This window comes from Streptosporangium sp. NPDC004631, from assembly GCF_053601935.1.
Map to the genome: position 1 here is coordinate 1 of NZ_JBSGCR010000037.1, position 54887 is coordinate 54887.

General features: G+C 67.3%; 57 protein-coding genes and 2 pseudogenes (1 of these 59 running past the window's edge). 18 read left to right on the plus strand and 41 right to left on the minus strand.

The genetic code is table 11. From position 1 onward, the window contains the following. Nucleotides 1-247: 247 nt before the first annotated feature. From ACWEF2_RS27640 to ACWEF2_RS27650, 3 genes are all read right to left on the minus strand, one after another. Nucleotides 248-1156, minus strand: coding sequence for a hypothetical protein (locus ACWEF2_RS27640; protein ID WP_453819260.1), 909 nt, complete (start codon nucleotides 1154-1156; stop codon nucleotides 248-250). Between the two features lie 675 nt (nucleotides 1157-1831). Then, the gene (locus ACWEF2_RS27645; protein ID WP_189792389.1) at nucleotides 1832-2131 is read right to left on the minus strand and encodes a helix-turn-helix domain-containing protein; all 300 of its coding nucleotides are present in this window, start codon (nucleotides 2129-2131) and stop codon (nucleotides 1832-1834) included. 5 nt (nucleotides 2132-2136) lie between these two features. After that, nucleotides 2137-2481 (minus strand): type II toxin-antitoxin system RelE/ParE family toxin, encoded by a 345-nt coding sequence (locus ACWEF2_RS27650; protein WP_453819261.1) that lies wholly within the window; start codon nucleotides 2479-2481, stop codon nucleotides 2137-2139. A 663-nt stretch (nucleotides 2482-3144) separates the two neighbouring features. Between ACWEF2_RS27650 and ACWEF2_RS27655 the strand changes: the two genes are divergently transcribed. Then, nucleotides 3145-4242 (plus strand): MerR family transcriptional regulator, encoded by a 1098-nt coding sequence (locus ACWEF2_RS27655; protein WP_453819262.1) that lies wholly within the window; start codon nucleotides 3145-3147, stop codon nucleotides 4240-4242. Nucleotides 4243-4508: 266 nt separating this feature from the next. Here the strand turns inward: ACWEF2_RS27655 and ACWEF2_RS27660 are convergent, their stop codons facing one another. The 13 genes from ACWEF2_RS27660 to ACWEF2_RS27720 all read right to left on the minus strand — a co-directional run bounded on the left by ACWEF2_RS27660 (nucleotide 4509) and on the right by ACWEF2_RS27720 (nucleotide 16941). After that, nucleotides 4509-5174 (minus strand): 3-oxoacid CoA-transferase subunit B, encoded by a 666-nt coding sequence (locus ACWEF2_RS27660; protein ID WP_453819263.1) that lies wholly within the window; start codon nucleotides 5172-5174, stop codon nucleotides 4509-4511. Further along, complete coding sequence (locus ACWEF2_RS27665) at nucleotides 5174-5980, minus strand: CoA transferase subunit A (RefSeq protein WP_453819264.1); 807 nt, start codon at nucleotides 5978-5980, stop codon at nucleotides 5174-5176. The genes ACWEF2_RS27660 and ACWEF2_RS27665 overlap by 1 nt, the downstream gene beginning before the upstream one ends. Then, a complete protein-coding gene (locus ACWEF2_RS27670; protein WP_453819265.1) occupies nucleotides 5980-7029 on the minus strand; it encodes a CaiB/BaiF CoA transferase family protein in 1050 nt (349 codons plus the stop codon). The genes ACWEF2_RS27665 and ACWEF2_RS27670 overlap by 1 nt, the downstream gene beginning before the upstream one ends. A gap of 1 nt (nucleotide 7030) precedes the next feature. Then, nucleotides 7031-7660, minus strand: a complete 630-nt coding sequence (locus tag ACWEF2_RS27675; protein WP_453819266.1) for a cyclase family protein — start codon at nucleotides 7658-7660, stop codon at nucleotides 7031-7033. 265 nt (nucleotides 7661-7925) lie between these two features. Further along, nucleotides 7926-9578, minus strand: coding sequence for a class I adenylate-forming enzyme family protein (locus ACWEF2_RS27680; protein ID WP_453819267.1), 1653 nt, complete (start codon nucleotides 9576-9578; stop codon nucleotides 7926-7928). Nucleotides 9579-9603: 25 nt separating this feature from the next. After that, entirely contained in the window at nucleotides 9604-10137 is a 534-nt protein-coding gene (locus ACWEF2_RS27685) for a Zn-ribbon domain-containing OB-fold protein (RefSeq protein WP_453819268.1), read from the minus strand. Continuing rightward, entirely contained in the window at nucleotides 10134-11327 is a 1194-nt protein-coding gene (locus tag ACWEF2_RS27690) for a thiolase family protein (RefSeq protein WP_453819269.1), read from the minus strand. The genes ACWEF2_RS27685 and ACWEF2_RS27690 overlap by 4 nt, the downstream gene beginning before the upstream one ends. After that, nucleotides 11324-12334, minus strand: coding sequence for a hypothetical protein (locus ACWEF2_RS27695; RefSeq protein ID WP_453819270.1), 1011 nt, complete (start codon nucleotides 12332-12334; stop codon nucleotides 11324-11326). Before ACWEF2_RS27695 ends, ACWEF2_RS27690 begins: the two co-directional genes overlap by 4 nt. Before the next feature lie 50 nt (nucleotides 12335-12384). Next, entirely contained in the window at nucleotides 12385-13116 is a 732-nt protein-coding gene (locus ACWEF2_RS27700; protein WP_453819271.1) for a hypothetical protein, read from the minus strand. 38 nt (nucleotides 13117-13154) lie between these two features. Further along, nucleotides 13155-14159 carry a formylglycine-generating enzyme family protein gene (locus ACWEF2_RS27705; RefSeq protein WP_453819272.1) on the minus strand — a complete coding sequence of 335 codons (1005 nt, stop codon included), beginning with the start codon at nucleotides 14157-14159 and terminating at the stop codon, nucleotides 13155-13157. 27 nt (nucleotides 14160-14186) lie between these two features. Then, the gene (locus ACWEF2_RS27710; protein WP_453819273.1) at nucleotides 14187-15242 is read right to left on the minus strand and encodes an ABC transporter substrate-binding protein; all 1056 of its coding nucleotides are present in this window, start codon (nucleotides 15240-15242) and stop codon (nucleotides 14187-14189) included. A gap of 69 nt (nucleotides 15243-15311) precedes the next feature. Continuing rightward, nucleotides 15312-16079, minus strand: a complete 768-nt coding sequence (locus tag ACWEF2_RS27715) for an ABC transporter permease (protein ID WP_453819274.1) — start codon at nucleotides 16077-16079, stop codon at nucleotides 15312-15314. A 46-nt stretch (nucleotides 16080-16125) separates the two neighbouring features. Further along, nucleotides 16126-16941, minus strand: a complete 816-nt coding sequence (locus tag ACWEF2_RS27720; RefSeq protein WP_453819275.1) for an ABC transporter ATP-binding protein — start codon at nucleotides 16939-16941, stop codon at nucleotides 16126-16128. A gap of 220 nt (nucleotides 16942-17161) precedes the next feature. Between ACWEF2_RS27720 and ACWEF2_RS27725 the strand changes: the two genes are divergently transcribed. The 6 genes from ACWEF2_RS27725 to ACWEF2_RS27750 are packed head-to-tail and all read left to right on the plus strand — an operon-like array spanning nucleotide 17162 to nucleotide 24507. Further along, nucleotides 17162-17923 carry an IclR family transcriptional regulator gene (locus ACWEF2_RS27725; RefSeq protein WP_453819276.1) on the plus strand — a complete coding sequence of 254 codons (762 nt, stop codon included), beginning with the start codon at nucleotides 17162-17164 and terminating at the stop codon, nucleotides 17921-17923. Nucleotides 17924-17929: 6 nt separating this feature from the next. Continuing rightward, complete coding sequence (locus ACWEF2_RS27730) at nucleotides 17930-19375, plus strand: aldehyde dehydrogenase family protein (protein ID WP_453819277.1); 1446 nt, start codon at nucleotides 17930-17932, stop codon at nucleotides 19373-19375. 11 nt (nucleotides 19376-19386) lie between these two features. Further along, nucleotides 19387-20151, plus strand: a complete 765-nt coding sequence (locus ACWEF2_RS27735) for an SDR family NAD(P)-dependent oxidoreductase (RefSeq protein WP_453819278.1) — start codon at nucleotides 19387-19389, stop codon at nucleotides 20149-20151. Then, on the plus strand, nucleotides 20148-21095 hold the full coding sequence (locus tag ACWEF2_RS27740; RefSeq protein WP_453819279.1) for a cyclase family protein: 948 nt from the start codon (nucleotides 20148-20150) through the stop codon (nucleotides 21093-21095). Before ACWEF2_RS27735 ends, ACWEF2_RS27740 begins: the two co-directional genes overlap by 4 nt. Nucleotides 21096-21107: 12 nt before the next feature. After that, nucleotides 21108-23456: an arylsulfatase gene (locus ACWEF2_RS27745; protein ID WP_453819280.1), complete on the plus strand. Its 2349-nt coding sequence runs from the start codon at nucleotides 21108-21110 to the stop codon at nucleotides 23454-23456. Between the two features lie 28 nt (nucleotides 23457-23484). Further along, nucleotides 23485-24507 carry a TIGR03619 family F420-dependent LLM class oxidoreductase gene (locus ACWEF2_RS27750; protein ID WP_453819281.1) on the plus strand — a complete coding sequence of 341 codons (1023 nt, stop codon included), beginning with the start codon at nucleotides 23485-23487 and terminating at the stop codon, nucleotides 24505-24507. 355 nt (nucleotides 24508-24862) lie between these two features. On the opposite strand, the gene ACWEF2_RS27755 is transcribed toward ACWEF2_RS27750, so the two are convergent. Together ACWEF2_RS27755 and ACWEF2_RS27760 are read right to left on the minus strand one after the other, a co-directional pair. Then, nucleotides 24863-25276 carry a type II toxin-antitoxin system VapC family toxin gene (locus ACWEF2_RS27755; RefSeq protein ID WP_453819282.1) on the minus strand — a complete coding sequence of 138 codons (414 nt, stop codon included), beginning with the start codon at nucleotides 25274-25276 and terminating at the stop codon, nucleotides 24863-24865. Then, the gene (locus ACWEF2_RS27760; RefSeq protein ID WP_453819283.1) at nucleotides 25273-25536 is read right to left on the minus strand and encodes a CopG family transcriptional regulator; all 264 of its coding nucleotides are present in this window, start codon (nucleotides 25534-25536) and stop codon (nucleotides 25273-25275) included. Before ACWEF2_RS27760 ends, ACWEF2_RS27755 begins: the two co-directional genes overlap by 4 nt. Before the next feature lie 35 nt (nucleotides 25537-25571). Here ACWEF2_RS27760 and ACWEF2_RS27765 point away from each other — a divergent pair. After that, nucleotides 25572-25766, plus strand: a pseudogene (locus ACWEF2_RS27765) (tyrosine-type recombinase/integrase); the annotation flags it as partial. Between the two features lie 275 nt (nucleotides 25767-26041). Continuing rightward, nucleotides 26042-28213, plus strand: coding sequence for an alpha/beta hydrolase family protein (locus ACWEF2_RS27770; RefSeq protein WP_453819284.1), 2172 nt, complete (start codon nucleotides 26042-26044; stop codon nucleotides 28211-28213). A 396-nt stretch (nucleotides 28214-28609) separates the two neighbouring features. Here the strand turns inward: ACWEF2_RS27770 and ACWEF2_RS27775 are convergent, their stop codons facing one another. Then, on the minus strand, nucleotides 28610-28945 hold the full coding sequence (locus ACWEF2_RS27775) for a GNAT family N-acetyltransferase (RefSeq protein ID WP_453819285.1): 336 nt from the start codon (nucleotides 28943-28945) through the stop codon (nucleotides 28610-28612). Between the two features lie 570 nt (nucleotides 28946-29515). Here ACWEF2_RS27775 and ACWEF2_RS27780 point away from each other — a divergent pair. The 3 genes from ACWEF2_RS27780 to ACWEF2_RS27790 are packed head-to-tail and all read left to right on the plus strand — an operon-like array spanning nucleotide 29516 to nucleotide 30665. After that, complete coding sequence (locus ACWEF2_RS27780) at nucleotides 29516-30055, plus strand: RNA polymerase sigma factor (protein WP_453819286.1); 540 nt, start codon at nucleotides 29516-29518, stop codon at nucleotides 30053-30055. Further along, nucleotides 30007-30354: a hypothetical protein gene (locus ACWEF2_RS27785; protein WP_453819287.1), complete on the plus strand. Its 348-nt coding sequence runs from the start codon at nucleotides 30007-30009 to the stop codon at nucleotides 30352-30354. The genes ACWEF2_RS27780 and ACWEF2_RS27785 overlap by 49 nt, the downstream gene beginning before the upstream one ends. Continuing rightward, nucleotides 30351-30665 carry a hypothetical protein gene (locus ACWEF2_RS27790; protein WP_453819288.1) on the plus strand — a complete coding sequence of 105 codons (315 nt, stop codon included), beginning with the start codon at nucleotides 30351-30353 and terminating at the stop codon, nucleotides 30663-30665. The genes ACWEF2_RS27785 and ACWEF2_RS27790 overlap by 4 nt, the downstream gene beginning before the upstream one ends. Nucleotides 30666-30799: 134 nt before the next feature. On the opposite strand, the gene ACWEF2_RS27795 is transcribed toward ACWEF2_RS27790, so the two are convergent. From ACWEF2_RS27795 to ACWEF2_RS27830, 8 genes and pseudogenes are all read right to left on the minus strand, one after another. Continuing rightward, on the minus strand, nucleotides 30800-31681 hold the full coding sequence (locus ACWEF2_RS27795; RefSeq protein ID WP_453819289.1) for a haloalkane dehalogenase: 882 nt from the start codon (nucleotides 31679-31681) through the stop codon (nucleotides 30800-30802). 285 nt (nucleotides 31682-31966) lie between these two features. After that, complete coding sequence (locus ACWEF2_RS27800; RefSeq protein ID WP_453819290.1) at nucleotides 31967-32179, minus strand: hypothetical protein; 213 nt, start codon at nucleotides 32177-32179, stop codon at nucleotides 31967-31969. A gap of 33 nt (nucleotides 32180-32212) precedes the next feature. Beyond that, nucleotides 32213-32872 (minus strand): annotated as a pseudogene (locus ACWEF2_RS27805) (oxidoreductase). Nucleotides 32873-32954: 82 nt separating this feature from the next. Then, nucleotides 32955-33254 carry a helix-turn-helix domain-containing protein gene (locus ACWEF2_RS27810; protein WP_189792389.1) on the minus strand — a complete coding sequence of 100 codons (300 nt, stop codon included), beginning with the start codon at nucleotides 33252-33254 and terminating at the stop codon, nucleotides 32955-32957. 5 nt (nucleotides 33255-33259) lie between these two features. Continuing rightward, nucleotides 33260-33604: a type II toxin-antitoxin system RelE/ParE family toxin gene (locus ACWEF2_RS27815; RefSeq protein ID WP_453819261.1), complete on the minus strand. Its 345-nt coding sequence runs from the start codon at nucleotides 33602-33604 to the stop codon at nucleotides 33260-33262. 238 nt (nucleotides 33605-33842) lie between these two features. Next, nucleotides 33843-34352: a tyrosine-type recombinase/integrase gene (locus ACWEF2_RS27820; protein ID WP_453819317.1), complete on the minus strand. Its 510-nt coding sequence runs from the start codon at nucleotides 34350-34352 to the stop codon at nucleotides 33843-33845. A gap of 37 nt (nucleotides 34353-34389) precedes the next feature. After that, nucleotides 34390-35349 (minus strand): alpha/beta hydrolase, encoded by a 960-nt coding sequence (locus ACWEF2_RS27825; RefSeq protein WP_453819291.1) that lies wholly within the window; start codon nucleotides 35347-35349, stop codon nucleotides 34390-34392. Between the two features lie 97 nt (nucleotides 35350-35446). Then, nucleotides 35447-35764: a putative quinol monooxygenase gene (locus ACWEF2_RS27830; protein ID WP_453819292.1), complete on the minus strand. Its 318-nt coding sequence runs from the start codon at nucleotides 35762-35764 to the stop codon at nucleotides 35447-35449. A gap of 142 nt (nucleotides 35765-35906) precedes the next feature. Here ACWEF2_RS27830 and ACWEF2_RS27835 point away from each other — a divergent pair, with 142 nt between their 5' ends. The 3 genes from ACWEF2_RS27835 (at nucleotide 35907) to ACWEF2_RS27845 (ending at nucleotide 38172) form a co-directional block, all read left to right on the plus strand. After that, nucleotides 35907-36812 carry an AraC family transcriptional regulator gene (locus tag ACWEF2_RS27835; protein WP_453819293.1) on the plus strand — a complete coding sequence of 302 codons (906 nt, stop codon included), beginning with the start codon at nucleotides 35907-35909 and terminating at the stop codon, nucleotides 36810-36812. A 156-nt stretch (nucleotides 36813-36968) separates the two neighbouring features. Further along, nucleotides 36969-37718: an SDR family oxidoreductase gene (locus ACWEF2_RS27840; protein WP_453819294.1), complete on the plus strand. Its 750-nt coding sequence runs from the start codon at nucleotides 36969-36971 to the stop codon at nucleotides 37716-37718. A gap of 91 nt (nucleotides 37719-37809) precedes the next feature. Continuing rightward, entirely contained in the window at nucleotides 37810-38172 is a 363-nt protein-coding gene (locus ACWEF2_RS27845) for a hypothetical protein (protein ID WP_453819295.1), read from the plus strand. Nucleotides 38173-38812: 640 nt separating this feature from the next. On the opposite strand, the gene ACWEF2_RS27850 is transcribed toward ACWEF2_RS27845, so the two are convergent. From ACWEF2_RS27850 to ACWEF2_RS27875, 6 genes are all read right to left on the minus strand, one after another. Beyond that, on the minus strand, nucleotides 38813-39166 hold the full coding sequence (locus tag ACWEF2_RS27850; RefSeq protein WP_453819296.1) for a helix-turn-helix domain-containing protein: 354 nt from the start codon (nucleotides 39164-39166) through the stop codon (nucleotides 38813-38815). Next, nucleotides 39166-39504, minus strand: a complete 339-nt coding sequence (locus tag ACWEF2_RS27855) for a type II toxin-antitoxin system RelE/ParE family toxin (RefSeq protein ID WP_453819297.1) — start codon at nucleotides 39502-39504, stop codon at nucleotides 39166-39168. Before ACWEF2_RS27855 ends, ACWEF2_RS27850 begins: the two co-directional genes overlap by 1 nt. 315 nt (nucleotides 39505-39819) lie before the next feature. Beyond that, nucleotides 39820-40020 carry a hypothetical protein gene (locus ACWEF2_RS27860; RefSeq protein ID WP_453819298.1) on the minus strand — a complete coding sequence of 67 codons (201 nt, stop codon included), beginning with the start codon at nucleotides 40018-40020 and terminating at the stop codon, nucleotides 39820-39822. Nucleotides 40021-40069: 49 nt separating this feature from the next. Continuing rightward, nucleotides 40070-41032 carry a DUF72 domain-containing protein gene (locus tag ACWEF2_RS27865; RefSeq protein WP_453819299.1) on the minus strand — a complete coding sequence of 321 codons (963 nt, stop codon included), beginning with the start codon at nucleotides 41030-41032 and terminating at the stop codon, nucleotides 40070-40072. A 228-nt stretch (nucleotides 41033-41260) separates the two neighbouring features. After that, nucleotides 41261-41524: a hypothetical protein gene (locus tag ACWEF2_RS27870; RefSeq protein WP_453819300.1), complete on the minus strand. Its 264-nt coding sequence runs from the start codon at nucleotides 41522-41524 to the stop codon at nucleotides 41261-41263. Between the two features lie 1141 nt (nucleotides 41525-42665). Further along, nucleotides 42666-42968 (minus strand): hypothetical protein, encoded by a 303-nt coding sequence (locus tag ACWEF2_RS27875; protein ID WP_453819301.1) that lies wholly within the window; start codon nucleotides 42966-42968, stop codon nucleotides 42666-42668. A gap of 444 nt (nucleotides 42969-43412) precedes the next feature. Here ACWEF2_RS27875 and ACWEF2_RS27880 point away from each other — a divergent pair, with 444 nt between their 5' ends. Continuing rightward, nucleotides 43413-43676, plus strand: coding sequence for a DUF7660 family protein (locus ACWEF2_RS27880; protein WP_453819302.1), 264 nt, complete (start codon nucleotides 43413-43415; stop codon nucleotides 43674-43676). A gap of 357 nt (nucleotides 43677-44033) precedes the next feature. After that, nucleotides 44034-44171, plus strand: coding sequence for a hypothetical protein (locus ACWEF2_RS27885; protein WP_355594769.1), 138 nt, complete (start codon nucleotides 44034-44036; stop codon nucleotides 44169-44171). Nucleotides 44172-44430: 259 nt separating this feature from the next. Here the strand turns inward: ACWEF2_RS27885 and ACWEF2_RS27890 are convergent, their stop codons facing one another. Continuing rightward, nucleotides 44431-45399: a helix-turn-helix transcriptional regulator gene (locus ACWEF2_RS27890; protein WP_453819303.1), complete on the minus strand. Its 969-nt coding sequence runs from the start codon at nucleotides 45397-45399 to the stop codon at nucleotides 44431-44433. An 89-nt stretch (nucleotides 45400-45488) separates the two neighbouring features. Here ACWEF2_RS27890 and ACWEF2_RS27895 point away from each other — a divergent pair, with 89 nt between their 5' ends. Beyond that, the gene (locus ACWEF2_RS27895) at nucleotides 45489-45893 is read left to right on the plus strand and encodes a VOC family protein (protein ID WP_453819304.1); all 405 of its coding nucleotides are present in this window, start codon (nucleotides 45489-45491) and stop codon (nucleotides 45891-45893) included. A 108-nt stretch (nucleotides 45894-46001) separates the two neighbouring features. Here the strand turns inward: ACWEF2_RS27895 and ACWEF2_RS27900 are convergent, their stop codons facing one another. The 7 genes from ACWEF2_RS27900 to ACWEF2_RS27930 form a co-directional block, all read right to left on the minus strand. Further along, nucleotides 46002-47273: a cytochrome P450 family protein gene (locus ACWEF2_RS27900; protein WP_453819305.1), complete on the minus strand. Its 1272-nt coding sequence runs from the start codon at nucleotides 47271-47273 to the stop codon at nucleotides 46002-46004. Nucleotides 47274-47895: 622 nt separating this feature from the next. Further along, on the minus strand, nucleotides 47896-50172 hold the full coding sequence (locus tag ACWEF2_RS27905) for a prolyl oligopeptidase family serine peptidase (protein WP_453819306.1): 2277 nt from the start codon (nucleotides 50170-50172) through the stop codon (nucleotides 47896-47898). Continuing rightward, nucleotides 50165-51190 (minus strand): ABC transporter ATP-binding protein, encoded by a 1026-nt coding sequence (locus tag ACWEF2_RS27910; RefSeq protein ID WP_355594765.1) that lies wholly within the window; start codon nucleotides 51188-51190, stop codon nucleotides 50165-50167. The genes ACWEF2_RS27905 and ACWEF2_RS27910 overlap by 8 nt, the downstream gene beginning before the upstream one ends. Beyond that, a complete protein-coding gene (locus tag ACWEF2_RS27915) occupies nucleotides 51180-52232 on the minus strand; it encodes an ABC transporter ATP-binding protein (protein WP_453819307.1) in 1053 nt (350 codons plus the stop codon). The genes ACWEF2_RS27910 and ACWEF2_RS27915 overlap by 11 nt, the downstream gene beginning before the upstream one ends. A gap of 11 nt (nucleotides 52233-52243) precedes the next feature. Beyond that, a complete protein-coding gene (locus ACWEF2_RS27920) occupies nucleotides 52244-53152 on the minus strand; it encodes an ABC transporter permease (protein WP_453819308.1) in 909 nt (302 codons plus the stop codon). Beyond that, nucleotides 53139-54071 carry an ABC transporter permease gene (locus ACWEF2_RS27925; protein WP_453819309.1) on the minus strand — a complete coding sequence of 311 codons (933 nt, stop codon included), beginning with the start codon at nucleotides 54069-54071 and terminating at the stop codon, nucleotides 53139-53141. The genes ACWEF2_RS27920 and ACWEF2_RS27925 overlap by 14 nt, the downstream gene beginning before the upstream one ends. A gap of 84 nt (nucleotides 54072-54155) precedes the next feature. Beyond that, nucleotides 54156-54887 carry the 3' portion of a peptide ABC transporter substrate-binding protein gene (locus ACWEF2_RS27930; RefSeq protein ID WP_453819310.1) on the minus strand. The gene runs 612 nt beyond the window's last position, so 732 of the gene's 1344 nt are visible here — the last part of the coding sequence; the start codon falls outside the window, past its right edge; the stop codon is at nucleotides 54156-54158.

Genomic DNA, 54887 nt, shown 5'->3' on the forward strand with positions numbered 1-54887 from the left:
GGCCTCGGTAACCATCGGCACCGGCAAACGACGCGCCACCTTCGACACCTGGGCGTTCTGCCTGACCTGCCCGCCGCCCGAACGCCGCCCGAGCGTGCGGCGTGGGCGCCGGTCTCGGCCGGCGGCGGGACCACGGGCCGCCCACCGCACCACCCGTGCGCCGTACCAACCCCTCAGCCGCCGCACTTGGGCCGCACCGCCACCAATGAACCGACAAGCTTCCGGCCATCAGTGCTAAATGTACCCGTTACTGCTTGGCGAGGCGCTCGATGAAGATACGAAGAAACGTGTTGAGCTCTTCGACGTTTGAGATCTCTTCAACGCCAAGGCGCTCCACGAAGAGGACCCCAGCGTTCGTAAAAAGGCGATCTCTGCTTCGATCGTCAGATGCTCTTCCTCGATGTTTGGGGCCATCGATCTCAATTATCCCGGCGCGCCCTTTATATGTGATGAGCATATCGGGCTCGAACGTCTTATTCAGAACTCTCGCGCCGGGAAGTGGGTAAATCCCAATAGTCTTATGCTGCGGCAGGCTTGCCTGTATCTCTTTGAGTGCTCGATACACAGCCAGCTCGCCCTGATTCGTAAAAGTAAGCTTGTCCTCGGTTGGAGGCTGAACCGTGACGGGTTGTGAACGTGCGTTGCGAGCACCTTCGCGAGGCCGTCGCGCCTGATTTCCGCCTTGCATAGCTTGTTGTAGCAGGAGATGCCAGTTTAGAGGAACGTCCTCAGGTTCGCGGTACGCCTCGAAGTCTAACTTTTCAACATCGAGGCGCTCCCGATAAGGGACGTCGGGAAATATGCGATTGACGGCTTCCGGAAAGGCCAGATCGAGAATGTTTTTATTGGGCGCTTTACTTAGTTCCCCTAAGAACTCCGGCAACACTTGTATCGTCCAGTTAACGTCATAACGCCAACTGTACAGGGAGATCTTTCGCGTAGAGAGAAGTGGTTCAATGAGCTGCTTCGCAGCCGCCTTGTCTTGTTCGGAAAACTCGGGATGATCTCCCTTTAGTAGTAGTCGGACAACACCGCCAAGGATTCGGTGAACGTCATCCGCTATAGCTTCCAGAGCGAGGGTCTCGCGATCGTTGTCATCCAACCAGACAACGCTGTAGCCACGATCTGAGGCGAGTGGGATGTCAGGCACAGGCACCCTACAATCTTCCCGCATTCTCCCGACACATGTGCACAGACAAGCCTCATGGGATGATCTGATCATTAGGTCCGGCGCCGAAGCCAATGATGCCCTTGGGCTTGTAAATTGATCTTCGTAGCGCCCCAAACCATGCCTCCGGCGGAGGGCGTCCAGTCTCCGGGATGATCGGGTGTAGCTTGCAGAGACCCTAGATGGCTGAGGTGGAAGTCCCAGTTGCCAATGCGGTTTGGCTGCCTCCAAGTGTCACCGCACGCATACCGCCCCACGATCGCCTTGCGATGGATGATCACCGTACGGGGTTGGGGGCGATCGACGGTCCGGGGTTTCGTGCCTCAACCCCGGTCCACCGAGCACCGGGGCGGCGAAGGCCCAAACGTTCCCGTGCTCCTCGCGTGCCCGTTGCGTGCCCGTCAGGAGGGTGATCAAGGGGGACTCACAGGGAACCACGGTCACTCGACTCGCTCCCCCACAGGTCAACGTCTTCCCAGCTCAGCGACCAGGTGCGATAGAGACTTCCCAAGCTGACAGCGCGGGTTCGATTCCCGTCACCCGCTCTCACCATGAAGGCCCAGGTCAGGGACGGTTTCCCAATCTGGGCCTTAGTCGTTTCCAGTGACCTTCGGTCTCCCAGTTCTCCTTCGGCGGTCCACAGCCCTGGAAACCCTCTGAAGATCAGCTTGCTTCGCGCAGTGGCTGGAACTGAACGCTCAGCCGCATCTCCAGAGCCTCAGCGAGCCGCTCCAGCATCGGAATGGTCGGCATCGTCCCGCCCGCTTCGAACCGTGCCACCGCCGGCTGCTTCAAGCCAGTCCGCTCGGCCAAGTCGCTCTGGGTCAGGCCAAGCTGCTCACGGCGCAGCCGTACCGCCTCACCCAGCTCGAACCGGATCCTGGTGGCCTCATACGCCGCCCCGGCCCCAGGGCGGCTCATGATCTCGGCCCGCTTGGCGCCCCAGCTCTTGCGCTCACCCATACCGCTCACTCCTCGTCTGCCGTGTGAGCCTCGGCGATACACCGCTGCATGGCCCGCCACGCCCGCTCGATCTCAGCGGACTCGCGCATCCGCTGCTTGCGGAACACCGTCAGCATGATGATCCGCCGACCCGGGGCGATCCAGTAGGGGATCCGCACCGCCTCCCGATCGAGGTGGAAACGCAGCTCACGCAGCTTGCCGCGGAGCCGACGGGTGTAGGGCTCATCCAGCAGGACGCCACGCTCGGCCAGCAGGTCGACGTAGAACGCCGCCGTCTCCTGCCCCTCCTGATCAAGCGTGTCGAACCACTCATCAACCTCTGGCTCCAGTTCCACCTCTCCCCACTTCATAACACGGACGTTATAGCGACGGCAAGTACCACGTCCCGAAAATGCTCGGCTCTCCGCCAGGAAGGATCGATGACGGACGAGGCCGTCAGGCATGCGGACACATGCGCGGGTGCGCCATGTCCTGCATGGTTTCGTCCAGGTCGTCCCGAGCGGCGCTGATCACGTGCCAGATCCGTGCCAGAACAGGCGGGGAATCCCGGTCACCCACGGGAACTCACGGGGAACCGCACCCCGTCTACCTGCACCCCCGTTTTCCCAGCTCAGCCCACCAACACCAGCGGCCGTTTCCCAAGCTGACAGCGCGGGTTCGATTCCCGTCACCTGCTCTCACCATGAAGGCCCAGGTCAGGGACGGTTTCCCGATCTGGGCCTTGATTTTTTCCGGGGTCATTTCGATCTTCCGTGCCCGTTACGTGCCCGATCCCCCTCCGTTCAGGGCCTCCTCGGCGAGCCTGCCCATGCCGTCGGCGATCCTCCGATCCCGGTCCCCCTCGGTATGCAGACAGATCAGCACGGCCCGCGTAGCCGAGGTGCTCGGCCTTGTGCACCTTGCCCCGGCACCAACCCGGGACCATGCCCGCTTTGGCCCCCCCTGGGCTGAAGGCTCTTGACCCTCACGTGGCGTCAGGCTGCATAGTCGGTTCCGTGGAGGATCACTGGACCGTGGGACGCGTGGCCGAGCTGGCCGGCGTGAGCGTCCGCACGCTGCATCACTATGACGAGATCAGGCTCGTTCGGCCGTCGGCGCGGACCGCGGCCGGGTACCGGACCTATTCGGCGGGCGATGTGGAGCGGCTGCGGGAGGTGCTGGCCTATCGGCGGTTGGGCCTCGGGCTGCGGGAGGTTGCGGAACTGGTCGGTGACCCGTCCACCGATGCGGTCGCGCACCTGCGCCAACTGCGCGGCCTACTGCTGGAGCGGCGTGATCGCGCTGACGCCATGGTGGCGGCCATCGACAGGGAACTTGAGGCACGGGCGAAGGGACTGAAGGTGACACCGGAAAAGCAACTGGAGATGCTCGGTGCACGGCTGTACGACGCGATCGGCGGCGCCTACACCGCGACACGGCGTACCGAACCACGGATCGCCGCGCAGATCTGGGACGCGCTCGGGGACACGCGGACGGTGCTGAACGTCGGGGCCGGCATCGGCTCCTACGAGCCTGCTGATCGCGACGTGACCGCGGTGGAGCCATCGGCGGTCATGCGGGGGCAGCGGCCTCCCGGCTCGGCGCCGTGCGTGGCCGCCACCGCGGAGAACCTGCCGTTCGCGGACCACTCCTTCGACGTCGCGATGGCCGTCTCCACCGTCCACCACTGGGGGGACCCGATAGCGGGGCTGCGCGAGATGCGGCGCGTGGCCCGCCGCGTGGTGGTGCTCACGTTCGACACCGACGAGCCCGGATGGCAGGACCGGTTCTGGCTTACCCGCGACTACCCGCCCGAGTTCGCCGCCGTCCTGGCGGATTTTCCCTCACTTGCGGGGATGGCCGACGCGATCGGCGCCCGCGCTGAGCCGGTGCCCATCCCGTGGGACTGCGCTGACGGCCTGTTCGAGGCGTACTGGCGCCGACCGGCGGCGTATCTGGAGGATCACGTGCGCCGTGCGATGTCGGTATGGACGAGGGTCGGACCGGAGGCCGAGCAGCGGGCGGTACGAAGCCTCAGCGACGACCTCGGCTTCGGCCGGTGGGCCGAGCGCAACAGCGACCTCGCCGACCTCGACGCGGCAGATCTCGGCCTCCGCCTGCTCATAGTTTGAACCGCGTCGCGGCGTCAGTGTCATGGCGGCTCCTGGGCGGCCCGCCGGTCATGTGCGGCGCTGACCGGGTATAACGGTATGGACAGGACCGGCGGCGCGACCCGGGTGTGCGCGGCGGCCTGCAGTGCGTTGACCGAGGCCGCGTGATGTCCGTCAACGCCTCGTCCGGGGTGACCGGTGTCCCCCGCTGGTCGGCGTTCGTCGCCGGCAACGCGACTCCACCCAACACGGGGAACATCGGTTCACATCATCTGCTTGGCTCCACATCACAGGAGGGCGGGTTCGGTCTTGTCCCGGATCTCATCCTCGGTGACACCGGGCGCGAGCTCGACCAGCTTCAACCCGCGGTCACCGTGCGCCCCTGCCGCTGCCGGCCTCCCAGCGGCGTCGACGACATCGACGACACCGAGATCAGTGATGATCCGCTGCACCACGCCGCGGCCGGTGTAGGGCAGCGAGCACTCGTTGACAATCTTGTAGGAACCGTCCTTGGCGACGTGCTCCATCAGCACGATCACCCGCTTCGCGCCGTGGACCAGGTCCATCGCGCCGCCCATTCCCTTGACCATCTTTCCGGGGATCATCCAGTTCGAGATGTCACCGTGCCGGGAGACCTGCATCGCCCCGAGGATCGCGACGTCGATCTTTCCGCCCCGGATCATCCCGAACGACGTGGCGGAGTCGAAGAACGACGCCGCCTTTTGCAGGGTCACGGTCTCCTTACCGGCGTTGATCAGATCCGGATCCTCCTCACCCTCGAACGGGTAGGCCCCCACCCCGAGGATCCCGTTCTCGCTCTGCAGCACCAGCTCCATGTCGTCGGCGACGTAGTTCGGCACCAGCGTCGGCAACCCGATCCCCAGGTTCACGTACAGCCCGTCGGTCAGCTCAGAGGCCGCCCGTGCAGCCATCTCCTCACGAGTCCACGCCATCAGTTACCACCTCCCACCATGGTCTCGGCCGGCTCGATCATCCGATCGGTACGCCGGCGGACGGTACGCTTCTCGATCCGCTTGTCCTCGGCCTGCTCCGGCGTCAACGCCACCACCCGCTGCACGAACACCCCCGGGGTGTCCACGTCGTCGGGGTCGATCTCCCCAGGCGCGACCAGGTGCTCGACCTCCGCTATGGATATCCGCCCGCACATCGCCGCCAACGGGTTGAAGTTGCGTGCCGACTGCCGATACACCAGGTTCCCGTGCCGGTCGCCCTTCCACGCCCGCACCAACCCGAAGTCGGCCACGATCGCCCGCTCCAGCACGAACTCCTTCTCTCCCTCCGCGGTGTCGAAGGTGCGCACCTCCTTCGCCGGCGAGGCCACCTCGACGTTGCCGTCCCCGTCGTACTTCCACGGCAGGCCGCCCTCGGCGATCCAGGTGCCGACTCCGGTGGTGGTGTAGAACGCCGGGATGCCGGTGCCCCCGGCGCGCATCCGCTCCGCGAGCGTGCCCTGAGGGGTCAGCTCCACCTCAAGCTCGCCCTGGAGGTACTGTCGCGCGAACTCTTTGTTCTCTCCGACGTAGGACGAGACCATGCGCCGTAGCCGCTTGGCCATGAGCAGCCGGCCCAGACCCCAGGCGTCGACACCGCAGTTGTTGGAGATCACCTCAAGGTCGTCCGGACCGTGTTCGAGCAGCGCCTCGATCAGCACCGAGGGAATGCCGCAGAGGCCGAAGCCTCCGACCGCCACGGTGGCCCCGGACGGGATATCAGCGACCGCTTCCATGGCAGATGCCATTACCTTGTCCATTGGTCCTCGATACTGTGCTTGTGGACTGGCGGGCGGCTCTCGGCGTCGACGAGCGGGCCGAGGCCGACGAGCAGGTGTTCTGGGACGGGCACGCAGCGGGTGCCTGGTCGGCCGGCTGAGCGCAGGCGCAGCTGGTGTTCGGCCTTGGCTTCCGCGGAGGCGAGCACTCGGTTGACAGGAAGGTCGAACGTGGTGGCGAGCGCTGTCAGGTCCTCTGTGCTTCGCAGCGCGAACTCTTGTTCAAGTCGGCTTCTGATGCCTTCCGCCTCGGCTTGTCTGGCTCTGTAACGCTCCAGGCGGTTCTTTGCCGACCAGCTCGTCAACCCGAGCGCGCGACACAGGCGTGTCCACATGTCGTCCTCAAGGAGCGCCAGCACGAACACGTCCCCGTCGCGCGACCTGAAGGTCCCGTAGCTGGGCTCGATGTCGGACACCGCGCGCGGCTTCACCGTCGCCCAAGACGCGGCCAGGTCAAGCATGGCCAAGTCCAGATGGACGCCTATGCCTGCGTGCCAGTACGCGACGATCGCCAAGGCGGCCGTGGTGGCTGTTCCGAGGTCCACCCAGGGAACGCCGACGCGGTCCAGCCGCGCGGAGTGCGGTATCGCTCCAACCATGGCCTGCAGGTTGAGGTCGTGGGTCGGACGCCCGGCCAGCGGGCCCTTCTGGCCGTAGCCGCTGATCGAGCAATAGATGAGAGAGGGGTTCAACGCGTGCAGATCCACGGCGGAGCATCCCAGCCGGGCTGTGACCCCGGGTCGGAAGCCCTCGATGAACACGTCCGCGGTGGTCGCCGTTTCTCGTAGGGCTTCGCGGCCGGCATCGGACTTGAGGTCCAGGCGGACTGAGACCTTGCCGTGATTGACGGCCTCGAACATGTCGGGGTCCAGGCTTCTCGCCGCGTCTCCCCATGGTGGCTCGACCTTGGTCACGTGGGCGCCGAGCGAGGCCAGGAGCAGGCTCGTGTAGGGCCCGGGCAGCTGTTGCGAGAGGTCGACGACCCGCATGTCCTTCAGCGGCCCGGTGGAGCCGGGCACGTTACAGCACCGCCACAGGGCACACCGGTGCCGCGGTTGATCCTTGAAGCGGCAGGGGTGCGACGACGAGCATGAACACCGATCGCCCGCGTTGAAGAAGTGCCTCGGACAGGTGGCTCAGGTCAAGATTCTCCAGCAGCGGCACACCGAACTTATGCAGCAGGCAGAGGTGGACCGGAAAGGATGTGCCGGGCGTGCCGGGCTGCTGCTCGATGGCGTAGTTGTCCGCGCCGACCAGGCTCACGTCGTGCTCGGCCAGGTACAAAGCCGCGGCGAGGTCGATCCCGGGCTCGGCCCGGTGATAGGCCTCGGAGCTCAGGCCTCTCTCCCACCATCCGGTCCTGATCAGTACGGCGTCGCCGGGTTCCAGGCGCACGCCGCGCTCGTCAAGGTACGACCGGAGTAGCCGGGCGGTGACGGCTTCGCCGGGTTCCAGGGGACGGCCCAGGTGCTCCCGCATGTCCACCAGGATCCCCCGTGTGACGACCGGCCGGAGGGCGTCGGCCCCGCAGCGTTCGGCCCCGCGCGTCGACCTGATACCGCCGGCGGGATGGCCGTTGTAAAGGTCATCCCCCTCCCACACATGGCACAGCGCGTCGAGATGGGTTCCGCTGTGAGTCGGGAGCTGCACGGTGTCCTCAGCGAACCTGAACCCATGGGGGGCACGAGCACCCAAGGCGTAGTCACCCGCGTCCCTGTCCATGAACCGCGCAGGCCGGCGTCGATGCGGAGACACCATCCCGTCTGGCCCGCTTGGCTGCGCGAGCGATACCACCTTTCCGTCGGTCGCCGCCCGGATCGCCGCCCGGACCTGGGCTGGTTGGACAAGGTTGAGCGCACCCGCCTCGTCCTCGGGGCCCCAACGCCCCCAGTTGCCGATACGGCCACGCAGGCGGTCATCCACACTCTGGCGCGATTCGGGCAACGGTCCGCACCGCCTTCCGAGCCTCATCCAGGAGCGCCTTACGCGCGAGCTTGCCGGTAGAGGTGAGCGGGAGTGCCGGCACCAAGACCACTCGCGCGGGCATCTTGTACGAGGACAACGCTTTGCGACAATGCTCGGTCAATTCGGCCTCACTCGTAGGTCCCGACGTCACGACGAAGGCGATCGGCACCTCGTCCCGTTGCGGGTCCGGTGCCGCGGCCACGGCGGCCTGGACTACAGCCGGGTGGGTGCGCAGATGCGCCTCGATCTCGGCGGGCGAGACGTTGATGCCGGACACCTTGATCATCTCGGAGTGTCGTCCGACGAAGACCAGGCGTCCGTCTTCCCTGATGAGGGCTGTGTCACCCGTGTCGTACCAACCATCACTCGTGATGGGGTCCGAAACCTGCTCCCCGTCTACGATGGGCAGGTAGCCGGGCATGACTCGGCCACGGACCTGGAGATGTCCCGGCAGGGTCCTGGGAACCACCGCCCCGCTTTCCTGGTCGACGACCCGGATCTCCACTCCCGGCAGGGGTAGCCCCTGCGAGGCCATGCGGACCTCGATGGGGTCGTCCGCATCGGTGACACAGCAGTTGCCGTAGACCTCCGTCGAGCCGTAGATGTTGCAAATGGATGTGATGCCGAGCTCGTCCGCGATGCGCTTCAGCTCATCGGGACGACCGATGGTCAGCCCCGTGCGAAGGTGGTCGAGCTTCGCGACGATGTCGCGGGCACCGCTCCGGAGGGACTCCACCATGGCCGGCAGCAGGTACGCCGCCGTACAGCGTTCGCGACGCATCGTCTCCGCGGCCCGCCGGGCGTCGAACCGGTTGTCGAGCACGAGGCAGGCGCCGTGGGTGAAGGTGGCCATGGCCGCGTTGGCGATGCCGTAGCTCCAGAAGAGCGGGCTGCCGAGCCACACTCGGTCGTCGCGGCTGAGGTGCATGCGGGTCCCGATGGCGTAGCCGTTTTCAATCATGGCGGACTGCGTGAGCGGCACGGCCTTGGGGAACCGGGTCGATCCGGAGGTGTAGACGACGAGCGCGTCGGCCGGACGGCTGTGATCCACGCGGAGCGGGTCGGCCTGCTCCACGAGCGGGCCCCAGCGCCGAAAGCCGCCGACCGAACACTCCTCACCAAGGATCGCAACGGTCCTCAGATGGGGGAACCTGTCACTGGACCAGCCGCCGGGGGCGTCCAGCCGCGCCTCCGGGATGAGTCCGGTGAGGGTGCCCAGGATGTCGTTGGAGGCGAAACCGGCCGTGCTGACCAGCACTTCGACCCGTGACGCCCTGAGCAGGTAGTCCAGTTCGCCCGGTTTGACCCACGTGTTGAACACGTGGACCTGGGCACCGGCCCGTACGGCGCCGACGGTGAGGACGAGCCAGTCGGCGGAGTTGGGGGCGAGCAGTCCGACGGCGCCGTCGCGCCCGGCCCCCAGGCCTTGGAGGGCGGCGGCGACCCGCCGGCTGCGCTCGGCGAGCTCCCCATAGCTGGTCCGGTGTCCCTCGAACACGACGGCGGGCCGATCCCCCTGGGATGCGGCGAGCGCGTCGATGAGACCAGGAAGGGTGGACAGGGCCGGTCGCGGGGCCCTCTCGGGCCACGGGATCGGACCCACATGGCTCAATGCCGGTGACGTCGAGCTAGCCATTGGCCCCGGCACTCGGGTCGGTGGGATCCGTATGCGGCTCGAACCAGTAGTCGGCGACACTACCGACGGGGTTCTCGGCGAACGCGACCCTCACCCGCGTCCCGATGGCCAGCTCCGTGGTCGCCGTCTTGACGTCGGTCAGGTCGAGACCGCGGACGTAGCCGGGGAGCGCGGTGTCCGCTCCGTCGAGCGTTACGTACGCCAGGGCGTACGGCGGTTTCGGAAGCCCGTGGAAGGGTTCGTAGACGACGGTGAACATCTCGACGACGCCGGTCGTGCCCACCTGGAGCCAGTCGCCGGTGGCGCGGTGGCAGCGGTCGCAGAACGACCGTGCGGGGACGAGCACGCGCCGGCACTGCGTACACGCGCGTCCGTACACCCGGCCCGCCGCCAGCCCGCCGAGGAACCTGGAGGTGGTGTCACCGAGAGCGTGCCGGTAGGACAGGTCCCAGGTCTGCTCGTAGAAGCGAGGGCCGGTGGACGGCTCGGGAATGACAGCCGCCGGTGATCGGTGGGTGCCGGTCATGCGATCTCCTCCAGAGAGTTCGAGAGAACCATGGTCGAATAGAACTGATGGTCGCCGCCGATGGCGCTGGCGATCGCGGTGCGGGCGCCGGGCACCTGGCGATCCTCCGCCGCGCCGAGAACCTGCAGTGCCGCCTCGCCCACCCGGATCACACCGGTGACGGTGATCGGGTTTGAGCACTGGGTTCCCCCCGAGGGGTTGACCACGGGCCCTGGCGAGCCGAGGGTGAACTCACCGGCCGCGAGCCGTTTCGGGGCCTCGCCTCTCACGGCCAGTCCGGCGGCCTCGATGACATGCAGTTCGACGCTTGAGAACGGTGCGTAGATCTCGGCGGCGTGGACCTGGGAGCGCGGGTCGGTGATCCCCGCCATGTCGTAGGCGCGCTGGAACGCGGTCGCCAGTGCGTCCGCATCGGCGTGGTCCCCCTGGGCCTTCGGGCCGACACGGTCACCCATCCAAAACGTCTCGGTGTTCTGCCCGATGCCGCGTATCCAGGCCGCCTGGTGTCCGTGCGTCTTGGCGTAGCGCTCGGAGACCAGGACCACGCCGGCCGCGCCCGTGGACGCGGGACAGGCGTCGCCGAGCTTGATGGGCCAGGCAAGCTTCCGACTGTTCAGGACCTCCTCGATCGAGATCCGATCGCGTAGGTGCGCGTATGGGTTCAAGCTCGCGTGGTACCGGTTTTTGACGCTGACGCGTGCCATGTCCTCCTCAGTGGAGTCGTAGAGGTACATGTAGCGAGCCGCGGACAGCGCGAGCATCGTGATGGTGTTGAGCGGCAACGGGCGTTCGTAGCCGACGTCCCACATCTTGTTCAGCACCGACTGTGCCGAGCCGGACTCCGAGACCCGGTCGGCCCCGGCCACCAACACCACGTCGAACATTCCGGAGGCGATGTGTGTCCAGGCGGTGAGGACGGCGCTCATACCCGTGGCTCCACCGTTGTTCACCCGCATGAACGGCTTGCCGACGGCACCGACGGCGTCCACGCACCACCGTTCGCCGTTGCCGACGCCGACGAGCGCGTCAGGAGCGAGCGGGAAAACGACCGCGTCGACGTCCTCGATGCCGATGCCGGCGCTCTCCAGCGCGAGATCCGCTCCCTCCTTCACCAACTCGGGGAACGTGACGTCCTCGCGCCGCGTCACATGTTTTGTCTGGCCGAAGCCGATGATGCCCACGTTGCTCACAGGTCGCCCCCCTTCCCGCCGAAGACCACGACCGCCGCTCCCTGTCCGGCGAACCCCTGCAGTCCGATGCCGGCTGAGATCGAGCCGGCCTGCTCGGAGTCGAGCGCATCGACGGCAGCGATGAACCGTCCCAGACCGGACGTCGACGACGTCGACATGAACTCCGCGGTGTCACCGGCCACGTTGACCCGTGCGTCGTCGCGGAGGCCCAGCTTGGTGACCACCGCCCTCGTGGCCACCTCACTCGGTGCGGCGATCTCGACGATGTCCCACCGGGCCGCACCGGGCACCCCGCGTCTCTCGATCTGCTGAAGCGCCGCGTCGAGTGCGGGCATTCCGGCGACGTCACGGGCGCCCATGTCATAGCCGTCCATGGCCCAGCCCGCTCCGAGCACCCAGGCGAGCTCGGTTCCCGGCGTGAAGCCGCCTTCCGCCGCGAGGACCACGGCGTAGACCACGTCGTTGTCGGCGGGGAGGTCCTCGGCCGTCAGGGGCCACGCGGTGATGCGCCCGGCCGCGGCGGTCGTCGTCGTCCGAGATGCCTGGAGCGCGGCGGCGATCGTGTCGTTCATGCCCACTCGCCGGAGCAGGTACGGCTCGGCACTCACCAGCTGCGCGTGCTCGGGCGACACCCCCTCGCTCGGCTTACCCCAGCCGACCAGCAGGACGTCCCGGTCCTGAGCGGCCAGCAGCCGGAGATAGGCGTAGATGAAGGCGTGCTCACCCGATGACGCGATCATCGTGACGTCGCGGTCGACTCCGCCGGCCGGACCCACGCCGACCATGCAGGAGATGACCCGCCCGTTCATCTGGTCGTTGCCGTACAGGACGACGCTGCCCACGGTGGAGGCCCGGAGCCCGGCCGCGCTCAACGCCTCCTCCGCGACACTGAAGATCATCTCTTCAAGGCTGCGGTCGTCCTCCCGGGGGACGGCCGTCTGCCTCGTGGCCAGGACGGCGACCCTGGGCCGTCCACGGGCTTCTCCATATCCAGTGGAACTTCGCATCTGTGCTCCCGCCATTCGTTCCTCCAAAGGTTCGTGACCATCTCGCGGCGTCAGCGATGGTCGAATCCGCACGACTCCTGGACCTCGAACACCTCGGTTCTGCTCGCGCCATGGTGCAGCCGCTCCATGGTGTCGGCGCTCGCGAAGAAGCCGTGCGCGTCGAAGGGGTTGTCGAAGTACAGTTCTGCGACGTGGTGGAAGGCCGGCACGGCGGCGTATCTGTCCGAGGGCACGACCGCCCGGCCCACCGTGGTGCTCTCCACCTGGCCCAGGACCTGGTTCACCAGGACGAGCCTGCACCCGGCGGCAGCCGATGCCGCACGCGCGAACGCGTCCACCGCGGTGCCGCCGCCCGATGCCGGTTCACCGTCCGACGCGAACGCGGCGACGTACTTCGTCAGCGCGGTCTGGCCTCTAAGAGAGTCGTGCACCGTCACCTCACGCGTCTCCAGGCGGGTGATCGCCGACAGGAAGTTCGGGTGGTCGAGCTCGACGACACGTTGCAGCTCGGGGTTGTTCGGACGTGAGGCGCGGCCGTCGGCCGCCTCCTCGGCCACCCCCCTGAGCAGCACGAGGCGCCAGCGGTCAGGCCGCTTGCCGAAGCCGCCCAGGGCGTCGTATCCGGCGACGAGGCGGTTCTGGTGATAGCCGACCCAGCGCGGATCCCTCCTGAGGGTGCGCACGATCAGCGGCACGTGCACCGTGCGGTAGTACTCCTCGCAGTAGTCCTCGGCTCCCGCGATGGGCTCGACGAAGTTGAGAATCTTGATCGTTTCTGACATCGTCCGATCCGCTCGTCAGGGCGTTCAGGCCCGGGTCGTCATAGGACGGGCTCGCCCGGCGCCGCGTCGCGCGCACAGCGGAAACCCATGTGCCCCGTGCTGCTGTCGGGGGTGTTGCCGCTCCTGGCCGCGGGCCGGTAGCGGAAGCAGTACGAGGCGTGGCAGAGATGGGAACCGCCTTTGATGACCCTCGCGGTTCCCTGCGGAGGGCCTGCCGGGCTTCGGCGCGTGTGGGGACGATCGACGGCGTGCCACGTGTCGCTGAACCAGTCGGCGCACCATTCCCAGACGTTGCCGCACGTGTTGTAGAGGCCATGCCCGTTGGGCTGGAAGGACCGTGCGGGGGCCGTGCCGACGTACCCGTCGTCGGCCGTGTTGACGCCGGGGAACTCGCCCTGCCAGATGTTGCATCGGTGCTCACCACCCGGCGTCAGCTCGTCCCCCCATGGATAGACCGCGCCGTCCAGCCCGCCCCGTGCGGCGTACTCCCACTCCGCCTCGGTCGGCAGCCGCTTTCCCGCCCATCGGCAGTACGCGTTCGCGTCGTTCCAGGACACGTGCACGACGGGATGGTCCGCGAGCTCCTCCGCTGAGGAACCGGGGCCGTACGGGCGCCGCCACGAGGCCCCCTCGACGGCGACCCACCAGTGAGGCACGACACCTGGAGCGACCTCCAGGAACCGGGCGACTCGCCGGTCAACGAACCGCTCGAAGACGAAGCTCCAGCCGAACGCCTCCGCTTCTGTGATGTGGCCGGTCCGCGCCACGAACTCCGCGAAGTCGGCGTTGGTGACGGCCGCCACGTCGATCCAGTACGGACCGACGATGACCGGCCGTGCCGGTGCCTCCCCGTCTCCCCCAGGTCCGAGGCTCCGGTCGTTGCCCATGATGAACTCGGCTGGACCGAGCAGGACCATTCCCTTTGGACGCGGACCGCGGTGGCCCCGGCCGCCCCCGCCCACGACACCGGGCTCGTACGCCGGCGCGGATGCCGAAGTACCCGGGAGGGGCTCCCCACGGCCGGGGCTACAGCAGCTCGTCATCGTCTTACCCGGAGACGCCGTGACCGGCTAGCTCCGTGCTCCTTCCACCACATAGTCCTCGTAGGTGATGGGCTTCTTGATCAGCCCCGTCTGGATGAGGTAGTCGAATGCCCGCTCAACCCGATCGCGAGGCAGCTCGAACCCGAAGACGTCGATGTTCGTCTCCAGGAGTCTGTCCACAAGCTGTGCATTGTCGGAGATGCGCTTCATGGCGATCTCTTTGACCTTCGGGCGGTTCGCGGGATCCGCCATGAACGCGAAGACGTCCTTCATGGCCCTCTGGAAGGCACCGATCGTCTCCCGTTTGGCGTCGACGGTCTTCATGGTTGAGGCCCATTGGTTGTAGGGCCAGTCCAGGTCGGTCAGACCGTCGGGCAGCGGCGCCTTGCGAAGGTCGAGGACGACCTTCGCGCTCTGGTCGAGCGAGGTCAGGCTCACGGCAGGCTCGATGGACATGTAGGCGTCGATCTGGTTCGCCTTGAGCGCGGGGACACCGGTGGCCGGCAGGCCGGCGTTGACCAGCGTGACGTCCTTGTCCGGGTCGACCTTCGCGGCCTTGAGGACGTAGCGAAGCATCTGCTCGACGCTGCCGCCCGTCGCCATCACGCCGATCTTCTTGCCCTTGAGATCCCGCACCGAGCCGGGGAAACCGGCCTCCGCGTTCGGGGTGGCCAGCTTGGACCCCGCGAGCAGCGCGAAGACCGGCCGCACGGTGTTTCCCGCGACAGCGACGATCGACTGCCCCTGCTCGATCACCAGGGCGTTGTTGTCAACACCGTTGAGCTCGATGTCGATACTGCCGCTCACCACTGCGGCGGTCATATTCCTGCCGTCGGAGATGTCGACCAGATCGATGTCGAGACCATGTTTCTTGAAGAGGCCGGCGTCGGCGCCGACGTACGCCGGCAGGCTCATCAAGGCGCCCGGGTAGACACCGACTTTGAGGCCGGCGGACGTGCTCGCCGCCTCACCGCTGGAGCCGCAGGCGGACAGAAGGGCCGAGGTGACAAGGGCGACGAGCGCCCCGGTCAGGAACCGTGGTCGTGACCGACGGGCTCCGTCCGTCGACGTGAGTGCGTACATGTGTGGTTGCACCTTTCCGATGGGGGCGTGCGCTCTGGCCGACGCCGGAGCGGGCTGCGTCGGGACGGTCTAGAGTCGCCCGCGGTCCTGCCAACGCAGGAGACGCCGTTCGAGAAGGACTGTCGCGGTGTTCATGGCGGCCGCGATGAGCGCGAGCACGGCGAGCACCCCGAGCACCCCGGCTGTGTTGAACTGGCCGGAGTAGAAGGCGATGCGTTGGCCCAGCCCCGCCTCGGCCGCGATCATTTCGCCCACCACGACACCGAGAAGCGAGTAGATGACGGCCAGGTGGAGCCCGGCGGCGATGCTGGGCACGGACGCCGGCAGGATCACCTTCAGGAAGAGCCGCCAGCCGCCTCCCCCCAGCAACCTCGACACGGTCACGATGTCCGCCTCGACGTTCCTGACACCGGCCCGGGTGTTGACCAGGAGGATGAAGAACACCAGGCTCACGGCCAGCGCGACCTTCGACGCGCTTCCCAGGCCGAACCACAGGAGGAACAGCGGGGCCAGGGCGACCCGCGGCAGCGAGTTGAGGATGGTGAGGAACGGGTCGAGGAGCTCGTTCAGCCACCGCACACTGGCCAGCAGGAGACCTGCGGCGATCCCGGCGGCGCTGCCGATGAGGAATCCGAGCACCGTCGCCTGCAGCGTCACCCAAAGGTGACGCCAGACGTCCCCAGAGGTGACGAAGTCGAGCAGGAACGCCCAGATCGCCGTGGGGCTGCTCACGAACGTCGGATCGAGCCGGCCACTCTCAACGCCGAGTTGCCAGCCGGCCAGTACCACCGCGGCCAGCCCCAGGCGCGCGGCGGGCAGCGTGACGATCCGCGGCACGGCCGGTCGCCACCTTGAGGAAGCCGGTAGGGACGCTGCGGTCTTCTCAGCCATCCTGTGAAACCTCGTCTTTTAGAGCGGTCCAGATCTGGTGCGACATCTCTTGGAACCGGGGGTCGAACCGAAGGTCGTTCAGATCGCGCGGCCGGTCGAACGGCATCGTAAGATCCGCTTTGATCCGCCCGGGGGAGGCCGTCATGACGATCACCCTGTCGGCCATCGCGGCGGCCTCGACCAGGTCGTGCGTGACGAAGACGACCGTCTTCCCCGTGCCCTCCCAGATCCGGATGAACAGCTCCTGGATGACCAGCTTGGTCTGTGCGTCCAGGGCACCGAACGGCTCGTCCATCAGCAGGTAGTCGGGGTCGAGGGCCAGCACACGTGCCAGCGCCACACGCTGGCGCATGCCCTGGGAGAGCTCCGAGGGCAGCGATGCCTCGAACGTGGACAACCCGACCTGGCGGAGCAGCTCACTGGCCGTCTCCCTCGCGCGGGACCTGCTCACGCCACGAAACTCCAGCCCCAGCTCGACGTTGCCCCGCGCGGTCCGCCAGGGCAGCAGGCCAGGGCGAGCGAACATGTACCCCACGTTGCGGGCCAGCGAAGTGGCTGGGCGGCCGTCGCGCGTCACCACTCCCGACGAGGCCTGGACGAGGCCGGCCATCATGTTCATCAGCGTGGTCTTTCCGCACCCACTGGGGCCGACGATCGCGAGGAACTGGCCGCGCGGAATGACCAGGTTGATGTCCTGGAGCGCGTACAGCCGCCCTCCGGACGTCGTATCGCCTCTGGATCGGTCGAACTCGTGCGTCACGTCACGAACAGTGATCGTTCCCTGTGCTTCGTGGTCGTTGGTACTCACGGCTCGATCTCCATGGCCTCGGGGTGATCTATACACTCACTGCCCCGTCCCTTACGGTATTTCGGAACATGGTTCCGAGTTCTTACGAACATAGAGTCGCGGCAAGTGACTGTCAACGGATAGTTTCGGCAACATCATCCCGTTGACTGGCAACGATGCCTGAAGTAGCTTTCGAGTTACCGAATTTCTACTACAGATACCCGAAGAAGGATCAGCGCGCATGAGCGGTGACAAGGTGGAGCGGATCGTCCGGGTCCTCGACTACGTGCTGGAGCGGAACCCTGTCGGCGCTCCGCTCTCGCAGATCGCCGAGTCCGTGTCAGGACCGTTGAGCAGCACGCACGATTTGCTTCGCTCCATGGTGAACGCCGGGCTCCTGACCGTCGACGACCGGAAGCTCTACCGCACCGGTCCGGCGTTCGTGCGGCTGGCCGTGGCGGCCGTCGAGCAGGTCGACGTGGTGAACGCGGCGCGGCCGCATCTGAAGCGTCTGGTGCAGTCCATCGGGCACGACGCCTACCTCGCCGTGCGCATCGGCAACGCGGTGACGTACGTCGAGCGCGTTCCCGGCCTGCGACGGGCGGGCCTTGACATCCGCCTGGGAGATCCCGTGCCGCTGCACTCCAGCGCCGTCGGCAAACTCTTCGCCGCCCATGACCCCGAGCTGAAGAAGATCGCAGCGTCCTCGGATCTGGCGGCTTTAACGCCCAACACGATCACCAGCAAGTCAGGGCTCCTCGCGGAGCTTGAGGCAATCCGCGAGCGCGGCTTCGCCATGAGCATGGAGGAGACCATCACCGGGATCATCGGTTTCGCCGCCCCCGTGTGTGATGGACATGGCGAACTTGTCGCCGCCGTGCACGTGTCGGCCTTCAAGGACTACCTGGCCAACGCCGACATCCCGGAGGTCACGCGCCAGACGAAACACTGCGCGGAAGCGATCCACAACCTGTTGACCGGACACACAGCCCCTGAGGAATGAGTACTCGTGACCGATTTCATCGTCGACGGCTACATAGACGGCACGGTCGGTGAGCTGTCGAGCGGCAAGCGGCTCGACACGATCAACCCCTCCACCGGCGAGGTGCTCGCCGCGGTGGCGCACGGATCCGCCGAGGACGTCGACGCCGCGGTGCGGTCCGGCCACCGCGCCCACCTGACGTGGCGCAGGTGGAAGCCGTCGGCGCGCGGCCGCGTCCTTCAGACGATCGCCGACCGGCTCCGTGAGCGGCGCCAGGAGTTCGCCCGCGTGGAAAGCCTCGACACCGGCAAGCCCCTGTCCCTCTCCCTTGCCGACGTGGAGGTCGCGGCCAGGTACTTCGAGTTCTACGCGGGCGCGGCGGACAAGCACCACGGGGATGTCATCCCGCTCGGGCCCGAGTGGCACGCCTACACCACGCATGAACCGTACGGCGTCATAGGAGTGATCCTGCCCTGGAACGCCCCCCTCCAGCAGGCCGCCAGGGGCCTGGGCCCCGCCCTGGTGACGGGAAACACCGCCGTGGTCAAACCCGCCGAGGACGCTCCGCTCACCTGCCTCATGCTGGCCCGGCTGGCCGGCGAGTGCGGCCTCCCCGACGGCGTGCTCAACGTGGTGCCCGGTGACGGCCCGACCACGGGTCAGGCGCTGATCCATCACGATCTGGTCCGGCGGATCATGTTCACCGGCTCCGTCGAGGTCGGCCGGCTCGTCGCCCGCGCGGCGGCGGACCGGCTCATCCCGGTCGGACTCGAACTCGGCGGCAAGAGTCCCAACATCGTCTTCCCCGACGCCGACCTTGACGCCGCCGTCGAAGGATCCTGCCTGGCGATCACCTACAACTCGGGCCAGGCATGCTCGGCGGGAAGCCGGCTTCTGGTGCACTCCGGCATCTACGACGAGTTCCTGTCCCGTCTGCTATCGCGGCTGAGCGACGTCCGGGTGGGGCACGCCCTGGACGACCCCGACATCGGTCCGATCACCACCAGGGAGCAGTACGCCAGGGTCCAGGACTACCTCGGCCAGATCAGCTCCTCGGGGGCGACCGCGCTACTGGAGGGGCCGCCGAAGGTGTTGGAGGACCATCCGGGCGGGCTGTATGTGGCACCGACCCTGCTGGAGGCACCGCACGGATCCCTGCTCGCCCGTGAGGAGATCTTCGGCCCCGTCCTGGTCGCGATCAGGTTCGACGACGAAGAGCAGGCCGTCGCCCTCGCCAACGACACCGACTACGGACTCGTGTCGGGTCTGTGGACGCGGGACATCGACCGGGCCCACCGCGTCGCGTCGCGGCTGGAGTCGGGGCAGGTGTTCGTCAACAACTGGTTCGGCGGCGGCGTCGAGTCACCGTTCGGCGGCTACAAGAGCAGTGGCGTCGGCCGTGAGAAGGGCTTCGAGGCCCTGGCGCACTACACCCAGGTCAAGACGACCATCATCAGACTCGCAGGCAAGTGAGGACATGTGACATGACAAAACTCCTGAACGAAAAGACCGTTATCATCACCGGGGCGGCCTCGGGGATGGGCCGGGCCGGAGCCGTGCTCTTCGCCGCCCACGGCGCGAAGGTCGTGGTCGCGGACCTGAACGCCGACGGCGCCAAGGAGACGGTCACCCAGATCGAGGAAGCGGGCGGACAGGCCAGGGCGTTCACCTACGACGCGACGAACGCCGCGGACACCGCCGCCTTGGTCGACTTCACCAACGCGACCTACGGCCGCATCGACGGCGCGTGGGCCAACGCCGGTCTCCCCGCGTCCTTCTCGGCCTTGGAGGACTACGAGGAGTCTCTGTTCGACCGCTTGATGGCCGTCAACGTCAAGGGGCCGTGGCTGCTCGCGAAGTACGCCGCTGGGGCTCTGGAGGCGTCCAAGGGCTCCTTCCTCATCACCGCCTCCCTGTCCGGCTTGAAGGGCCGGGCTCACCACTCGGGGTATCAGGCGTCCAAGGGCGGCGCCGTCATGCTGACCCGGTCGCTCGCCAAGGAGCTCGCCCCCCGCGGCGTCCGAGTCAACTCCATCTGCCCCGTCGCCGCCGACACTCCCATGCTCTCCCAGTTCGTACCGCTTGAGGCGGCCGAGCTGATGGACCGGGAGCGGCTGACGACCGACATCCCGATGGGACGGCTGGCCACCGCCGACGACATCGCGAAGGCGGCCCTCTTCTTTGTGTCCGACCTGTCGGTGTTCGTCACCGGGGTCAACCTGCCCGTGGACGGCGGTGTGAGCGCTTGAGCGACGTTCTGCCCTCGTACGACGAACTCCCCCCGTCGACCGCGGCGCCGAACTGGCGCACCGCCTGGGGCGTATTCGGCGACCGGTCGCAGCTCGGAACACTGGAGCTGCTGACACCCGAACGCCGGGCTCGGGCGCTCAGGCTGGCCACCGAGGGGGTCTGCGTCAATCTCGACCACCCGTTGAGCATCCCGCTGTCGATCTTCAAGCATCGTCAGCGGTTCGTGCACGACGTCTTCGAGATCATGCCGGGCTACTACGACGAGACCCTGGACAACTTCGCCCCCCAGCTGTCCAGTCAGTGGGACGGCCTGCGCCACGTCCGCGGGCCCGACGGCTTCTACAACGACCTGCTCTCCGATGATCGGGCGCTCGCCCCCGGACCCAACCCTCTCGGGATCGACCAGGTGGCCGAGCGGGGCATCGTGGCGCGCGGCGTACTGCTTGACCTGGAGCGGCACCTGCGGGACACACCGGAGGCGATCGAGCCGAACACGCGCAGGGAGATACCGCCCTCGCTGCTGGACGAGGTCGCCGACGCCCAGGGGGTCCGCATCGAGGAGGGCGACGTACTGCTCCTGCGGTTCGGTGTCGACGCCTTCATCCGCGGACTCGGCGACGGCACGACGGCGACCGAGATGCGCTACGAGGCCCCGGGACTCCAGCAGGACGAGGAGACCCTGCGGTGGCTCTGGGACAAGCACATCGCCGCTGTGTGCGCGGACAACATCGCCGTCGAGGTGACGCCTCCCCGCGGTAAGGACACCAGACTCCACCCGGCCCTGCTGGGCCTGCTCGGTCTGACGCTGGGCGAGCTCTTCGACCTCGTCGAGTTGGGCGAGGCCTGCGCCGGACGCCACCGCTACGAGTTCTTGCTCATGGCGAAGCCCGTTCGCCTCCCCGGAGGCCTCGGCTCCCCGGCCAACGCAATGGCGATCTTCTAGGAACGGACCAGCATGACCGATTCCCGGCTCTCCAGAACCCACCTCCCGTCCCAGGAGGCCTACGCCTCCCGCATCGCCGAGACGGCGGCCGCCTCAGTCCCCCACTTCCCCCGCTCGCCGACGGTCCCCGACGGCGCTCCCAACGTGGTCGTCGTACTGCTCGACGACGTGGGCTTCGGCCAGCCCAGCACGTTCGGCGGTCCGGTCCACATGCCCAACCTGGACGCGCTGGCCGGGCGCGGCCTGCGGTACAACCGGTTCCACACCGCGGCGATGTGCTCCCCGACGAGAGCGGCACTGCTCACCGGCCGCAACCATCACCAGGTCGCGAACGGCGCGGTCGCCGAGATGGCCACCGGCTATCCCGGGTACAGCACCCTCTGGCCGCGCAGCGCCGCGTCCGTCGCCGAGGTCCTCCGCCTCAACGGATACTCGACGGCGGCGCTCGGCAAGTGGCACAACACCCCGGAGTGGGAGATCAATCCGAATGGGCCGTTCGACCGCTGGCCCACGGGTCTCGGCTTCGAGATGTTCTACGGATTCATGGGCGCGGACGCCAACCAGTGGGAGCCCACGCTCTACCGGAACACGACCCCCATCGACACGCCCTACACCCCCGAGGAGGGCTATCACCTCGACCGGGACCTGGCCGATCAGGCCATCTCCTGGGTGCGTCTGCAACGCTCCGTCGCCGCGCACCGGCCGTTCTTCCTCTACTGGGCCCCTGGCACGGCGCACACACCCCACCACGCCCCCCGTGAGTGGATCCAGAAGTACACCGGCAGGTTCGACGCCGGCTGGGACCGGATCCGGCAGGAGACCTTCCAACGGCAGCTCGATCTCGGCGTCATCCCCGTCGACAGCCAGATTTCAGGGCGACCCGAGGAGATCGCCGCGTGGGACTCGCTGTCCGACGACGAGCACAGGCTCTACACGCGGTACATGGAGGCGTTCGCCGGCGCGTTGTCGCACTTCGACCATCAGTTCGGGCGCTTCGTCGCCGCGCTGGAGGAGCTCGGGGAGCGCGACAACACACTGATCGTCTTCGTCGCGGGAGACAACGGACCGGCCGCCGAGGGCACTCCCACCGGACAGTTCAACAAGTGGTCGGTCATCAACAGCCTCCCCGAGGACCAGGCGGAGAACCTCCGCCGCATCGACGAGATCGGCAGTCCGACCAGCTACAACAACTACCCCGTCGGCTGGGCGTGGGCCGGCGCGACCCCGTTCCCGTGGTTCAAGCAGATCGCCTCGCACCTCGGCGGCACCAGGAACGGAATGGTGCTGTCCTGGCCCGCCCGGGTGGTCACACGCGGTGACCGCAGCCACTTCGGACACGTCGTGGACCTGGCGCCCACCATCCTCGACGCGGTCGGGATCCCACGACCGGAGTCAGTGCACGGAGCGGAGCAGCTGCCTTTCGCGGGGCTCTCACTGCTGCCCTCCTTTGACGACGAGACCGGCTCATGGGCACCGCCTCGCACGCAGTACTTCGAGATCCTCGGCAACCGGGGCGTCTACCGGGACGGGTGGATGGCAAGCGCGCGCCACGGGCGTCTGCCCTGGCAGTACACAGGTGGCTCCACCGGAATCTTCGAGCACGACAGCTGGGAGCTGTACGACCTGTCGTCGGACTACGCCCAGAGCCGAAACCTGTCCGCCGCGCAGCCCGGACGTCTGGAGGAGCTCCGGAAGGTCTGGGAGCAGGAGGCACGGGACAACTTCGTCTATCCGCTGGACGACTCCCTGGGCGAACGGCTGGCGGTGGACCACAAGCCCAGCCCGGGGAACGCACGGCGGTCGTTCACCTACTACCCGGGCGCGGTACGCATCCCCGAGGGCTCCGCGCCCAATGTCAAGGGCCGATCTCATCGCATCACCGCGCGCGTCACCCACGGCGCCGGCGACCAGGGCCTGCTGGTCTCCGCCGGAGGCCGGTTCGCCGGCTACTCGCTGTTCGTGGACGAGAACCGCCTGATCTACGCGCACAACGTGGCCGGCCGCGCAACGTTTGAGTTCGTCTCCGGCGTCGAGCTGCCCGAGGGGGAACACACCCTGTGCCTGGACTTCGTGACGCACCGGCCGGTGCTCGGATCGGGCGGGACGGTGCGGCTGCTCGTCGACGGCACCGAGGTCGTGGTGGGAGACCTGTCGCAGACCATACCGTATCGGTACTCCTACGCCGAGACGTTCAACGTGGGCCGCGACAGCGGGACCCCGGTATCCCCGCGCTACTCGGGCGCCTTCGAATACTCCGGCGTCATCCACCGGGTCGACGTGGAGATCCTGTCGGAGCTCGGCGCCGCGGAGTCCGGACACGAGAAGAACAAGGCCGTCGAACTCGAGATCGAGTCGCACTGAGCGGTGTCGCGACGGTGAGTCAGGTGAGGTGGACGACATAAGGTTCGGGCTTTTCATTCCCAACTTCATGGCTCAGGGCATCGACGTGCCCGAGCTGAAACGGCTCGCGGAACTGGCCGACGGGGCCACACGGTTCGACGACATCTGGGTGGGCGACCACATCGTGCTCGTGGAGCGCATCCGGTCCCGGCATCCGAACTTCGGCCGTTCCGTGCCCTCGGGAACCCTGGAGGACTTCACCCGGGTGGGGCTGGGAGGCATGTCCGCCGACGACCCTGTATTCGAGCCGTTGACGTTGTTGTCCTACCTCGCCGGGCTCACCTCGCGCGTCCGCCTCGGCATCGGGATCATGGTCACTCCGCTGCGCCATCCCGTGCTGGCGGCCAAGATGCTCGCCGCGATCGACGTGCTGTCGAACGGCCGGCTGATCGTCGGCACCGGGACGGGATGGCTGCGCGAGGAGTACGACGCCGTCGGCGCCACCTGGTCGGGGCGTGGCCCGCGGATGGACGACTACATCAAGTGCATGCGCTACCTGTGGGGCCCGCCGACCGGCGAAGGCTTCGACTCCCCATCGGTGCGAGTCTCGCCATGGGTACGGATGTCCCCTAAACCTCCGCAGGGCCGAGACCTGCCGGTGTGGATCGGGGGCAACACCGAGCCCGCCTTGCGGCGGGCCGCGCGCCTCGGATCGGGGTGGCATGGGGCTCAGCTGTCCCCAGGCGCCGCCAAGAAGGCGGTGACTCGCCTTCGAGAACTGCTTGAGGAGAACGGGCGGCCTTCGGATGCGCTGACCCTCTCGCTCCGGCTGACGTCTTGGGTGCGGGAAGGGGCCGAGAGGGATAGCACCGATCCACTCGTCGGCAGTGAGCAGCAGATCCTGGAGGCCCTGTTCGAGTATCAACAGGCCGGATTACACCACATTCAGCTCGCACCGCCGCCAATGGTGAACCTGAAGGACCTTCCAGACCATGTCGAGCGGCTCGACCGGATCACGGCCGAGTTTCGAGCGAGCAGCTGTACCACTTCGTCGTCGGCTATCCGCCGGTAGCGGCTCGCCCGTCGAAACGCCTCGATACGGGCCTGGCGGTCGGCCGGCCGGCTTGGCCGGCCTTGGTCGGTGTGCCCGCGTGGGCACACCGGACCGGCAGGAGTAGGCAGAACGTTGCGGAACCCGGCTCAACCCAGCAGGCGCGACCAGCCCGAAAGGCAAACCCGCAGGTGAGATCCCTGTTACCTGTCCGGTTCGATTCCCGTCACCCGCTCTCATCGTGGAAGTCCAGGTAGACCCCGATGGATTCGGCGCCTGGGCTTTGATCTTGTCTAGGGCTGTTGATCTCTGCGTGCCATTGGCGTGCCATCAGGCCGGATGATCACCCTGCTGGAGCCAGCAGGCTAGGACAGGCTCAGACCTTGATGACGGTGACGCGTACGCCGCACAGGGCGGCGAGGTCCTCGGGGTCGGAGGTGAGGACCGTGACGGGACCCGGGGCAGCGAGGGCGGTGGCGCTGAGCATGGCGTCGATGGCGTACTTGTGCCCGTGCAGGCCGGCATCGGACAAAAGCGTGGCAGCGTGACGGGCGATTGGTTCGGTGACCGGCTCGACGACAAGGCGGGACAGCGTCCACTCCAGGGCCGGCCGGTTGACGCGGGGGTGGACCACCTCGACGAGGGTGGCGGCGGAGGTGATGACGCGGAGGTCGTCGGCACGGGCGAGAGCAAGCCATGCGGTGACCGTACGGTCGCGCAGGACAGCCTTGGCCAGTCCCTCGCCGTCAAGGACAAGGGTGCCGCCGGGAGTGGCGGGAGAACGGGTCACGCGGCGTCCGCCCCACCGTTGGCCTGTCCCCGCCGGGCCTGGTGAAGCTGGTCGCGCAGCGCCTGGACCTCGTCGTCGGCGATGGGGCCGTGCTCGGCCTCGGCGACCTGGATGAGTTCGCTGAGGTTGTCGCGCTCGATCTGGCGGGCGACGGCGGCTGCGACGTAGGCGGACAGGCCGGAAGGGCCGCTCCGGGATCGGGCGGCCTCGGCGATGTCACGCGGCATGGTGATCGAATACTTGCCGGTAGGCTCGCTCATGCCCTCTATCCTACCTCTCATCCTCCTACGGCTTACGTCACACCCACGTCGCCTGGCTGATCTCCGACAACATCCCCATGGCCGCCATCCAGCGCCGGATGGGCCACAAGTCGATCACCACGACCATCGACCGCTACGGCCACCTGCTGCCCTACGTCGACCAAGACCTCATGGACTCCATCGACCGCGCCCTCGGAGGCGGGCCGCGAACGATCCGCTCGGTCGCGTAAGCCAGAAACTCGGTCGCGTAAGCCAGAAAGGAGTGACGCACGGTGGCGCGACGCAATCCCGGCCCGGACGGCACGATCCGTAAGGCGAAAAGCACACCGACAAACCCCTTCACCCGCTGACCGATCCGGATCCGGACTCCCCGCCACAGGTGAGTTCTCCCAAGAGACGGGCCGTCCCCGTCGCAACCGCACCATCGCACGGTCCGGTTCCGGACCCAGCCCCATCAGCGGAGCACACCGCCGATGTGTTCACCCGGCGGACGGTCACGACCACGATGATCACCATCGCCCTGCTGACGTTCACCTTCTCCTTCGGCAACGTCTGGGCACTGGGACCGCGCCTGGGGGTGGCACCGTGGCCGACGCCGCTGATCGGCCCCGCGGTCGATCTGTCGGTCATCGGACTGATCGCCGGCATCCGCCATCTCGCGCTCTCCGGCGTCAGAGCCGCTGAGCTTCGCCCCGCCCGAGCCCTGCCGGCCTTCTCCGGCCTGGCCACACCGGCCCTCAACGTCGCCGAACCGGCGGCACAGGGACTGTACGGCAAGGCCGCCTTCGACACGGCCGGACCACTGCTCCTGATCGGCTGGTCCGAAGTCGGACCATACCTGCTCAGCCGCCTTCAGGGCATCCCCGCCATCACGGGATCACTCAACGCCCACAGTCCGAGTCCGGATCTGGACCGGCCGGAACCCGGTACGCCAAGCGACACACCGCCCGGTTCGGCGACCCTCCACGATCGACCAGCCTCTCGCGTCTCTCCCCGGAACGCGGCCGGCCCCCCAACCTCCGAAATCACCGCCCCCGTCCAGCGCGCCCGGGCTATAGATCAGGGGCATCTCATGGTCCAGCTTGCGCACCAAGTTGCTCAACTTCACCACCAGCGGCATCGACCAGCTCACCGCTCTAGCTACACCCCCGGTCGCAGACGGGTCGCGAGAGGTCATACCGGGGCCGCATACAACTCTCGACATTGGGCCGATGTCCGGCTGAGGTCATTCCGCCACGGTGGTCACGTGAATGTGACCGTATTCGGCCTGTCCCTCGCAGAGCTCTTGGCTTTGGCGTCCGCCGTCGTGCTGGTGCTGGCCCGCTGGCTGCCGCCCGGGGCGCGCCGACCCTCGACGCTGGCTGGCGCGGCGGCCCTCGCGGTGTCCGCGATTGTGCTGGCCGTGCTCGGGATCCGCTGGCAGCTTCTCCCCATCCTCGCAGGTGGGACCATCGCGCTGGCGTTCGCTGCTCCCTCCCTGCAGAGATGGCGTGCCGGGCGGCCCGCACGGCGGACCCGATGGTGGCTGGCCCTGCCGGGATCGGCGGCATGCCTGGCCCTCATCCTCGCAGGCGCGACGGCGGCGTGGGCGCTGCCCCTACCCGTGTTCCCCAAGCCATCGGGCGCCTACGCCGTTGGCACCACCGTCGTGCAGTGGACCGACCCTGATCGCGCGGAAATCGCCACGTCCCGGACCGATGACAAGCGGACGGTCGTCGTCCAGCTCTGGTATCCCGCGCAGGGCGGTCCCCCTGCCGCCCAACGGGCGTGGTACCTCGGCCGCACGGCGCAAGAAACACAGCTCGTCGCCTGCGGCGAGGCCGACTACCTCGGCCTTCCATGCTTCATTCTCGATGAGCCGTCACGCGCCCGCACGCGCTCGGTGCCCGATGCCCCAGTGGCCGGCGGAGGCGACCGGTTCCCCGTGGTGCTGTTCTCACCCGGGCTTGGAGGCGTACGCACCCAGAACACTGCCTGGGCCGAGGAACTGGCCAGCCGTGGGTACGTCGTGGCGGCCCTCGACCACCCATACGACTCGGCCGTTGTCACCCTCACCGACGGCCAGACGATCCGCACCCAGGTTGCGGCCACCGGCGACCAGACGGAGGACGACAGGCGCGCGGCCGGGTGGACAGCGGTCAGGGCCGCCGACCTCAGCTTCGTACTCACCCAGCTCGGCCGCCTGGACCGTGGAGAGATTCCGGGTCTCCTGATCGGGCAGCTCGACACCCGCCGCACCGCAGCGACCGGCCACTCCCTCGGGGGCGCCGCCGCCCTGCAGGCCGCCCGCCAGGACCCCCGGTTCGCAGCCGTCATCGACCTGGACGGCTTTCCCCGCGACCCCGCAACGCGACCGTTCCACCAGCCCGTGCTCGCGCTCACACACGACGTCAAGCCGGGCGAGGAGCCGGACTACATCCCGCACCTCACGCGGGTGCTCCAGCTCAGTACGGCGACGGGCTACCGGCTTACCGTCCCCGGCGCGGCACACCTCACCTTCACCGACGCCCCGCTCTTCTTGCCGCCCTTGCCCACGCTCATCGGCTCCCTCGGCCGGACTGCCGGGCCGCGCATCACCGCGGCGGCCACCGTCGCCTTCCTGGACGCCACACTCCGCGGCAAATCCGGCGGCCTGACCACAGCCCTGTCCAGGTACGGCCACCTGACCGTCCTATAGGAGAGGGGCTATCCGGACGCGGATATGACCCCCAGCCGCAGCAGAAGTGTGCCACCGGTGGCCCACTCAGGGCTCAGGTCCTTCGGGTGCTTCGCATTGCGCCGGCCCGCTCGCTCTCTCAGGTCTGGAATCTCGTCCGACTTCAACCGGACGCCTCCGGCGGGGGTACTCGGCTCCGGGATGATCGACGCTGCACCACGAAGGCCGTAAGTGGTTGGGGTGGAAGCCGGATCTCACGGGAAAAGAGGGGAACTCACGGGGAGTCGTAGATCCAAAACGAAGAAGTCCCCGCACCGCGTTTCCACTGGTGAGAGGGCTTTTTCTGCTGGCTTGGCAGGTGCAGGACGTGAACCTGCTTAGGCTGAGCCGACGGTTTTACGGGTTGTCCAACGGTGTCTAGAAAATGCGCGCCATGCCTACGGATGCGGGTGCAGTTTCTGTGAACCCGAACTTCTCATACAGATGGCGGGCATCACCGTCCGCTATCAGGGACACATAAGCAGTTGATGAAGCACGTTCTCCCAGCTCGGCTACCAATGCTCGCATGATCTCCTTCCCCAGCCCTTGGCCTTGATGCTGGGGAAGCACACAGATGTCCACAATCTGGAAGAAGCATCCGCCGTCGCCGATGATCCTGCCCATACCCACCGGCTCATCCTTATGGAATACGGTCACCCCGTACCACGTACCGGCCAGCCCGGCTTCGGCTGCGGCCTGCGACTTTGCACTCAAGCCACAACTGGGGCGCAGCCAGAGGTAAGTCTCTGTAGAGGGAACTCCAGGTCGAACGGTGTATGAATCATGTGACATGGGGTGACGTTACCAAAAGCCCCGGAGCGCCGAGCGCCGGCCTCATCGGCATAAGGGCACTGATGCCGTGCCCGTTGCGTGCCCGTCAGGAGGGTGATCACGGGGGACCACGGATACTCGGAACCCTCCCTCGCAGGTCAGCGTTTCCACAGGTCAGGGACCCAGATGCGTAGAGACTTCCCAAGCCGGCAGCGCGGGTTCGATTCCCGTCACCCGCTCCACTCCCTCGTCCAGCCTGACCAGGCGATCCCTTGATCACTGCTTAAGCTTTCGATCTTCATGGGCATACTGTGGGCACACCACACGAAAACGATCTTCTGGATTCCCTTTGGCATGCCATCTGACCAGCTGAAACTGGCTCCGCGGCAAGCATTAACAGCGGGTTGACGACGGCCCGATCCTCCTCCTCGCCCAGGTTATGTCCCGGTATGAACACTTACGGGGGCATCGGTGAAGGAGAGGGGTGAACCCTAGGACCGAGAGGTGACCGCGATGACACGAGCGTTGCCCGCGCAAACCGCGGACGCCGTGATCATCGAGCAGTCCTGGCGGGAGCCCGAGCGCTTCTCCGCCATCTCCGACCGCTACTACACGGAGATCCACCGCTACGCCACCCGCAGGCTGGGCACCGGCCTGGCCGACGACGTGGCCGCGGAGACGTTCCTGATCGTCTTCGACAAGCGCACCGGCTACGACATCTCACGCGATGACGCCTGGCCCTGGCTGTACGGCATAGCGTCCAACGTGATCGCCCGGCACCGCCGTACCGAGGTACGCCAGTACCGGGCGCTGGCGATGGCCGCGTCGGCGGTGGTGATCACGACGATGACGACCCTGGTGCAGACGACAGGCGGGGGGAGCCTACGATCCCCGCCGCCAACGCGCAGGTGGTGCTTACCAAGATCGCGACGGCCGTACGGAACAAGACCTTCACGCCGCCCCGCAACGATCAGTGAATCTACACCGAGGACCGGAGGCAGAGCTTGCGTGATTACGAGGGCAAGCACCTCACCCCGCAGACGCCGCTGCTGAACACGGTCGACGAGTTCTGGACGCGAGCCGACGGCAAGCGGGTCGGCTACAAGGTGAACGGCAAGCTGCAGACCTCCGCCCCAGGAGGGCATGCGCCGGAGAACCTCTATGCCCTGCTGGTCGCACTACCGACCGACCCCGACGCGCTGCTGGCCGAGTTCCGTGAGATTCACGAGATAGAAGGCGCCGATCAGGACGACTGGATCTTCGAGCGGTTCGCCACCCCCTGTCCCAGAACATCGTCCCCCCGGACCTGCAGGCCGCCATCTTCCGGGCGATCGCCAAACTGCCCGGTGTGATGGTGAACGAGTTGGCGGTCGACGCCGACGGTCGTGCCGTGCCGTCGGTTTCCCGCGTCGTCGAAGGGTGGCGCGACTTCGAGATCCTGCTGGATCCGGCGACCTACGCCTACAGAGGCAGGCGCGAGACCGCGATCAGGGATTACGAGGAACAATACCCGCGGCCGGGCGTCGAAAAGTTCACCGTGAAGGACAGCAAGCGCGTCCCGATGGCCCCGCATGTGGAGTGGAGCATCCAGAAGGGGACAACTTGGCAGATGTCCACCCGTACCCAGGTGGGCATCGTCAACGAGGCCGGACAGAAGCCGTAGGCCCGGCTCAGGACCGGCTCTGGCGGACTCCGCCCCGCTACATCTCCACGATTACCGGGGAGCGGTGATGTCCGTGATCGGGTCGCCCTCCACCAGCACCGGGTCGCCCCGGAGCCCGGGCGCCACCGCCCCTTTCAGGAGAGATCTCGTAGCCAGGAGGCGATGGCCGCCCCGATTTGATCGGGAGCGTCTTCTTGAACCATGTGGCCACCCGTGATCGTGATGTGTGCCTGATTCGGCCACGACCGGGCGATGGCCCGGTGTGCTTCAAACATCGTTCCTGGAACCGCTTCGATGAACAGCTTGGGAACCGAAGACTTAGCGAGCCATTCCGCATAACGCGTGACGACATCGTGAACATCGCGTGGTTCGCCCGCAACGGGAACCTCGCGCGGCCAAGTCAGCGTCGGTCGGCGTGACTCGCCCGGTTCCGTGTAGGGACGACGGTAGACGGCCATCTCCGCCTCCGACAGCCCTCGCAGCACCTCTGCAGGCAAGACATCGTCGACGAAGAAGTTTTGGTCGAGGACCATCTCTTCACCCGCAGTGGAGCGGATCGCCTGGAAGAGCGCAACCGCAGGCTCCGGCCAGTCGCTCCACGAGGGGATCGGAGCCACGAACGCCTCCATGTAGGCGATACCCCGGAGTGCGGAAGGCTGACGGTACGCCCAATCGAAACCCAGGGCCGAACCCCAGTCCTGCAGCACCATGACCACCCGCTCACCTACGCCGAGGGCCTGAAGGAACGCATCGAGATAGCGGCGATGCTCGACGAAGCGGTATGAGCCCGGCCCGCTGGCCGGAAGTTTCGCGGACTCGCCCATCCCGATCAGGTCCGGGGCGATGCAGCGCCCTTTGTCCGCCAGATACGGGATTACATTCCGCCATACGTACGACGAAGTCGGGTTGCCGTGAAGAAAGACGATCGGATCACCTTCTCCCTCCTCGACGTACGCCATTTCAAGCCCATCGACCTCAATACGACGCTTCCGATATCGTTCCTCAGTCGAGATCATGACTCTCCTCATTTCCGCGGCTTCTTGCTTCGGTCGGAGATTCTGCAGCACGACCCGGGTCTTGCCACAAGCCCCCCCGTGCGCCATAGTGTGCAACCGCTGTCAGCCTTGGCCTCACGAGGACCCGGCGACCTTCGAGGCACTGTTCCAGGCCGCGGCTGGCGACGTACACCGCGAGGAGTTCCTGCGCGACGTCTTCGAGCACGCCCTGGAGCCGGGCGACCGGCGCGACCAGACAGGAGTGCGACCGGCATCGCGTTCTTCGCCGGATCGTCCCGGCTGTTTTCAGGCTGTGTGCCGGTAGGCGGTGTAGGTGAGATAGCCGGCGTCGCCGCCCTCGTACCACGTGGACTTGTCGTGAGGCGCGATCGGCAGCCCCTGACGCAGTCGTTCCACGAGGTTGGGGTTGGCGATGAAGGCGCGGCCGAAGCTGATCAGATCGGTGCCGAGCCCCAGCCAGTGATCAGCGGCCGCCTTGTCCGTTTGCCGCGGGCTCATCGGGGAGGACGGGTTGACGATGAACGTGCCGGGTCAGGCCTTGCGCAGTTCGACCAGCACGTCCTCGTCGGCGGTGGCCTCAAGGTGGATGTCGGCCAGGTCGAGGGGGGCGAGTTCGGCGAGCAGCGCCCCATACATGGCGGGGATGTCGCTATCCTCGGCACCCCAGATGCCTGCGCCGGGCGAGAGGCTGAGGCCCGTGCGGTGGCCGCCCACCGCCTTCACGGTCATGGAGACCGTCTCCACCGCGAACCGGATCCGGTTGGTGATCGATCCGCCGTACGCGTCAATGCGACGGTTGGCGGTGCTGGAGAGGAAGTGGGCGATGAGGTACCCGTTCGCACCGTGCAGTTCCACACCGTCGAAGCCGGCATCGACGACCCGGCGGGCGGCCTCGGTGTAGGAACGCGCCTGCTCGGGCACCTAGGCGGTGTCCAACGTCCGCGGCATGGGGGCCGGCTTGGGCCAGGCCGGGGTGAACACCTGCCCGATGGCGGGGACGGCCGAGGGGCCCGCCGGCCGCGTCCCCGTGGTGTCGGGGTGGGAGACATGGCCCGCGTGCATGATCTGAGCGAAGATACGCCCGCCGTTGGTGTGTACCGCATCGGTGACCGGCCGCCGGACCGCGACCTGGGCGTCGGTGTACAGTCCCGAGGTGCCCGGGTTGGACTGCCCAATGAGGCTGGGCTGGATTCCTTCCGACCTGGGCCTTGATTGTTTTCAGTGTCCTTCGGTCTTGCTTCGGCGATCTGTAGGCTGGAAGCGCCTCTGGCGATCAGCTTGCTTCGCGCAGTGGCTGGAACTGAACGCTCAGCCGCATCTCCAGAGCCTCAGCGAGCCGCTCCAGCATCGGAATGGTCGGCATCGTCCCGCCCGCTTCGAACCGTGCCACCGCCGGCTGCTTCAAGCCAGTCCGCTCGGCCAAGTCGCTCTGGGTCAGGCCAAGCTGCTCACGGCGCAGCCGTACCGCCTCACCCAGCTCGAACCGGATCCTGGTGGCCTCATACGCCGCCCCGGCCCCAGGGCGGCTCATGATCTCGGCCCGCTTGGCGCCCCAGCTCTTGCGCTCACCCATACCGCTCACTCCTCGTCTGCCGTGTGAGCCTCGGCGATACACCGCTGCATGGCCCGCCACGCCCGCTCGATCTCAGCGGACTCGCGCATCCGCTGCTTGCGGAACACCGTCAGCATGATGATCCGCCGACCCGGGGCGATCCAGTAGGGGATCCGCACCGCCTCCCGATCGAGGTGGAAACGCAGCTCACGCAGCTTGCCGCGGAGCCGACGGGTGTAGGGCTCATCCAGCAGGACGCCACGCTCGGCCAGCAGGTCGACGTAGAACGCCGCCGTCTCCTGCCCCTCCTGATCAAGCGTGTCGAACCACTCATCAACCTCTGGCTCCAGTTCCACCTCTCCCCACTTCATAACACGGACGTTATAGCGACGGCAAGTACCACGTCCTGAAAACGCTCCTGCTCTTCCTGCCGAGAAAGGTCCGCAGCGGAAGACCCATGAGTACGCCCTCCCCGAGGCCAGTCGTCCGGCTTCCCAGGCAACGTTGATCACGTGCCGGATCCGTGCCAGAACAGGCGGGGAACACCGGTCACTCACGGGGGCTCACGGCCACTCGTCCCACCCCGAGCTGCACCCCCGTTTTCCCAGGTCAGCCCACCAACGCCAGCGGCCGTTTCCCAAGCTGACAGCGCGGGTTCGATTCCCGCCACCCGCTCCACGCCAGAAAGCCCAGGTCAGGGATGATTTCCCGATCTGGGCCTTGATTGTTTCCGGGGTCATTTCCCCCTCGCGTACCAGTTCCGCGCCAGATCAGTTGATCTTTCCCTCGACGGGAGGCTCGTCTTCTTCGGGCTTGAGCCCTTCCCTGACGATCTCCCCGAGGGCGTCGGCGATGGCCGCCCCCGTCCTTGGCCACGTGCGGATAGACCATCACCGCCTTGGTACTGGAGTGCCCCATCCGCGCCATCAACTCCTTGAGCGACGCCCCGGTCATCGCCGCCGGCGTGTTGCCCGTGTGCCGCAGATCGTGAATGTGGATCCTCGGAATCCCGGCCTCCGTGACGACCTTGGCCCAGACCTTCGTGAAGTCGCTCCGCCGGAGCCGGGCGCCCTTCTCCGCCACGAAGACCAGGCCGTCAGGTGCCGGCGAGACCGGCAGAGTTTGGACGCCAGTCGCCCACGAGCGGGAGACGGCGTTAGCTCGGAGGCAGGAGCCGGGCGAGCCAGTCGGTGCGGGTTCGGCGGGCTGTGGCCGAGATGCGTGCCTGCGGGTACAGGGCGTCGAACCCGTGGAAACCGCCCGCCCAGACGTGGAGTTCGGCCTGGCCGCCGGCCGCCCAGATGCGGGTGGCGTAGTCGGTGTCCTCGTCTCGGAAGACCTCGGCGGAGCCGGTGTCGATATAGGTGGTCGGCAGGCCTGAGAGGTCGTCGGCCAGCGCGGGCGAGACGTACTCGGACACCTCGCCGCCGGTGAGGTCGCCGAGAACGGCACGCCATCCGAACTCGTTCATCTCGCGGGTCCAGACGCCGGGTCCGCCGGAGTACTGGCGGCTGGAGATGCTGGCGTTGCGGTGGTCGAGCATGGGGCAGATCAGCATCTGCGCGGCGATCACCGGGGTGCCGAGATCGCGGGCCAGCAGAGTGACGCCAGCGGCGAGGCCACCGCCGGCGCTGGCGCCCGCGACGACGATCCGAGCGGGGTCGATGCCCAGTTCTTCGGAGTGTTCGGTGATCCAGAGCAGTCCCTGGTAACAATCGTCCACGAGGGCGGTGCCGGTGGCCTCGGGTGCGAGCCGGTAGTCCACGGAGACCACGACCGCGCCGAACTCGTCGAGCCACTCCAGCGGAATGTCGATCTGCGAGAAGCGGTCGCCCATGACCATCCCGCCGCCGTGCATCCAGTAGACACAGGGGGCGGCGGTGGCGCGATCGATGCTCGCGGGGCTGAAGACCGACAGGGGAATCAGGGCACCGTCCTTGGCGGGCACGGTGATCTCGCGCCGGTCGACCTGCCGGTGTGCGAGCAGGGAGTCGACAGGCGTCGAGGGGAGCCCCCGCAGTTGCGCGAGTACTTCCAGGCTGAGCTGGGACATCAGCGGCATGTCGGCCAGCAGCTCACGCAGTTCGGGGTCCAGGTCAGGTCGTGCCGCGGTCATGGTCGTTGCCTTTCGTGGGGTGGTGCCGACAGTCGGACGAGGACAGGGGCCTCCTCGGCAGGCGTGGCGGCGGCAGGCTGAGGGATCGATCCGAGGTTCAGAAGGCGGCCTTGCCACGGACCGGGATGTAGTCGGCGTACTCGGACTCCTTGGCCAGAAGTCCGTCGATCCGCGCCACGATGGCCTGGGCGTCCTCGCCGGCGAAGATCCGGTGGTGGTCCTCCTCGCCGGTCCACCCCTCGGTGACGTGGACGACGTCGGGGTCGGACGCGGAACGAGAGACGAGGTAGACGACGCAGTGTTCGCTCGCGCCGGGGTTTCCCTCGTTCAGGCCGGTCAGCAGCAGGGCGACCAACCGGTCGCCCATTCCGGGCCTGGCGGTCAGGGTGGCGTTGAAACCGTAGTTGGCGATCATGGATATCTCTTCTCGGTGATGGAGTGAGGTGGTTCCATTCAACCGAGATGAACTGCGGAAACGTTAGAACGATACTCGCCTGTACTTGCACGATCCTCGCAGTTATAGGAGTTTTAGCGCGGAATGGTGCTGCAATGGACGCATGTGTCTCGAAGAGCTCCGCGCCCTGCTGGCCCGGCACGCCCGCCCTGACTGGACCACTGCCATCGACGGTGTCCTGATCTCGAAGGTCGATCGACCGGATCCGCCGGCACCCTCCATGTCCGGCACGGTGCTCGCAGTCATCGCCCAAGGCGCCAAACGCCTCGCGCTGGGTGACCGGGTCTACGAGTACGGCCCCGGGCAGTACCTGGTCGCATCCGTCGACCTGCCCGTCACCGGACAGTTCACGCAGGCCGAACCCGAGCAGCCGGCCCTCGGCCTCGGTCTCACGCTGGAACCGTCCGCCGTCGCCGAACTGCTGCTGCAAGCCGGCCCTGGAGACATCCCTCACACCGGCGGAGGCGCGCCGCCGGGGATCGCCGTCAGCGACACCCCGCCCGCGCTGCTCGACGCGGTGGTCCGGCTGCTGCGCCTGCTCGACGAACCCCGCGACCGCGCCGTACTGGCCCCGCTGGTCAAACGCGAGATCCTGTGGCGCCTGATCGTCGGCGAGCAGGGCGCGGCGGTGCGCCAGCTCGGCCTCGCCGACAGCGGCCTCAGCCATGTCTCCCGGGCCGTGCGCTGGATCCGCGAGCATTACACGGAACCCTTCCGGGTCGAGGACGTGGCACGCCTGTCCGGCATGAGCGTCTCCGCCTTCTACCGCAACTTTCAGGCGGTGACCGCGATGAGCCCCATCCAGTTCCAGAAACAGATCCGGCTCCAGGAGGCCCGGCTGCTGCTCGCCACCCACCCGGGCGATGTCACCGGGGTCGGCCACCGCGTCGGCTACGACAACCCGTCGCAGTTCAGCCGCGAGTACCGCCGCCGGTTCGGCGTACCCCCGAGCCGGGACGCGGCCCGCCTGCGGAACACCGCACGCACCCCCGTGAACGTCCTCCCCTGAGTCGGGCCGACCGTCGAGGAGGATCGTGCAAGGGAAAGCGAGAATAGTTCTACTGTTTTCACAGGTCAGAGCGATTCAATGGGATCACCGGTTCTCCCGCCGAGCGGGAAAATGCCTGCCCATCCGCGGATCTCACCACATTGCGAGGATCACAGCATGAAGACGGTTCTGATCACTGGTACCTCATCCGGATACGGGCGCCAGACCGCCCTCTACTTCCACTCGCAGGGGTGGAACGTCATCGCCACGATGCGGACGCCGCGTGCGGACGATCTGCCTGAGTCGGACCGGCTCCGCGTCATCGAACTCGACGTGACCAAGCCCGAGAGCATCACCGGCGCGTTCGAGGCGGCGGGGCCCATCGACGTCCTGGTCAACAACGCGGGCGTTCCATCGATCAGCGTGTTCGAAGGCACCCCCATGGCCCGGGTACGGGAGGTTTTCGAGATCAACACATTCGGTGTCATGGCGACGACGCAGGCGGTGCTTCCCCGGTTCCGCGAGCGCGGCTCCGGCGTGGTGGTCAACGTGACCTCCAGCGTGGTACTGGGCCACATGCCGCTCTCGGCCGTCTACAAGGCGAGCAAGATGGCCATCGAGGGGTTCACCGCGTCCCTCGCGCTCGAACTCGCGCCCTTCGGTGTGCGGGCGAAGACGGTCGAGCCGGGCGCCTGCCTGACGACGAACTTCGCGGCCAAGGCGGCGAACGGCGGGTCGCTGGAGGAGCTGGTCCCGGCGCCCTACGCACCGTGGGCGAAGAAGGCCATGGACGGCTTCACGGGCCAGGACCTGTTCACCAAGGAGAGCGACGTCGCCGAGACGGTGTGGCGAGCCGTGCACGACACGACCGGCCAGCTGCGATTCCCGGCCGGTCCCGACGCGGTCTGGCTCGCCCAGGTGAAGTGATGAACCAGCGGGTAAGGGACGTCGCGCTGATGCCACGAGCCGACGCGGTCCTCGATCCCCGGAGCCCGCGCGACGTTGATCCTGGAGCACTATGACGACAGACAGGTGGCGGCGAGCCGGCAGCAGGATCGAGAACGACGCGACGCCGCCGAACCGGGTGAAGTTCTGCAGCACCGGGTCGAGCCCGAAAGCCAGGAAGATCACGGTCAGCAGTGCCGGAAACGCGGTCTGCGCCAGTGATGCGACGTACGGCGAGCCGTGGACGGGATGGATCCGGCCGAACGCCGCGGGCAGCACCCCGGCCCCGGACATCGAGTGCATGTATCGGGTGAGCACGTTGTGGAACGCGAGCACCGCGGCGAACAGCGGGATCGGCGACAGGATGCCGATGTTCTTCTCGCCGACGTCGCCGAGGTACCGGTGGCCGAGTGGGAAGACGATGTCGTCGACATGACCGGGTTCGGTGAGCCAGTCGTTGAACGAGTGGCTCACCGACGCCCATCACGAGCCTCCAGCCGGTGAAGGTGGAGAAGAGCGCGATCACGATGACCACGGCGTAGGTGGCCCGCGAGATGGTGCGTCCGGAGTCCTTGGCCTCGCCTCGGAAAACCGCCGTCGACTCGAAGTCGGCGAGGGTGAACATCAGCGCCAGTGCAGGAGAGCCATGACTGATTCTCTTCCAGAAGAACGGCGAGAGCGAGAGGCTTTTGGAGACGCCCTGGCCGATGTGAAGGAAACGGTCTTGATTCGGCTTCGCGGGCATGAGCGTTCACAAGAAAGATCATCGGTGTGCCCACGTGGGCACACCGGGCCGGCAAGAGCCGGCAGAACCTCGCAGAATCCGCTTCAACCCGATCACCGTAAGCAGCGAAAACAGCGAGCCCGCAGGTGAGAACCCTGTTGCCTGTCCGGTTCGATTCCCGTCACCCGCTCCAACGTCAAAGGCCCAGCTCAAGAATGTGATCTAGAACTGGGCCTTTCCTCGTTCCCCTGGCGCTGACGAGTCCCGAGCAAGCCTGTCACGGCTGAAGACCGCTACCACGGAAGGGGCAGCGGAAGCCTACGGACTGAGCCTCGAAGTCGCCGCCTGCGACTTATGCGGTCGCGAGCTGTCGGTGATGCACCGTTAGAGGCTCGATTTCAGTGGTGTCGTCGTCGACGACGAGCTCGACACGGAACCGAACCCCCATTGCCGCACCAAGGCGCAGCAGTGTCGCTATATCCGGAATGCCGCCACCGCCCTCGATGCGAGACAGGGCGGGTTGGGACATCCCGGAGCGCTCCGCTACGACCTTCTGAGACAAGCCTCGGCGCTTACGAATCTCACGCAACTGGTCTCCGAGCTCCAGGTCACGGCCCGCCTGCTCGTATTCGGAGTGGGACTGCGCATCCGCCTCCATCTCGCGCAGACGCTTCGCCTTGTAGGTTTCCCAACGGCTGTGACCCATCATGCGCTCCTCTCGAACACGTGCGTGGTGGTTAGGTCGTGCTCTGCCTCACACCGCTTCTTAGCGGCGATCGCTCGGTCGATGTCGGCGGCCTGCGTCCCGTCCTGGGTCTTACGGAAGACCGTCAGGACCACGATCACCTTGTTGGACGGCTTCCAGAAGGCCAACCGCCAGGTCGTGCGGTCGAGAGCAACACGCAGCTCGTGCACACCTTCGGCATCCTTCAGCTTCTTCACGTGATCCCCATCAGGGATGCCACCGGTGACGAGGTAGTCGTCTACGTTCCGCATAACCCGCTGGTAGAGCGGAAAGGAAAGCCCGTCCAGCCAAGACTCCACCTCCGGCTCCAGGCCGATCTCTCACTGAGACATACCATCAATAGTATATGCACTCGATGGTAACCCGTGGCGGAGATGAGTACCAGGCCCACCCCCGCGTCCACTCCTCGATCTTGGTTGCTCGTCCAAGTCCTCCCGGACGGCGTTGATCACGCGCCAGATCCGTACCAGAACAGGCGGGGAACCACGGTCACCCACGGGAAACCACACCCCGCCTACCTGCCCCCCCGTTTCCCCAGCTCAGCCCACAAAGAGCAGCGGCCGTTTCCCAAGCTGACGGCGCGGGTTCGATTCCCGTCACCCGCTCCACCGTCTTTAAGCAAGCACCTCTGGCAGCAGTCTGAACGCCGACACATGCCGAGGACGGATCAGACTGAAGCCCCGCCGGTCGATCGTCGCAATGTCGTGCAGCGAGGCGACGGTCTTGATCGCCTGGGAGAGGACCTCGGTCAAGGGGCCGGCGTTCTGGGGCACGGTGGCCAGCGGGAAATGACTCCTCGCGTGCACCAATGCCAAGCCCACACCCGATACGACATGTTCGTCACCTCGCAGCGAGTGGACCGACTCAGCCCCCTCGGCCCTCCCTCTCGACGACCCGGCCGGGTAGCGCCTCCTGGCGGGGACGCGCTGTCGGCCGTACTACCTCTGCACCGCGCTCGGCCAGCAGTTCGGTCAGTTCGGCGGCGTTGCGCTGGGAGTTGTCGGCACAGCAGTTGTTCGTCAGTACGTGCATGGTACGGCTCTGCTGCGCGAGGCGCGCGATGCGGGCGGCCCAGTGCTCCAGCTCGGCCGTGGAGTACAGATAGCCGAAACGCTCCTCGATCCGCTTGCTGGTCCACTGCCCGGAATGGCCGTGCAGGCGCACCACGGCCAGGTCCGCGGTCGCCGCGATCACCGGCGGCACCGAGGAGGAGTGGCCTTGTGGCATGTCCACCGCCACGTACGGCAGGTCGTTGGCGGCCAGGAAGCTCAGGGTCTCCTCACGTCGTTCCCCGGTCATCCACGACCCATGGCGGAACTCCACGCAGATCCGCATCGGTGAACACCGGTCACGACATCGCAGGATGTAGTCGCGGTTGGCGGGTCCGGCCGGAAACCACGGCGGGAACTGGAACAGCACCGCCCCCAGCTTGCCCGCCTCGTACAGTGGCCGCAGCGCCGACATAGACCGGTCCCAGACCTCCTCGGCGATCCCCGCCCCCACGTCACGCAGATAGACCCGGCTCTTGGCCGTACGCAGCCGATCCCGCAGGTCCTTGTAGAGCGCCTGCACCCGCGTCGGATGCTGAGTGAGCAACGAGAACGCCTTGACGTTGAAGACGAAGCCGTCAGGCGTACGGTCGCGCCACAACTCGGCAGTGCGTACAGCAAGCGGGTGATAATAGGTGGCGTCGACCTCGACCAGAGGAAAGGTCGACGCGTAGTAGTCGAGCCGTTCCTCCGGCGTGGTGGCCGTCGGCGGGTACCAGCCCGACTTCAGCAGCGACCGGTCCGTCCAGGACGCCGTACCGACAAGAATCTTGCCCATGGCAGGTGAGCTGCCCCGGCGCGGCCGCCTGACACCAGTCAACGATCGGCAGATCGGCCGCTCGCGAGTGCCGGCGGCGCCAAGGCGTTCAGAACGAGACCGCCCACGATGAGGTACCGCCTCACCCAGCTCAAACCAGATCCTGGTGGCCTCGTATGCCGCACCTGCCCCAGGACGGCTCATAATCTCAGCGCTTGGCGCCCCAGCTCTCGCGCTCGACCATGCCGCTCACTCCTCGTCTGCCGTGCGCGCCTCGGCGATACGCTGGTGCATAGCCCGCAGCGTCGCGCCCGATGGGAAGGCGAAGGTGTTTCCCGCGTGACGCAGCGCAGGGAAGTGAACGCCCGAAAGCCCCGCCTCCTTGAGCGCCTTGGCCCAGATCCGGAAGAAGACCGGCCTCCTGAGCATGGCTTCCTTAGCCCCGAGGACGACGAACGCCTCGTCACCGTCTCCGGCGTGCGTGTCCAGGTGAACGCGGAGCTCAAAGATCACCACCTTTGGCAGAGGGACCGTGCGCGTACCGGCAGCCGACTTGGGCGGTCCGATGGGCGCCGTCCTCGTCCACCGGGCCGGAGACCTCAACCGCGTTCTACGCCAGCGCTACCACCGCGAAGCCCTCGCCCAAGAGTTTCACAAGCGGTGCATCCCGGTCCGCAGAGCACTTACGGCACGCCATCCTGAGCTACTTGACCAACGTAGCGGCGGATGAGGCGAACCGATGATTCTCAGCAGATTTCAGGAAGATCACTGAGGTCTCTTCGCTGAAAGCATCACCAGCCCTATTCCTGACACGAGAAATCCACATGACAGTACGAATAGCGCCAGGTCCGGCCACGAGCCTGGCTCCATCACGTCCGAGCCCAGCGACGCGCCACCGCCTATCGCTTTATCGCTTCCCTCGTCCAGATGCCCCGGATCGACGCCAGGCGCGCTCACGTCGTAGGTAATCACCAGAGATCGTCGAGGTCGCCGATCCTCTTCCGGAGCACGCGAGCGTCTTTCGTGAGCAGGGCGTGAACCACGGCGTCCAGGAGCACGCGAAGCTCGGCAGGGTCAGGACAGCATCTCCCCGCAGGATCCCGCCGGATCGAAAAGCCGATGCCATGGATCTCGTAAGAACAGCGACCAGGCGCGTAACCCCTTTTTCGCCACGCCGGGCCAGTAGCGCTCATACTTCAGACGAGCGACCGCGATACGCCCCCGGTAGACAAGCTCGGGATCACCGGAACTCCTGCGGCAATTCTCTGCGAACGCCATGGACCATCAGCGCGAATCTGAGCCGGACGCCTACGCGCCATGACCCTTTCGTGTGATCGACATAGCGCCATCCTGCCACAGGCCGAACTTCGGGCAAGACGCACTTGAGCGGTACCACCCTCACGATCGCCCGGCGGTGGCCGATCTCCGTGTGTGAGTGGAGACGATCGACGATCCGGAGTTTCGTTCCTCAATCCGGCCCACCGCATTACATAGGGCTGGCCGTTGACCGGTCGACGTAGCCTGACCCGAGTGAGCCGTGTCCGTGCCGTTCACCCGCTCTCCTTCTTCAGGGTCCTGGCGGGACGGAATCACCTCCGGCACCATGAGCGGGGGCAGCCCTTCCGAACTCGGGGTGAATCGAAGCCCCTATGGTTCAGGGCGAGGTGGGCTCGTTCAGAGGGCTCATCCGGTCGCGTGCCGCGACAGCCAAGGCGATGAAATCACGAAACCGTGCGAACTCCTCCTGGTTCATCTTCAGTCTCACCCCGCCCATGACCTGGTCGTCGCCCCGCCTGGCGCCGAGCCGAACCGTGAACCCGTCGCCGCGCGGCTGGACATCCACCCCAAGAAACGCCACATGGTAGCGGCTGCTCTCGGACAGACCCCGATGAAAGATTTCAAGGGCCCTACCGTCCTGCACCAGGATGTAATCACCGAGCTGAAACTCCGCCGCCATAGCTCCCGCTTCGAAACCGTGTGGATAACAGTGCCCCGACTGGCCCATACGGCGGCAGTGACAGCCGAACACCCCTCAGCCACATCGGCCTGTGGCCGGCGACCCCGAAGTTGGACATCCGGCGATGATGTCAGGTGACGGCACCAGGAGATCAAGCCCTCATGCGCAGACCACAGCGCCTATGGAGAGATCGGCGTCGTGCCGGACGCGTGCCGGAACAGCCCTGGAACAGGCGGGGAACCCTGGTCGTCCACGGGGACTCACGGGAACCACGCAACGTCTACCCGAACGGGCGTTTTCTCAGCTCAGCCCATCAATTGACATCCAATGACCGAGGAACGTCCACCGGCCGGCGTACACGCGAGGACGACCTTGCCCCTCCGGGGTGGGACGAGGCGGACGGGGAGGAGTGCGTGTCCGTGGTGAGACCTCCACCATGGAGCCATGAGACAGGACGACACCTCACCCGACGCCGCCGAAGCGGTCGCGACCCGCGAAGATCTTGCTTGCTACGTCGAGGCCCTTCATGCGGAGCTGATCAGCGGCGCGGTCTGGGAGAACGATCGCCTGGATCGTTTCCTGGAAGCACTGGCGAGCTGGATCAGATCCTCTCCCGGCTACTACGCGAACACGGGCCGTCCCGCGCCCGATGACGTCTCCTGGTCGTTCTTCGCCGGCGCACTGGGGGCGGCAGCGATCTACGAGTAGGCGTGCCCGTCAGAAGGGCGACCAAGGGGGACTCACGGAGAATGACGGATACTCGAAGCGCTCCCCCGCAGGTCGGGGCGTTCCCCCACGCAGCGCCCAACCTCGCCGGAGACCTCCCGAGCGACAGCGCGGGTTCGATTCCCGTCACCCGCTCTGCCCGCCAAGGTCCAGGTCAGGGGTCGAATCCTCGCCTAGGCCTTGATCATTTCAGCAAGCCTGCCGATCTTATGTCGCGAGCGTTCTCCAAGGCGGCACATACTGGGGGAGATGAAACCAGCTAGTGGCGCGCCCCGCCATCACCTGTCCACAAGTCCCTTCAAACCTCCGCCTCCCGCCCCGCCCGCCGAGCGGTTCAGCGTGAACGACCAGGTGACCCACGATCGGTACGGCCTTGGTGTCGTCATCGGCGTAGAAGACGAGGTCGCCGTGGTCATCGATTTCGGATCACGGCAGGAACGCATCACGACACCATTCAACAAGCTGTACAAGCTCTGAGACCACTGCCCCGCAGGGAGGCACACAGCGCGGATTCGCCCCCGTCACCCGTTCCACTCCCCCACCCGCCCGACCGGGTGATCCCTTGCCCCATCCACGGCATGGGTGCACCCGGCGGCAAGCCGCCGACCGGTCATGCGCCGTGGTGCCCCGGATCCTCCGGACAGCGACCCCACAACAAGTCCACGACGAGTACCTGAACCAGCGATTCACAGCGTGAGTCGACCGTAAAGCAGCTGTCCGGAAAACGTGGGGCACATCATCGCCGAGCCCCGCGTCGGTCTCCGCCTGCGTAGCGGCCAGCGAGTTCGGTGCCGATCCGCGCCAGCTCGGCCTGGACGGATTCCGGTTCGACCACCTCTACCGTCGTGCCCCAGCCGGCGAGGTTGCGGGCGATGTCCAACGGGGTCGGTGCGGCGAGGCGGACCCGGACTCGCCCGTCGTCGAGCTCGCCGCCGGTGTGACAGTGCCGGCCGAACTGGTCGCGCAGTATCGGCACGTACCGGGCCTCGATGAGCACGGTCGCCCAGGTGCGTGAACGCCGCCGCTCCACCTCGCCGGCGACCTGTTCCCACGCGGTGGTGAGTGTGAAGTCGTCCGGGCGCTCGGCGGGCCGGTCGGTCGGCTCGGCCTCGATGATCCGGTCGACCCGGAAGGTTCGCCGCCCTCGTTCGGTCCCGGCGAGCAGATACCAGATGTCGTCCTTGTCGACCAGGCCCCATGGGTCGACCAGCCGGTCGGTCCGCTCTCGGGCGGCGTTGGTGTAGGTCAGGCGGACTTTCCTTCGGCGGATCACGGCGGTCTGCAGCAGGTCGACCATCTCGGGCCGGCGGCGGTCACGCTCGCCCCACCGGGTGGAGTCGATCATGGTGGCTCTGGCGGCGGCCTCGGCATCGGCCCGGAAGGTCTGCGGCAGCGCCCGCACGAGTTTGCGCAGCGCCGCTCTGACCTCGCCCGAGACGGCCGCGGCCGGGCCGGCGAGCAGGAACAGCGCCTGCGCCTCGGTTGCCGACAGGCCGCTGAGGTCGGTACGCGCGCCGCCGACGAGCGACCAACCGCCGCCCCGTCCGGGCTGCGGATACACCGGGATACCCGCGGCGGACAGCGCCTCCAGGTCGCGGCGGGCGGTGGCGACGGACACCTCAAGCTCGTCGGCCAGCTCGGCGGCGGTCACCCGGCCACGGGCCTGCATGAGCAGGAGGACGGCGACGAGTCGGTCAGCGCGCATGTCCCCAGCTTCTCCAACAAAGTGCTCAATTGGTGAGCACTTTAAGGCGGAGGATGGTCATTGTCACCGACCGCGGGAAAGGAACACCAATGTTGCGAGGGCTCACCACGATCACCTTCTTCGCCGACGACATCACGGCCGCCCAGCAGTGGTACACCGAGCTACTCGGCATCGAGCCGTACTTCGTGCGCCCGATCGAGGGAGCGCCCGCGTATGTCGAGTTCCGCATCGGCGACTACCAGCACGAGCTCGGCATCGTCGACAGCCGATTCGCCGCGCACAGCCGGCCGGACCAGGCCGGAGGCCCGGTGACCTACTGGCACGTGGACGATGTCCAGGCCTGCTTCGAGCGGCTGCTGTCCATGGGCGCCACGGAGCACGACGGGCTGGTCGAGCGCGGCCCCGGATTCGTCACCGCGTCCGTGGTCGATCCGTTCGGGAACATCCTCGGCGTGATGTACAACCGGCACTACCTGGAGATCCTGGGCCGATGACGCGCTTTGAGGACGCCGCCCAGTGGGAGTCGTGGCCGGCCGGGCGCCACGAGGCCGAGGGCGGCACCTGGCTGAAGACAGCCGGGAAACCGCCGCCCGGCGCCCTTTCTACGGTTCTGATTTTTGGGACCGGTGTTCCTCAGGGCTTCCCGCGGGGGGAGAGAGCCGGACGGGAAGCTCGCTCCAGCCGTGGAGGATGAGAGAGGGAGACCGCCGCAGCCGGGTGGTGTCGGCGGCGAGGTGGAGATCGGGGAAGCGCTCGAACAGCGAGGGCAGGGCGGTGAGCGCCTCCTGGCGGCCCAGGGGGGCGCCGATGCAGCGGTGTACCCCGATGCCGAAGGCCAGGTGCTCAGCCGGGGCTCTGTCGGTGTCGAACCGGTCGGCGTGCGGGCCGTGCTGGTGAGGGTCGTGGCCCGCGGCGAGGTAGGTGGCGAGGATGGCGTCACCCGCCGGGATGCGCACGCCGTCGACGTCGAGGGGTTCGACGGCGTATCGCAGCGGAAAGTTGGCGACCGGAGGGGTCCAGCGCAGAGTCTCCTCGATCACCGCCTCCCAGGTGACGTGCCCGGCGCGGACCCGGTGCAGCTGGTCGGGGTGGGTGAGCAGGGCGTGGACCGCGCCGCAGATCAGGTCGACGGTCGTCCCGTGCCCGGCGCCGATGACCGTCAGGAGGGTGTCGCGCAGTTCGTCGTCGTTCAGCCGGTCGCCCTGGTCACGAGCGTTGATCAGCTCTGTGGTCAGGTCGTCCCCCGGATGCTCGCGCTTGTAGTCGATCAAGGCGGGAAACACCCTGTTGATCCTGGCGAAGGTGTCCGCCGCCTGCTCGGCGGTGGCGGTGGTGTCGACGAAGGCGTTCCCGACCCGGGTGACCTCGGGGCGTAACGTGTCGGGGACGCCGAACAGCTCGCAGATCACCCCCAGGGGCAGCGGGTAGGCATAGGCGGCGCGCAGGTCGACGACCTGGCCCGCGGGCACGGTGGCGAGGCGGTCGAGCAGTTCGGCGGTGATCCGCTGGATGATCGGCTGCATGGCCTGGGTCCGGCGGCCGGTGAAACTGGGGGCGATGAGGTTGCGCAGACGCCGGTGGTCCGCGCCATAGGCGTTGACCATGTTCCGCATGCCGATCCACAGGTGCAGCCAGCCCCATTCCGGCCGGGTGGCGACCTGCGGCCACAGACTCCAGTGCCGGCGCGGGTCCTTGCTGACCTTGGGGTCGAGGATGACCTGCTTGAGCAGATCGTGCCGGGTGATGGCCCAGGCGGGCACACCACCGGGGAGTTCTACCTTGACCACGGTGCCGAGGGCACGCAGCCGGGAGACTTCGCCGGGGATGTCGGTCCCGCGGGGGTCCAGGACGATGGGCCGAGAGGTGGTGGTCATGCGAATGCTCCTGCCTGGTGAGGCGTGCCGGCGAGGCCGGGCTCCGTCCTGCCCTGGTGAAACGGCGCCGTTTTGATCTGGAGGCCGGGTCTGGGGGTGCGGTCACAGGCGTCGAACAGGCGGAGCGTCGCCAGGGGGCGATCAGAGTGGTTCGCCGAGGTGGGGAGGAAAGGTGATGGCGAGGTGAGCCGTCACGTTCCAGGGATCGGGTTCTGAGCTCCGGCCTGGACCGGCGACGGCGCGGCCGTGTGGTCGCCCGGGCCACCGGTGGTCAGGGCCTGGGCGGAGTCCCGCACGGCTTCACCCTGCGCAGTGAATTGGTTACATGGATTTATTTGGATGATAAAAGCGGAGATATCGTGAGTCAACGGCATTTCAGATAGGTTATATATCTTGTTAAGGAAACTTCGGTGACTTCCACGACAAAACCAGGCGTTGACCAGTGCCGTCCCCGTCCGGGTCAGGCCAGGCCGCTCACGGCGCGGCCGTACCGGCGAGTCGCGTCATCACCGATACGTCGACTCGCCGGCGAGCACGCACCCGGCACGGTCCGGCTCTTCTTCTCGGCAGGGGTCGGTGAGCGCCCGACGTTGGCGACGCGCCGGCGGCACACCACCCCGCTCTACCCGTCGAAGAGGTGCCCGAGCAGCCTCGGAGGCGGTGGGACCGGGCTGAGCCGGTACGTGGAGGGCGGCTCCCGGCGTAGCAGGTGGCGGACCAGGTAGTCCCATCGCTTGCGCAGGACGTAGTGCTGGTATCCGTGGAACGAGTGCTCGGCGCGCGGTACGACGAGCACGTCGAAGTCCTGATCCGCGGTGATGAGCCGGTCGACGAGGCGCAGGGTGTGGTCGGGCATGACGTTGTCGTCCATACCCCCGTGAATGAGGAGCAGCCGAGCGTGAAGCTCCATCACCTCGTCGATGTTGGACGTGGCGGAGTACCGTTCCGGGTCGACCGGGCCGTCGAACGCCTCGGCCCACGAGGCGTTGTAGATGCGGTTGTCGTGGTTCCCCGCCTCGGCCACGGCCACGGAGAACGTCTCGGGGTGGCGCAGGACCGCCTTGGTGGCGGCGAAGCCACCGGCCGAGTGACCGACGATGCCCACGCGGGTGACGTCCATCCACGGACGCGTCGCGCTCAGCTGCCTGATGGCGGCGACGTGGTCGTGCAGGCCGCCCGCCGACGCGAGGTTGCTGTACGAGTGGTCGTGGAAACCCTTGTCACGGCCGGGCGTTCCCCGGCCGTCGATGGTGACGACGACGAACCCCAGGGCGGCCATCGCGGCGGTCTCACCGTCCCCGTAGCCGCCGTAGAACGACGGCTCGGCCCGGTTGACCTGCGGCCCGGGGTAGATGTGGTCGATGACGGGGTAGGTCAGGGCGGGGTCGAAGTCCTTCGGCCGGTGCAGCACCCCGTAGACGGGGGTGATGCCGTCGGCGGCCAGGACACGCACCCGCTCGGGAGCGGACCAGCCGTGTTCGACCAGCCGGCCCGTGTCGGCTCTTCCCAGCTCGAAGACGGCGTGGCCGTCGGCGTCACGGAGCAGCCAGGTGGGAGGTGTGGCCGGCGTCGACCGGCAGTCGACGAACCATCTGCCGTCGGGCGAGCTGGACAGCTGGTGGTCCTGCTCGTCGTCCACCAGGACGCTCAGGGCACGGGTGCCGAGGTCGATCCTGGCCAGGGTCCTGGCGTACGGGTCGGCCTCCGAGGCTCCGGAGACGACGAGGTGAACGGCGTCGTCGCCGACATGGAGGATCTGCCGTACCTGCACGTCGTCGTCGGTGACCGTCCCCCGGCACTCTCCCGTACGGAGGTCGTAGAGATAGAGCCGGCTCTTGCCGTCACGCTGTGAGAACCACAGCACCTCGCCGCGCTCTCTCAGGACGGCGACGACGGGCGGGTCGTAGAAGTACTGGTTCAGGTCGACCCGTGTGGGCCCACACTCCCTGACGACGGTCCGTGTGCGCCCGGTCCGCGGGTCGATCTCGATGAGCTCGACGGAGAGCCGGTCTCGCGCGTGACGCACCCAGTAGACGGCCTCACCCGAGGGGTCCCACCAGATCTCACCCCAGGTGACCGGTGACAGGTACGCGACGTCGAACGTGGGACCCTCCACGTCGACGACCTGGCCGGTGACGTCGACGACGACCCATCGGCCCTGGGGCAGCGGCTCGCCGGGCAGGGAGTACCTGTAGGAGCGCACCCGGGAGCGCCCCCCGCCGTCCGGCGCCCAGTCGAGGAGGTGGCTGGTGCCGACGCCCGACTGGTCGATCCGGTGTGTGAGGATCCGTCGCGAGTCCGGCGACCACAATGCGCGAGGCGGCCGTGGGCCGAGGCGCAGCAGGTCCAGGAGGTGTCGCTCACCGGCGGCGTCGGGCTCCTCCGCGAAGGGCATGACGTCGCTGCCGCCCCGGGTCAGCGGCCGGCGTCGCCGACCGGCGGCGTCATGGGCCCAGAGGTCGTGCTCGTGCGTGAACGCGCGCCACTGGCCGTCCGGCGAGGTGCGGACGGAGCGCCGGTGCGGCACGTCGTCGAGGATCTCCCGCAGCTCGGCGGTTTCGAGATCGAATCTCCACGTGCGCTCGAACGCGTCGAACGTGAGGGCGGACGGCGAGAGCGACACCTCGCCGATCGGAAGCCGGTCGGCGTCGACCGGCCTCCCGGCGGCTCCCGCCAGCCTCGTCGCCAGGTCGGTGTGGTCGAAGGCGTCGCCTCGCGTCCGCCGCTCGGCGTCGACGACGGTGTACCGTGAGACGCCGTCGGCGTCGAATCGGTACCAGCACCGGGTGGCGTCGATCCAGGTGACGACGAGGCGCTCCCCGGGCACCAGGTCGGCACGGTTGTGGTCCAGCATCTGCTCGGCGAACGCGTACGTCGCCCGTGGCAGCGTGTCACTCATGCGGTCCTCCCGATTCCGTGGCCGCGTAGTGGCAGGCGCTGAGGTGGTCGCCGCCCGGCCGTTCGACGAGTGCGGGCACCTCGACCTCGCATCGGGCGTCGGCCTTCCAGCAGCGCGGGTGGAAGGGACAGCCCGAGGGCGGGTTGGCGGGGCTCGGTACGTCGCCGGTGAGCAGCAGGGCCGGTCGGCGTCGCGACGGCACCTGCATCGTGGGAACGCTGGCGAGGAGTCCTTGCGTGTACGGGTGGGTCGGCCGTTCGTAGACGTCCGCGACGTCACCCGTCTCCACGATCTTGCCGAGGTACATGACGGCGATCCGCGAGGAGATGTGCCGCACGACGGACAGGTCATGTGCCACGAAGACCACCGAGAGCCCGAGCTCACCCTGGAGCCTGGTGATGAGGTTGAGAACCTGCGCCTGAACCGAGACGTCGAGCGCGGACACGGGCTCGTCACAGATGAGGATGTCCGGTTGGAGGGCCAGGGCGCGGGCGATGCCGACGCGCTGCCGCTGGCCCCCCGAGAACTCGTGGGGGTATCGGCCGCAGTGGTCGGCGTTGAGGCCGACCATGGCCATCAGCTCACGCACGCGTTCGTCACGGCGCCGCCGGGGCACGAGGTCACGGTGGATGTCGAGCGGTTCACGGATGATCTGCCGCACGCTCATCCTGGGGTCCAGCGCCGTGTACGGGTCCTGCAACACGATCTGCACACGCCGGCGAATCCGCCGTAGCTCCCCGCGTGACAGGGACTGCATGTCGACGCCGTGAACGAGGACCCGCCCGGACGTCGGCCGGTCGAGCGCCGTGAACATCCGCACCAACGTGGACTTGCCGCAGCCGGACTCCCCGACGAGGCCCAGCGTCTCGCCGCGGCGCAGGCTCACGTCGACGCCGTCGACGGCCTTGATCGTTCCGCTCCGCCCCCCGAGAAACCCTCCACCCGTGGGGTAGTGACGCACGAGGGCCTCGGCGCGGAGCACCACGTCATCCGGTGGCGGTACGAGCTCATCGAGCATTGACGATCTCCTGAGACAGGTGGCAGGCCACCGCGTGTCCTTCGCTCACGTTCTCCAGCGTCGGCAACTGGGCCCGGCACCGGTCGACGGCCAAGGGGCATCGAGGGTGGAACGGGCAGCCCGGGGGGATCGCGACGAGGCTGGGGGGCGAGCCGGGAATGGGCCGCAGGTCCGTGCCGCCGCCGTTCATCTGAGGCACCGAACCGAACAGTCCCGTCGTGTACGGGTGGACCGGCCGGTTGAACAACTCGTCGGCGTCGGTGATCTCGACGATCCGTCCGGCGTACATCACGGCGACGCGGTCGGCGATCGTCGCGGCCACTCCGAGGTCGTGAGTGATCAGAACCAGGCCCATCCGGCTCTCCTCCTGCAACTCGGCCAGGAGGGAGAGGATCTGCGCCTGCACACTGACGTCCAGCGCGGTCGTCGGCTCGTCCGCGATGAGCAGCCTGGGCCGGAGCGCCAGCGCGATCGCGATGACGATGCGCTGCCGCATGCCGCCGGAGAACTGGTGGGGGAAGTCGTGATACCGCTGCTCGGCCGCGGGGATTCGCACCCGCGCCATGAGCTCGATCGTCCGCTCCCGCGCCTGCGCGCGCGACACGCCGTCCCGCTGCCTGACCGCCTCGGCGATCTGGTCACCCACGCGCATCACCGGGTTGAGGGCGGAGATCGAGTCCTGGAAGACCATCGCCATGGTGCTGCCGATGTGGCGCCGCCGGGCCGCGGGCGTCAGGGACCGCAGGCTGCCGGACGCGATCTCGACCTGCCCTCCGGTGATCTCGACCCCGGTCGGCAGAAGGTCCATGAGCGCCAGGGCGGTCACGCTCTTTCCGGAGCCGGACTCGCCGAGCAGCACCAGAGTCTGCCCCTCCCGGAGCTGGAACGACACGCCGCGCACGACCGGGAGCGGCCGTTGCCGCCGGCGGACCGCGACCGACAGGTCCGAGACCGTGAGCAGGGGCGGGCCGGACGCCGAGTCACCGGCCTCGGCGGACCCCCCGTCCACGGGGGCATCTCGGTCGACGTCTCGTGAATGCATCGCTGTCCTCCTCACCGTGACCGCGGGTCCAGTGCCTCGCGCAGGGAATCTCCGAGCAAGATGAAGCTGAGCACCGTGACGCTCAGGAAGAGCGACGGGTACACCAGCAGGTGGGGGTGGGTTTGGAAGTCGTTCTGCGCCATGGACAGCTGCAGCCCCCATGAGATGGCGGGCGAGTGCAGGCCGACACCGAGATAGGTGAGCGCCGACTCGGCGACGATCACTGTGCCCACCGTCAACGCGGCCAGCACGATGAGGGGGCTCACGGCGTTGGGGATGACGTGGCGCACCATGAGCCGCAGGTCCGTGGCCCCCAGCGCCCGACCGGCCGTGACGTAGTCGAGCTCCCGGACGGACAGGACGGTCGACCGCATCAGCCGGGTGAGCGTGGGCCAGCCGAACAGCGTGAGCGTCAGCGAGACGGACCAGATCGACCCCGAGGGGAACGCGATGAGCACCACGAGCGCGCCGAGCATGAAGGGAAAGCCCATGAAGACGTCGATGAGGCGTGACAGGATCCCGTCCAGCCAACGGCCGTAGAAGCCGGCCAGCGTCCCGAGGACGATGGCGACGGCCGAGGACGCGACCGTGACGAGGACGCCCACGCTGATCGAGGCGCGGGCGCCGTGGATCACGTTCGCGTACAGGTCGCACCCCTGCATGTCGAACCCGAACGGATGGCCCGGAGCCGCGCCCATGCCGCTCAAGGCCAGATCACACCGTCGGGGATCGCCGTTGCCGAACAGGCCGGCGAACAGGTCCGGCAGGAGCGCCACGGCCATCATGACCGTCACGAGCGACGCGGCCAGGAGGAAGGTCGGCGAGCGGCGCAGCCGCCCCCAGCCGCCGGCGTCCGGCGACGTCTCCATCTCGCCGTCGGCGGGGTCGGACGACGGGGTCAGCGCCTCACCTGCGGACATGGGAGATCCTCGGGTCCAGCACGCCGTAGAGCAGGTCGACGACGAGGTTCGCGACAAGGAAGGTGAGCACCAGCAGCGTCGCGACGCCGACGACGACGGGACCCTGCTGCTGCTGGATGCTGGCGAAGAGCAACTGTCCTATCCCCGGTAGGTTGAAGACCCCCTCCACGATCAGCGTGCCTCCCAGGAGGAAGCCGAGATCCGCGCCCAGGTATGTGACCGCGGGAATCAGCGAGTTCCGGAGCGCGTGGCGCATCACGATCCTCCGAGTCGGAAGGCCCTTGCCGCGGGCGGTACGGATGTAGTCGGCGTCGAGGCTCTCGATCAGGCTGGTGCGTACGAGGCGGGATACGGAGGCGATCCCGAACGTGGCCAGCACCACCGCCGGCAGCAGGTAGCTGCGAGGCCATCCCTCCGCGATACCCGAGATGGGCAGCCACCGCATGTGGACGCCGAAGAGCAGCTGAGCCGTGTAGGCGACGACGAAGATCGGCACTGAGATCGCCACGATCGTCAGGATCATGACGATCCTGTCGAGGGTCCGGTTCTTGCGCAGTGCCGACAGGACGCCGAGCGCGAGGCCGGCGAGGAGCTCCAGAACCCAGGCGGTGAGCGCCAGGGTCAGGGTGACCGGCCAGCGGTCGGCCATGAGCTCCGCCACGGGACGTCCGTTGAAGTCGGTGCCGAGATCGCCTTGAAGGACGCCCTGTACGTAGTACCAGTACTGCACCGGAAAAGGTTCGTCCAGGTGGTAACGGCGGCGCAGCTCGGCGATCACGTTCTCGGGCAGGGGGCGGTCACCGGCCATGGCCCGGATGGGGTCACCGGGCAGGGCGTACACCAGGATGTAGATGAGGAGAGTGACCCCGAGGAATGTCAGGATGAGGGCGATCAGCCTCATCGCGATGTACCGACGCATGGAGTCCCTTGCTGTGCGCGCTCGGAGCGGAGCCTGATGGGCCCCGCCCCGAGCATCTTCGATCGTCTGCCTGCCGAGCAGGCCCTACTGCTTCACCGTGACCTTGGTGATGTTGATCGGCGTCAGGTCGATCTCAACGTCCGACACCTTCTCGCTCCAGGCGTACACGTAGCTGTCGTAGAACAGCGGCACGACCGGTGCGTCGGCCAGCGCGAGCTTCTCGGCCTCCACGTACTTCGCCGTCTGCTCGGCGTCGCCGCCGGCGGCGTTGCCCTGCTCGATCAGCTCCGCCATCTGCTTGTTGACGTAACCCGTCGAGAACTGGCCTCCACCGTCGGCCGTGAACAAGGCTGTCAGCAGCTCGGCCATGCTGGGGTAGAACGAACCCCACATGCCTCGGTACGGCCCGTCGACACCCTTCTTTCCGAGAGCCTCGAAGAAGGCCGTGAAACCGGGCAGCGTCTTGATCTGGACGTCCTGGATTCCAAGGTTCTGCCGGATCTGATTGGCGATGGCCGTGAACAGCGGCTCGTAGCCAAGACCTCCCGGCAGCCAGATCTGCATCGCGCCGCCACTCCAGCCGCCGGCCTCCGCGAGAAGCTGCTTGGCCCGTGCGGGGTCGAAGGCGCAGTAGTCGCAGAGGTTCGCCGGCGACCCCTTGTGCGTCGGGGACGTGATCGACTTGGCCGGGTCGTTCAGGCCGCCGAAGATGGACTTGTTGATGGCCTCCCGGTCGATGGCCAGTGAGATGGCCTTCCGAACACGGGGGTCGCTGAACCGCTTGTCCGTCAGCGGGATGCCGAGGAACTGCAGAGC

Excerpts from the sequence above, each read along its gene's own strand:
- ACWEF2_RS27645 (WP_189792389.1), bottom strand. The coding sequence starts at position 2,131 with ATGGGTGAGCGCAAGAGCTGGGGCGCCAAGCGGGCCGAGATCATGAGC.
- ACWEF2_RS27650 (WP_453819261.1), bottom strand. The coding sequence starts at position 2,481 with ATGAAGTGGGGAGAGGTGGAACTGGAGCCAGAGGTTGATGAGTGGTTC.
- ACWEF2_RS27660 (WP_453819263.1), bottom strand. The coding sequence starts at position 5,174 with ATGGCGTGGACTCGTGAGGAGATGGCTGCACGGGCGGCCTCTGAGCTG.
- ACWEF2_RS27665 (WP_453819264.1), bottom strand. The coding sequence starts at position 5,980 with ATGGCATCTGCCATGGAAGCGGTCGCTGATATCCCGTCCGGGGCCACC.
- ACWEF2_RS27685 (WP_453819268.1), bottom strand. The coding sequence starts at position 10,137 with ATGACCGGCACCCACCGATCACCGGCGGCTGTCATTCCCGAGCCGTCC.
- ACWEF2_RS27695 (WP_453819270.1), bottom strand. The coding sequence starts at position 12,334 with ATGCGAAGTTCCACTGGATATGGAGAAGCCCGTGGACGGCCCAGGGTC.
- ACWEF2_RS27700 (WP_453819271.1), bottom strand. The coding sequence starts at position 13,116 with ATGTCAGAAACGATCAAGATTCTCAACTTCGTCGAGCCCATCGCGGGA.
- ACWEF2_RS27705 (WP_453819272.1), bottom strand. The coding sequence starts at position 14,159 with ATGACGAGCTGCTGTAGCCCCGGCCGTGGGGAGCCCCTCCCGGGTACT.
- ACWEF2_RS27710 (WP_453819273.1), bottom strand. The coding sequence starts at position 15,242 with ATGTACGCACTCACGTCGACGGACGGAGCCCGTCGGTCACGACCACGG.
- ACWEF2_RS27725 (WP_453819276.1), top strand. The coding sequence starts at position 17,162 with ATGAGCGGTGACAAGGTGGAGCGGATCGTCCGGGTCCTCGACTACGTG.
- ACWEF2_RS27735 (WP_453819278.1), top strand. The coding sequence starts at position 19,387 with ATGACAAAACTCCTGAACGAAAAGACCGTTATCATCACCGGGGCGGCC.
- ACWEF2_RS27745 (WP_453819280.1), top strand. The coding sequence starts at position 21,108 with ATGACCGATTCCCGGCTCTCCAGAACCCACCTCCCGTCCCAGGAGGCC.
- ACWEF2_RS27760 (WP_453819283.1), bottom strand. The coding sequence starts at position 25,536 with ATGAGCGAGCCTACCGGCAAGTATTCGATCACCATGCCGCGTGACATC.
- ACWEF2_RS27770 (WP_453819284.1), top strand. The coding sequence starts at position 26,042 with ATGATCACCATCGCCCTGCTGACGTTCACCTTCTCCTTCGGCAACGTC.
- ACWEF2_RS27780 (WP_453819286.1), top strand. The coding sequence starts at position 29,516 with ATGACACGAGCGTTGCCCGCGCAAACCGCGGACGCCGTGATCATCGAG.
- ACWEF2_RS27795 (WP_453819289.1), bottom strand. The coding sequence starts at position 31,681 with ATGATCTCGACTGAGGAACGATATCGGAAGCGTCGTATTGAGGTCGAT.
- ACWEF2_RS27800 (WP_453819290.1), bottom strand. The coding sequence starts at position 32,179 with ATGAGCCCGCGGCAAACGGACAAGGCGGCCGCTGATCACTGGCTGGGG.
- ACWEF2_RS27810 (WP_189792389.1), bottom strand. The coding sequence starts at position 33,254 with ATGGGTGAGCGCAAGAGCTGGGGCGCCAAGCGGGCCGAGATCATGAGC.
- ACWEF2_RS27815 (WP_453819261.1), bottom strand. The coding sequence starts at position 33,604 with ATGAAGTGGGGAGAGGTGGAACTGGAGCCAGAGGTTGATGAGTGGTTC.
- ACWEF2_RS27825 (WP_453819291.1), bottom strand. The coding sequence starts at position 35,349 with ATGACCGCGGCACGACCTGACCTGGACCCCGAACTGCGTGAGCTGCTG.
- ACWEF2_RS27830 (WP_453819292.1), bottom strand. The coding sequence starts at position 35,764 with ATGATCGCCAACTACGGTTTCAACGCCACCCTGACCGCCAGGCCCGGA.
- ACWEF2_RS27835 (WP_453819293.1), top strand. The coding sequence starts at position 35,907 with ATGTGTCTCGAAGAGCTCCGCGCCCTGCTGGCCCGGCACGCCCGCCCT.
- ACWEF2_RS27840 (WP_453819294.1), top strand. The coding sequence starts at position 36,969 with ATGAAGACGGTTCTGATCACTGGTACCTCATCCGGATACGGGCGCCAG.
- ACWEF2_RS27845 (WP_453819295.1), top strand. The coding sequence starts at position 37,810 with ATGACGACAGACAGGTGGCGGCGAGCCGGCAGCAGGATCGAGAACGAC.
- ACWEF2_RS27850 (WP_453819296.1), bottom strand. The coding sequence starts at position 39,166 with ATGGGTCACAGCCGTTGGGAAACCTACAAGGCGAAGCGTCTGCGCGAG.
- ACWEF2_RS27865 (WP_453819299.1), bottom strand. The coding sequence starts at position 41,032 with ATGGGCAAGATTCTTGTCGGTACGGCGTCCTGGACGGACCGGTCGCTG.
- ACWEF2_RS27875 (WP_453819301.1), bottom strand. The coding sequence starts at position 42,968 with ATGGCGGCGGAGTTTCAGCTCGGTGATTACATCCTGGTGCAGGACGGT.
- ACWEF2_RS27880 (WP_453819302.1), top strand. The coding sequence starts at position 43,413 with ATGAGACAGGACGACACCTCACCCGACGCCGCCGAAGCGGTCGCGACC.
- ACWEF2_RS27890 (WP_453819303.1), bottom strand. The coding sequence starts at position 45,399 with ATGCGCGCTGACCGACTCGTCGCCGTCCTCCTGCTCATGCAGGCCCGT.
- ACWEF2_RS27895 (WP_453819304.1), top strand. The coding sequence starts at position 45,489 with ATGTTGCGAGGGCTCACCACGATCACCTTCTTCGCCGACGACATCACG.
- ACWEF2_RS27900 (WP_453819305.1), bottom strand. The coding sequence starts at position 47,273 with ATGACCACCACCTCTCGGCCCATCGTCCTGGACCCCCGCGGGACCGAC.
- ACWEF2_RS27905 (WP_453819306.1), bottom strand. The coding sequence starts at position 50,172 with ATGAGTGACACGCTGCCACGGGCGACGTACGCGTTCGCCGAGCAGATG.
- ACWEF2_RS27910 (WP_355594765.1), bottom strand. The coding sequence starts at position 51,190 with ATGCTCGATGAGCTCGTACCGCCACCGGATGACGTGGTGCTCCGCGCC.
- ACWEF2_RS27915 (WP_453819307.1), bottom strand. The coding sequence starts at position 52,232 with ATGCATTCACGAGACGTCGACCGAGATGCCCCCGTGGACGGGGGGTCC.
- ACWEF2_RS27920 (WP_453819308.1), bottom strand. The coding sequence starts at position 53,152 with ATGTCCGCAGGTGAGGCGCTGACCCCGTCGTCCGACCCCGCCGACGGC.
- ACWEF2_RS27925 (WP_453819309.1), bottom strand. The coding sequence starts at position 54,071 with ATGCGTCGGTACATCGCGATGAGGCTGATCGCCCTCATCCTGACATTC.